51 protein-coding genes and 2 pseudogenes (2 of these 53 running past the window's edge) are annotated in these 57,671 nt (G+C 30.2%); 17 read left to right on the top strand and 36 right to left on the bottom strand.

Translation table 11 applies throughout. The features are described from left to right. Positions 1-303, top strand: partial view of a metal ABC transporter permease gene (locus ACJDUG_RS06495; protein WP_406769068.1) — the 3' end only. 492 nt of this gene lie to the left of the window's left edge; 303 of the gene's 795 nt are visible here — the last part of the coding sequence; its start codon lies beyond the left edge, outside the window; the stop codon is at positions 301-303. A 207-nt stretch (positions 304-510) separates the two neighbouring features. On the opposite strand, the gene ACJDUG_RS06490 is transcribed toward ACJDUG_RS06495, so the two are convergent. The 6 genes from ACJDUG_RS06490 to ACJDUG_RS06465 all read right to left on the bottom strand — a co-directional run bounded on the left by ACJDUG_RS06490 (position 511) and on the right by ACJDUG_RS06465 (position 5,808). After that, positions 511-927 carry a Fur family transcriptional regulator gene (locus tag ACJDUG_RS06490; protein ID WP_406769067.1) on the bottom strand — a complete coding sequence of 139 codons (417 nt, stop codon included), beginning with the start codon at positions 925-927 and terminating at the stop codon, positions 511-513. A gap of 71 nt (positions 928-998) precedes the next feature. Beyond that, positions 999-1,550, bottom strand: a complete 552-nt coding sequence (locus tag ACJDUG_RS06485; protein ID WP_406769066.1) for a manganese efflux pump — start codon at positions 1,548-1,550, stop codon at positions 999-1,001. A gap of 133 nt (positions 1,551-1,683) precedes the next feature. Continuing rightward, complete coding sequence (locus ACJDUG_RS06480; protein ID WP_406769065.1) at positions 1,684-2,694, bottom strand: inorganic phosphate transporter; 1,011 nt, start codon at positions 2,692-2,694, stop codon at positions 1,684-1,686. After that, positions 2,687-3,310 (bottom strand): DUF47 domain-containing protein, encoded by a 624-nt coding sequence (locus tag ACJDUG_RS06475; protein ID WP_406769064.1) that lies wholly within the window; start codon positions 3,308-3,310, stop codon positions 2,687-2,689. The genes ACJDUG_RS06480 and ACJDUG_RS06475 overlap by 8 nt, the downstream gene beginning before the upstream one ends. A gap of 203 nt (positions 3,311-3,513) precedes the next feature. Further along, positions 3,514-4,401 (bottom strand): diacylglycerol/lipid kinase family protein, encoded by an 888-nt coding sequence (locus tag ACJDUG_RS06470; RefSeq protein WP_406769063.1) that lies wholly within the window; start codon positions 4,399-4,401, stop codon positions 3,514-3,516. A 219-nt stretch (positions 4,402-4,620) separates the two neighbouring features. Then, the gene (locus ACJDUG_RS06465) at positions 4,621-5,808 is read right to left on the bottom strand and encodes an aminotransferase class I/II-fold pyridoxal phosphate-dependent enzyme (RefSeq protein WP_406769062.1); all 1,188 of its coding nucleotides are present in this window, start codon (positions 5,806-5,808) and stop codon (positions 4,621-4,623) included. Positions 5,809-6,025: 217 nt separating this feature from the next. Between ACJDUG_RS06465 and ACJDUG_RS06460 the strand changes: the two genes are divergently transcribed. Beyond that, positions 6,026-6,853, top strand: a complete 828-nt coding sequence (locus tag ACJDUG_RS06460; RefSeq protein ID WP_406769061.1) for an SDR family oxidoreductase — start codon at positions 6,026-6,028, stop codon at positions 6,851-6,853. Positions 6,854-7,029: 176 nt separating this feature from the next. Here the strand turns inward: ACJDUG_RS06460 and ACJDUG_RS06455 are convergent, their stop codons facing one another. Next, positions 7,030-9,027, bottom strand: coding sequence for a fructose-1,6-bisphosphatase (locus tag ACJDUG_RS06455; protein WP_406769102.1), 1,998 nt, complete (start codon positions 9,025-9,027; stop codon positions 7,030-7,032). Positions 9,028-9,349: 322 nt separating this feature from the next. On the opposite strand from ACJDUG_RS06455, the gene ACJDUG_RS06450 reads away from it, so the two are divergent. Then, positions 9,350-10,678: a CCA tRNA nucleotidyltransferase gene (locus ACJDUG_RS06450; RefSeq protein WP_406769060.1), complete on the top strand. Its 1,329-nt coding sequence runs from the start codon at positions 9,350-9,352 to the stop codon at positions 10,676-10,678. A 24-nt stretch (positions 10,679-10,702) separates the two neighbouring features. Here ACJDUG_RS06450 and ACJDUG_RS06445 read toward each other — a convergent pair whose 3' ends face one another. Beyond that, complete coding sequence (locus ACJDUG_RS06445; RefSeq protein ID WP_406769059.1) at positions 10,703-11,302, bottom strand: ECF transporter S component; 600 nt, start codon at positions 11,300-11,302, stop codon at positions 10,703-10,705. Between the two features lie 277 nt (positions 11,303-11,579). On the opposite strand from ACJDUG_RS06445, the gene ACJDUG_RS06440 reads away from it, so the two are divergent. Continuing rightward, positions 11,580-12,479, top strand: a complete 900-nt coding sequence (locus ACJDUG_RS06440; RefSeq protein WP_406769058.1) for an acetamidase/formamidase family protein — start codon at positions 11,580-11,582, stop codon at positions 12,477-12,479. Positions 12,480-12,539: 60 nt separating this feature from the next. Here the strand turns inward: ACJDUG_RS06440 and ACJDUG_RS06435 are convergent, their stop codons facing one another. The 9 genes from ACJDUG_RS06435 to ACJDUG_RS06395 all read right to left on the bottom strand — a co-directional run bounded on the left by ACJDUG_RS06435 (position 12,540) and on the right by ACJDUG_RS06395 (position 21,977). Continuing rightward, complete coding sequence (locus ACJDUG_RS06435) at positions 12,540-14,948, bottom strand: VIT and vWA domain-containing protein (protein WP_406769057.1); 2,409 nt, start codon at positions 14,946-14,948, stop codon at positions 12,540-12,542. Positions 14,949-15,044: 96 nt separating this feature from the next. Next, a complete protein-coding gene (locus tag ACJDUG_RS06430; RefSeq protein WP_406769056.1) occupies positions 15,045-16,163 on the bottom strand; it encodes a hypothetical protein in 1,119 nt (372 codons plus the stop codon). A 20-nt stretch (positions 16,164-16,183) separates the two neighbouring features. Next, entirely contained in the window at positions 16,184-17,512 is a 1,329-nt protein-coding gene (locus ACJDUG_RS06425; protein WP_406769055.1) for a glycosyltransferase, read from the bottom strand. A 145-nt stretch (positions 17,513-17,657) separates the two neighbouring features. Continuing rightward, on the bottom strand, positions 17,658-18,008 hold the full coding sequence (locus tag ACJDUG_RS06420; RefSeq protein ID WP_406769054.1) for a hypothetical protein: 351 nt from the start codon (positions 18,006-18,008) through the stop codon (positions 17,658-17,660). A 187-nt stretch (positions 18,009-18,195) separates the two neighbouring features. Continuing rightward, positions 18,196-18,615 (bottom strand): hypothetical protein, encoded by a 420-nt coding sequence (locus ACJDUG_RS06415; protein ID WP_406769053.1) that lies wholly within the window; start codon positions 18,613-18,615, stop codon positions 18,196-18,198. Between the two features lie 159 nt (positions 18,616-18,774). Further along, on the bottom strand, positions 18,775-18,906 hold the full coding sequence (locus tag ACJDUG_RS06410) for a hypothetical protein (protein ID WP_406769052.1): 132 nt from the start codon (positions 18,904-18,906) through the stop codon (positions 18,775-18,777). 48 nt (positions 18,907-18,954) lie between these two features. Beyond that, the gene (locus tag ACJDUG_RS06405; RefSeq protein WP_406769051.1) at positions 18,955-20,280 is read right to left on the bottom strand and encodes a helix-turn-helix domain-containing protein; all 1,326 of its coding nucleotides are present in this window, start codon (positions 20,278-20,280) and stop codon (positions 18,955-18,957) included. Positions 20,281-20,593: 313 nt separating this feature from the next. Beyond that, complete coding sequence (locus tag ACJDUG_RS06400) at positions 20,594-21,532, bottom strand: SPFH domain-containing protein (RefSeq protein ID WP_406769050.1); 939 nt, start codon at positions 21,530-21,532, stop codon at positions 20,594-20,596. Between the two features lies 1 nt (position 21,533). Next, positions 21,534-21,977, bottom strand: a complete 444-nt coding sequence (locus ACJDUG_RS06395; protein WP_406769049.1) for an NfeD family protein — start codon at positions 21,975-21,977, stop codon at positions 21,534-21,536. Between the two features lie 191 nt (positions 21,978-22,168). Between ACJDUG_RS06395 and ACJDUG_RS06390 the strand changes: the two are divergent. After that, positions 22,169-22,537, top strand: a pseudogene (locus tag ACJDUG_RS06390) (nitrilase-related carbon-nitrogen hydrolase); the annotation flags it as partial. Positions 22,538-22,692: 155 nt separating this feature from the next. Further along, the gene (locus tag ACJDUG_RS06385) at positions 22,693-24,693 is read left to right on the top strand and encodes an NAD(+) synthase (RefSeq protein ID WP_406769048.1); all 2,001 of its coding nucleotides are present in this window, start codon (positions 22,693-22,695) and stop codon (positions 24,691-24,693) included. Between the two features lie 130 nt (positions 24,694-24,823). Here ACJDUG_RS06385 and ACJDUG_RS06380 read toward each other — a convergent pair whose 3' ends face one another. Beyond that, on the bottom strand, positions 24,824-25,075 hold the full coding sequence (locus ACJDUG_RS06380) for a hypothetical protein (protein WP_406769047.1): 252 nt from the start codon (positions 25,073-25,075) through the stop codon (positions 24,824-24,826). A gap of 148 nt (positions 25,076-25,223) precedes the next feature. Further along, on the bottom strand, positions 25,224-26,519 hold the full coding sequence (locus ACJDUG_RS06375) for an AlbA family DNA-binding domain-containing protein (RefSeq protein WP_406769046.1): 1,296 nt from the start codon (positions 26,517-26,519) through the stop codon (positions 25,224-25,226). A gap of 742 nt (positions 26,520-27,261) precedes the next feature. Here ACJDUG_RS06375 and ACJDUG_RS06370 point away from each other — a divergent pair. From ACJDUG_RS06370 to ACJDUG_RS06340, 7 genes are all read left to right on the top strand, one after another. Beyond that, a complete protein-coding gene (locus ACJDUG_RS06370; protein WP_406769045.1) occupies positions 27,262-27,756 on the top strand; it encodes a hypothetical protein in 495 nt (164 codons plus the stop codon). A 68-nt stretch (positions 27,757-27,824) separates the two neighbouring features. Further along, complete coding sequence (locus ACJDUG_RS06365; protein ID WP_406769044.1) at positions 27,825-28,067, top strand: hypothetical protein; 243 nt, start codon at positions 27,825-27,827, stop codon at positions 28,065-28,067. Positions 28,068-28,614: 547 nt separating this feature from the next. Beyond that, on the top strand, positions 28,615-29,067 hold the full coding sequence (locus ACJDUG_RS06360; RefSeq protein ID WP_406769043.1) for a GNAT family N-acetyltransferase: 453 nt from the start codon (positions 28,615-28,617) through the stop codon (positions 29,065-29,067). A 115-nt stretch (positions 29,068-29,182) separates the two neighbouring features. Beyond that, a complete protein-coding gene (locus tag ACJDUG_RS06355; RefSeq protein ID WP_406769042.1) occupies positions 29,183-29,662 on the top strand; it encodes a GNAT family N-acetyltransferase in 480 nt (159 codons plus the stop codon). Positions 29,663-29,913: 251 nt separating this feature from the next. Further along, positions 29,914-30,399, top strand: a complete 486-nt coding sequence (locus ACJDUG_RS06350) for a DUF3888 domain-containing protein (RefSeq protein ID WP_406769041.1) — start codon at positions 29,914-29,916, stop codon at positions 30,397-30,399. A gap of 141 nt (positions 30,400-30,540) precedes the next feature. Continuing rightward, positions 30,541-30,921, top strand: coding sequence for a hypothetical protein (locus ACJDUG_RS06345; protein ID WP_406769040.1), 381 nt, complete (start codon positions 30,541-30,543; stop codon positions 30,919-30,921). Positions 30,922-31,017: 96 nt separating this feature from the next. Beyond that, positions 31,018-31,215, top strand: a complete 198-nt coding sequence (locus tag ACJDUG_RS06340; protein ID WP_406769039.1) for a hypothetical protein — start codon at positions 31,018-31,020, stop codon at positions 31,213-31,215. Between the two features lie 489 nt (positions 31,216-31,704). On the opposite strand, the gene ACJDUG_RS06335 is transcribed toward ACJDUG_RS06340, so the two are convergent. The 6 genes from ACJDUG_RS06335 to ACJDUG_RS06310 form a co-directional block, all read right to left on the bottom strand. Continuing rightward, on the bottom strand, positions 31,705-33,345 hold the full coding sequence (locus ACJDUG_RS06335) for an Eco57I restriction-modification methylase domain-containing protein (RefSeq protein ID WP_406769038.1): 1,641 nt from the start codon (positions 33,343-33,345) through the stop codon (positions 31,705-31,707). 37 nt (positions 33,346-33,382) lie between these two features. Continuing rightward, the gene (locus tag ACJDUG_RS06330) at positions 33,383-36,379 is read right to left on the bottom strand and encodes an Eco57I restriction-modification methylase domain-containing protein (RefSeq protein WP_406769037.1); all 2,997 of its coding nucleotides are present in this window, start codon (positions 36,377-36,379) and stop codon (positions 33,383-33,385) included. Positions 36,380-36,764: 385 nt separating this feature from the next. Next, entirely contained in the window at positions 36,765-37,274 is a 510-nt protein-coding gene (locus ACJDUG_RS06325; RefSeq protein WP_406769036.1) for a hypothetical protein, read from the bottom strand. Further along, the gene (locus tag ACJDUG_RS06320; RefSeq protein WP_406769035.1) at positions 37,238-39,106 is read right to left on the bottom strand and encodes a tyrosine-type recombinase/integrase; all 1,869 of its coding nucleotides are present in this window, start codon (positions 39,104-39,106) and stop codon (positions 37,238-37,240) included. Before ACJDUG_RS06320 ends, ACJDUG_RS06325 begins: the two co-directional genes overlap by 37 nt. After that, positions 39,099-41,315 carry a hypothetical protein gene (locus tag ACJDUG_RS06315; RefSeq protein ID WP_406769034.1) on the bottom strand — a complete coding sequence of 739 codons (2,217 nt, stop codon included), beginning with the start codon at positions 41,313-41,315 and terminating at the stop codon, positions 39,099-39,101. Before ACJDUG_RS06315 ends, ACJDUG_RS06320 begins: the two co-directional genes overlap by 8 nt. Positions 41,316-41,318: 3 nt before the next feature. Continuing rightward, positions 41,319-42,692, bottom strand: coding sequence for a tyrosine-type recombinase/integrase (locus tag ACJDUG_RS06310; protein WP_406769033.1), 1,374 nt, complete (start codon positions 42,690-42,692; stop codon positions 41,319-41,321). A 237-nt stretch (positions 42,693-42,929) separates the two neighbouring features. Here ACJDUG_RS06310 and ACJDUG_RS06305 point away from each other — a divergent pair. Beyond that, positions 42,930-44,471: pseudogene (locus ACJDUG_RS06305) on the top strand (NAD(+) synthase); the annotation flags it as partial. Between the two features lie 155 nt (positions 44,472-44,626). On the opposite strand, the gene ACJDUG_RS06300 reads toward ACJDUG_RS06305, so the two are convergent. The 7 genes from ACJDUG_RS06300 to ACJDUG_RS06270 form a co-directional block, all read right to left on the bottom strand. Then, positions 44,627-45,052: a YaaR family protein gene (locus ACJDUG_RS06300; RefSeq protein ID WP_406769032.1), complete on the bottom strand. Its 426-nt coding sequence runs from the start codon at positions 45,050-45,052 to the stop codon at positions 44,627-44,629. A 74-nt stretch (positions 45,053-45,126) separates the two neighbouring features. Next, positions 45,127-45,993, bottom strand: coding sequence for an SDR family oxidoreductase (locus ACJDUG_RS06295; protein ID WP_406769031.1), 867 nt, complete (start codon positions 45,991-45,993; stop codon positions 45,127-45,129). A gap of 63 nt (positions 45,994-46,056) precedes the next feature. Continuing rightward, entirely contained in the window at positions 46,057-46,320 is a 264-nt protein-coding gene (locus tag ACJDUG_RS06290; protein ID WP_406769030.1) for a hypothetical protein, read from the bottom strand. A 175-nt stretch (positions 46,321-46,495) separates the two neighbouring features. Further along, positions 46,496-46,993 (bottom strand): GAF domain-containing protein, encoded by a 498-nt coding sequence (locus ACJDUG_RS06285; RefSeq protein ID WP_406769029.1) that lies wholly within the window; start codon positions 46,991-46,993, stop codon positions 46,496-46,498. 147 nt (positions 46,994-47,140) lie between these two features. Then, positions 47,141-47,848, bottom strand: a complete 708-nt coding sequence (locus tag ACJDUG_RS06280; RefSeq protein WP_406769028.1) for an LrgB family protein — start codon at positions 47,846-47,848, stop codon at positions 47,141-47,143. Beyond that, entirely contained in the window at positions 47,832-48,194 is a 363-nt protein-coding gene (locus tag ACJDUG_RS06275; RefSeq protein ID WP_406769027.1) for a CidA/LrgA family protein, read from the bottom strand. The genes ACJDUG_RS06280 and ACJDUG_RS06275 overlap by 17 nt, the downstream gene beginning before the upstream one ends. A gap of 131 nt (positions 48,195-48,325) precedes the next feature. After that, on the bottom strand, positions 48,326-48,532 hold the full coding sequence (locus ACJDUG_RS06270) for a DUF350 domain-containing protein (RefSeq protein WP_406769026.1): 207 nt from the start codon (positions 48,530-48,532) through the stop codon (positions 48,326-48,328). A 317-nt stretch (positions 48,533-48,849) separates the two neighbouring features. Between ACJDUG_RS06270 and ACJDUG_RS06265 the strand changes: the two genes are divergently transcribed. Then, positions 48,850-51,891, top strand: coding sequence for a vitamin B12-dependent ribonucleotide reductase (locus ACJDUG_RS06265; RefSeq protein WP_406769025.1), 3,042 nt, complete (start codon positions 48,850-48,852; stop codon positions 51,889-51,891). A gap of 94 nt (positions 51,892-51,985) precedes the next feature. Here the strand turns inward: ACJDUG_RS06265 and ACJDUG_RS06260 are convergent, their stop codons facing one another. Continuing rightward, positions 51,986-52,363, bottom strand: a complete 378-nt coding sequence (locus tag ACJDUG_RS06260) for a hypothetical protein (protein ID WP_406769024.1) — start codon at positions 52,361-52,363, stop codon at positions 51,986-51,988. Between the two features lie 191 nt (positions 52,364-52,554). Here ACJDUG_RS06260 and ACJDUG_RS06255 point away from each other — a divergent pair, with 191 nt between their 5' ends. Further along, positions 52,555-53,034, top strand: coding sequence for an Lrp/AsnC ligand binding domain-containing protein (locus ACJDUG_RS06255; RefSeq protein WP_406769023.1), 480 nt, complete (start codon positions 52,555-52,557; stop codon positions 53,032-53,034). 141 nt (positions 53,035-53,175) lie between these two features. Further along, complete coding sequence (locus ACJDUG_RS06250; protein ID WP_406765093.1) at positions 53,176-53,397, top strand: DUF378 domain-containing protein; 222 nt, start codon at positions 53,176-53,178, stop codon at positions 53,395-53,397. 97 nt (positions 53,398-53,494) lie between these two features. On the opposite strand, the gene ACJDUG_RS06245 is transcribed toward ACJDUG_RS06250, so the two are convergent. The 3 genes from ACJDUG_RS06245 to tkt form a co-directional block, all read right to left on the bottom strand. After that, on the bottom strand, positions 53,495-55,255 hold the full coding sequence (locus ACJDUG_RS06245) for a phosphoenolpyruvate carboxykinase (ATP) (protein WP_406769022.1): 1,761 nt from the start codon (positions 55,253-55,255) through the stop codon (positions 53,495-53,497). A 125-nt stretch (positions 55,256-55,380) separates the two neighbouring features. Beyond that, a complete protein-coding gene (locus tag ACJDUG_RS06240; protein ID WP_406769021.1) occupies positions 55,381-56,298 on the bottom strand; it encodes a S66 peptidase family protein in 918 nt (305 codons plus the stop codon). Between the two features lie 133 nt (positions 56,299-56,431). Beyond that, a protein-coding gene (tkt, locus tag ACJDUG_RS06235; protein ID WP_406769020.1) for a transketolase crosses the window boundary here: on the bottom strand, positions 56,432-57,671 show its 3' portion. It continues 743 nt past the right edge of the window; the window shows 1,240 of its 1,983 coding nt (coding positions 744-1,983); the start codon falls outside the window, past its right edge; its stop codon occupies positions 56,432-56,434.

Here is a 57,671-nt window from a genome sequence, read left to right as displayed (position 1 = left end):
AACGTAAAACTTATAAACTACCTTTTTACTTTAATAGTTGGCGCTACAATTGCAGTATCTATACGTATAATGGGTATTTTAGTAATATCTTCAATGATTGTGCTGCCAGTCGCAACAGCATTGCAGCTTCGGAAAAGCTTTAAATTTACTCTATTATATTCAATTTTATTTGGTTTCTTAGATATTATACTTGGCCTTGTTTCTTCCTATTACATAAATAGTGCTCCAGGAGGTACTATAGCCCTAACCTCAGTTATCATACTAGTTATTGTGTTAATTATTAAAGGAATAAGATTCAAATAATTTCTCTAGTTTAAAATAAACTCCAAAGCATTAGTATTATTCGTTTGTTTTAGAGAAAGAATAGCCACAAAACTTTAGTGTTGTCCGTATAAATGAAATGAATTAAGGTCAACACTTGGCTTTGTGGCTATTCTGAGATAAGAGCTTCTTTCGCAGCGATCAGCTCATGTAGCATATTTTACATATTGTAGCTATTTTTCAAATTAATTATTCTTGATGATTTTTACAAGAATCACAGATTCCTTTAATTTTTAATTCATGTTCCATTAAAGTAAAACCTGTTTTACTTTTAATAATCTCTTCAATTTGAACCATTGGACATTCAATTTGAACTTCTTTATGGCATAAACTGCATTCTAGTGTGTGCTTATGTATATCTTTTTTTATCTTATAATTACATTTGCCTTCGCCTAAATTTATCTTATCAACAATATGCTTATTTTCTAAAATCTCCATATTTCTATAAACAGTTGATAAGTCGATATTTATTCCGTTTTTTAAGCACAACTCATATATATAATCCACGCTGGCAGCGTTCTCATTGTTTAATAAAATTTCAAGAATTGCTAATCTTGATTTCGTTACCTTTATACCATGATCCTTTAGTGTACTTTCAAGTTTCATTTATATACAACACCTTGCTTTCAAGAGTATAAAACTATTATAACACACTAAAATATAAGTTTCTTAAATTTCTAAAATAAAATCATCTTAATACCGAATAAAATTAGAATTACTCCTCCAAGGTAATCAGCATACTTTCCTACAGCATTTATTTTTTTTAAATATCTAGATAGGAAAAATGCTGCTAATGACATAACAAGAGTTACAAAACCAATTACAATTGTATCGCTTAATATTGCCAATATATTATTGATATTACTTAATGCAGTGAATCCTATAACCATTGCATCAATACTAACAGATATTCCAAGTACAAAATACATGCTAGGCTTTATGAGCGGGCATTCACCTTTACTTTCAATTCCTTCCTTAATCATCATACATCCAACTATAGCAATAATAATTCCTCCGATAAGTTGTGGTACAGAAGCTATGTACTTATTAAATAAAAAACCTGTATATGCCCCAATTAATGAAAATAGGAATTGAAAAAAAGCAAAGGATGCAGCAAACACAAATTTATGATTACGCCTAACCTGATTATTCAAACCTATACATATAGCTACACCAAAGGCATCCAAAGATAACGCCAGTGCAATTGATAGTAGTATATAGAAATTCATTGATGTACCTCCTATATAAATGCTAAATTGGCAATATTATTATTTTACTTTAAATTATATAAATTGTCTAATAGTTTTTATGACAATTAGAAAAAAATAAAAGAGTAGAATCTTATTTCCACCCTTTTTAAGCCTATATTTTAAAAATTGATTTTAATAAAAATATTGTTATTCCAGATAATATTGCTGTAATAGGTATAGTAATAATCCAAGCCCATACGATATTCTTTGCAACGGTCCATTTAACAGAGGAAAGTCTTTTAGAGGCTCCTACACCCATTATAGAGGTTGAAATTATATGTGTTGTGCTGACAGGGGCTTTCATTAGTGAAGCAGTGAAAATAACGGCTGCAGCACCAGTTTCAGCAGCAAAACCATTTACAGGAGCAAGCTTTGCCATATTCTGCCCCATTGTCTTAATAATTTTCCAGCCTCCAATTGATGTACCTAACGCCATTGCCAAAGCACAACCTATTTTAACCCAGATTGGAATATCAAACTTTGTCAAGAATCCAGCACTAACAAGTGACATTGTAATAATACCCATTGATTTTTGTGCATCATTCATGCCATGATTTAAAGCCATTGCAGCAGCTGAGAATATTTGCGCCTTAGAAAATATTTTTGTTACAGTTGCTGGTCTTGTCTTTCTTAAAATCCACTGCAGGGCAATCATAATTATGTAACCTGCAATAAATCCAATAATAGGTGATAGAATTAACCATAATACTACTTTATCCCAAAGATCAAACCAATTTATTACGCTAAAGGACATAGAATTGTAAACAACTGCAGATCCAATCAACCCGCCAATTAAGGCATGTGAAGAGCTGCTTGGTATTCCAAAATACCAAGTGATTAAATTCCAAATAATAGCTCCAATTAGTGCAGCTATAACAACCTCTGGAATAACCTTGTCAGGGTGTACAATACCAGAACCAATTGTTTTAGCAACTTCCGAACTTAAAAAAGCACCAACGAAATTTAATACTGCAGACATTAATATAGCTTCTCGAGGAGTTAATACCCTTGTTGATACAGAAGTAGCTATAGCATTAGCAGTATCATGAAAACCATTTATGAAGTCAAAGCATAAAGCTAAAATAACTACTATAATGGTTACAATTAAAACACCACTAAGCATTCTTCATTACAACTCCTTCAACTGTATTTGCTACATCTTCACAAGCATCTAGAGTTTGCTCAATGTAGTCAAATATTTCTCTCCATTTTATCACATGTAAAGCTGGAATTTGTTCATTAAACAAAGCAGTAATAGCTTTTCTAAATATTTTGTCCCCTTCGTCTTCTATTCTATTGATTTCAATTATTTTTTCAGTTAACTTCTTGCTCTTTTTCATATTTTTTAGTTCTTCCATTAAACTAATAAGTTCTCTACATTGATTTTCAATCATTTCTGTAAGAACTACAGCACTTTGTTCGATAGTTCCAACGTTAAACATTATAAACCTATGTGCAGTTGCTTCAATTGCATCCATAATATCATCCATCTGCTTTGCAATAGCGTAAATATCTTCTCTGTCAAATGGTGTTATAAAGGTTTTATTAAGCTGTTGCATTATGTCATGAACTTGTTTATCGCCTTTATGTTCCATTTCTTCAATGTTTTTAACTTTATTTTCTACGTTAGTATAATTCTTAATTAAATCAACTAACATAACTGAAGCCTCATGAATTGTCTTTGCTGAATCAATAAATAAATCGTAAAACTTGTCCTCTCGTGGAGTTAATCTTGACATTTAAAAGTCCTCCCTTTTTCACTAAAAACATTTATTTTAATAATTTGTTAACAATTTAAAGCCAAAATGATTATAACACAATTTTAAAACAAATAAAACACAAGATAATATTGCTTAACATAAACTTAACAAAATACAAAATTAGACAAAAAATTGCAGAATATTATTTAGTAATCCATAATATTTTGATACAATTGTAAGCCTTAGGGTATAACTATTTGTACTCCATGTTTTATAATTTGAAACTCAGCTTCTTTACCTCTTATAATTTCTCCGTCAATATTAAATGCTAAGTCTTCTTTACTTATTATATTTACTGCTTTTCCATTCTTAAAATTTACTTCTTTAATAGTTTCGTGGTTACCTTGTATTACTTTTGGGAATAACCCTAAAATCTTTAATCTTCCAACCCTTTTTATTAGGCAAACATCAAAAAAGCCATCCTTTAAATTTGCCTTCGGAGCAACATTAATTCCTCCGCCATAATATCTTCCATTAGCAACTGCAACTAAAAGTGAGTTTAATTTAAGGCTTGTATTATCTATTTTAATGTTTAAATCATAATTTTTATATTTAAATAATGTAATTAGCAAACCTAAAATATAAGCTGCAGTACCATTAATAAATGGTAGTTTCTTAAACTTAATTGAATTATAAGCAACTTCTGCATCAAAACCCACTGAAGCGATGTTTAAAAAATATCTATCATTGACTTTTCCTAAATCAATTCTTTCTTCTTTTCCATTAATAGTTTTGATCAATATAGCTTCCATAGATATTTTATTATTATACTTGAAAATACTTTTTATAAAATCATTCCCTGTGCCACTAGGTATAACTGCCAAACTGCTATTTGTATTCACTATTCCATTTAGTACTTCATTTAATGTTCCATCTCCACCCACAGAATATATTCTATAATCTTCTTCACTACTATATTTTTCTGCAATTTCAGCTGCGTGTCCTATATATTTTGTTATCTCAATGACGAATTTTTCTTTTCTTGCTTTAAATACTTTTTCAATTATTGGGATAAGCTTTAGTGTTTTTCCCTTGCCTGCAATGGGATTTATAATAAAAAGATGATTCATAAAACACCTCATTCTCTAATCAGTTGTATATCTAATATTTTATACTATCCTATTAATGTAGTACAGATTTAATTAAATGCACATCGGTTAAAAATTGTATGATGCGTAAAATATGCCAGCGTTAATCACACGCTGGCATAGATTAATTAAATATTTATTTGATGGGTAACTCCCATAATTAGTGTTATATAAAGTATGAAACAGCTCCTTAAGTATATACTAAGCCGATTTAATTTTATTTCCCATAACTCTTTCAAAAGCCTTTAGAGCAGTTCCTAATTGTTCTTTTGTATGTGTTGGGGTATAACTTGTTCTAAGTAGTGCACGCCCCTTTTCAACCCCAGGTGAAACAACAGGATTAACATAAACGCCTTCATTAAGAAGCTGAATTGTAGTTACGAAAGTTTCTAAATCCTCTCCGATTATTACTGGAATTATAGGGGTCTGAGTATCTCCTATTGAAAGCCCTAAAGCTTCAAAGCCTTCTTTCATAAATTTAGCATTATCCCATAATCTTTTGATTCTTTCTGGCTCACTTTCAAGGATATTCAAGGATTCCATTGCCGCCGCTGCATTAGATGGAGGAATAGAAGCACTAAAAATAAATGGTCTTGAATTATGTTTAACATATTGTATAACGTCTGATTTAGCAGCAATAAAACCACCTAAACTTGCAAGTGATTTACTAAAAGTGCTCATAATAATATCAACTTCATCTTCCAGCCCAAAATATTCAGCTGTACCTCTGCCATGTTCGCCAAGAACACCGAATCCATGAGCATCATCTACCATTACCCTTGCTCCATATAGTTTTGCAAGTCTAACAATTTCAGGAAGATTTGCTATATCTCCTTCCATGCTATATACACCATCAACAACTATAAGTCTTCCATTATTATCAGGGATATTTTTAAGTAATCTTTCTAAATCTTCCATATCATTGTGCTTAAATTTAAGCATCTTAGCAAAACTTAGTCTACAGCCATCTACAATACTTGCATGATTTTGCTTATCACTTAATATGTAATCATTTCTGCTTGCAATTGCAGATAATACACCTAAGTTTGTCTGGAAACCTGTGCTAAACACTAAGGCTTCTTCTTTATTTACAAACTTTGCAAGCCTTTTTTCAAGTTCTATGTGTAAATTTAAAGTTCCATTTAAAAACCTAGATCCAGAACATCCTACCCCAAATTTCTGAGTGGCTTCAATTGCAGCCCTCTTTACTCTGGGATCAGAGGTTAATCCTAAATAATTGTTTGAGCCTATCATAATAACTCTTTTTCCGCTCATTATTACCTCAGTATCCTGTCCTGAATCAAGGGCATGAAAATATGGATATATACCAGCTTTCATTGCATCCTTTGCATCAGTATAATTAAAGCATTTTTCGAAAATATCTAACATTATGTAATTTCTCTCCCTTCATTAAAACAAAAAATAAATATAATAAGTCCAGTTATAAATTATATATCTATATATTAACATATAAATTCATAAATAAATATATTTTTCTAATAATTTATAATTTTTTCCATTTTTTACAATCCAACATTGCATACTTCTCTTCTTAACTGTATAATATAAAATAATATGATACTCTAAAGAAGCAGGGGTGAGATAAATGGCTATACAAAATTCTAAAGTTGTCTTAGTTACTGGCGCATCATCAGGTATAGGACAAGCTATTGCATTAACACTTATGGAAAAAGGTTATAAAGTCTATGGTACTTCTCGTAGTGCATCTGATGAATCAATTATAAAAGCTAAAGAAGGTACAGGTTTTTTAAAAATGATTTCTCTAGATGTATGTTCTGAGGATTCAATAGAAAAAGCTATTGATTACATTCTTGAACGAGAAATTACCATTGATATTTTAATAAATAATGCGGGTAATGGTATTGCAGGGTCAGTGGAGGATACAACTACAGAAGAAGCATATTATCAGTTTAATACAAATTTCTTTGGTGTTCATCGAATGTGTAGAGCTGTACTTCCTAAAATGAGAGAACAGCGAAGCGGGTTAATTATTAATATAAGTTCTGTTGCGGGACTTATTTCAATTCCATATCAATCTATGTACAGCGCCAGTAAATATGCCATAGAAGCCCTTACTGAAGCCTTAAGAATTGAGGTTAAGCCATTTGGAATAAAAGTATCCATGATAGAACCTGGAGACACTAAAACTGGTTTTACAGCAAAGAGGCTCTATACAAAAGCTTCAAATAGCTCTGCATATTCAGAAAAATTTATGAAGGCCATAAAGACTATGGAACATGATGAGCAAAATGGCCCTTCTCCGAAATTATTGGTAGATGCAGCTTTAAAAATAATAGATTCTAAAAATCCTCCAATTAGAATTATAGGTGGTTTTTCCTATAAAGTTCTTTATTTATTAAAAAGACTTCTTCCAGCAAGGTTTGTTGAGTTTGTTGTAAGTAAAATATATTAATATTATAATTGTAACAATAGTAATATTAAATTCTATTTATTAATTTAAGGTTAGGAAAGTCTTAAAATTATATTAAAAATTTATAAACCTAAGTAATTTGAAAGTTTAGCTAAAATATATAAAATATGTGGAAAGAGTATAAAGCTCTTTCCACATTTTTTTATGCAGCTATTTTTTTATCTTTGTTCCTTGATTAAACCTTTTCTGTAAGCTTCTAGAAGCATCTCTAAGTCTTTTATTTGAAGCCTTAATTCTTCACCTATGTCTGTGTCTCCAACTCTTTTTCTTTCTACTTCCTGCTCTAAAACCACAGTTGTAGAAAGAATATCTTTTTCTTCTTCTATAGCCTTATTTGTAGATTCGAAGGGTTCATGAGATACTAATAGAAGTCCATAGGAGTTATAGATTAAGGTATAGCCTGCAATACCTGTCTGCCCTTGATAAGCTTTTGAAAACCCCCCATCTATAACAAGCAGCTTTCCATTAGCTTTAATTGGACTTTCTCCATTTTTACTTTTTACTGGTACATGACCATTAATAATATGGGAATAGTACTGATTAAGGCCAAATTCTTCGAATATTAAATTACATACTTTCTCATCATCCCTATACCTGTAATAAGAATTCTTTACTTCCTCATGTGCAGCCTTATCGTCTATAAAATATCTTTCAAAGGTAGTCATTTTATTCTTACCGAAAAGAGGAGAATCTGGGCCAGTCCAGAGGTACCAAATAATATCCATTCCATATAATTTTTCTTCAGGGTTATTTTTATAAAAATATCCTTCCCTTGCAAGTATCTCAAATCTATCTAAAAGAGTCTTTCCGCTATACTGCTTCCCGCTTGCTCCAATATTGACCTTTTTTAAAGTACCATCTCTATTTAGTGGTATACTGCCATGATATAACAAATTAGAATTATATTTTAAATACATACTTCCCTTTGCAAAAAGAAAGCTAATATGCTTTTGCAGCTTTTCACTATTTAAAAATGATGACCTTAATTTCCATATTAGTTCTCTTTCCTCAGGTGCTAATTTATAAGGATCTTTGATATCTATAGTCGGAAAATTCATATCATTTAATTTATATATCTTTCCATTTATATCTATAGTTCCCTCACTATAATTAATTTTATTTAATAGAAGTCTATCCTTCATCCCAAAATAAGGTCTTCTATTTATGATTTCTCCTTCAAGCTTAAATTGAATAATAGTTATAGCCTTATGCATTTGTGCAATAAGTTTTAAATCCTTTTCACTATATACTTTACTGCTTTCAATTTTAGGCATAAAATTTTTACAATCATCATTTTTGTAAAATTCTATAGCAAAGGTAGCTAATGGCAGCAGATTAATCCCATAGCCATCTTCAATTGTATCTAAATTTGCATACCTGGCACAAATCCTTAAAACTGTGGCAATGCAGGTATCACTTCCTGCTGCCGCGCCCATCCATAATATATCATGATTGCCCCATTGGATATCTACTGAGTGATAATCCATAAGAGTATCCATTATTATATCTGCTCCTGGGCCTCTGTCAAAAATATCTCCAACTATATGAAGCCTGTCAACTACAAGTCTTTGTATGAGCTTAGATAATGCCACTATAAATTCATCTGCTCTGCCAATTCTAATTATAGTTTTAATTATTTCACTGTAATATTCTTCTTTATCTATAATATCAGGCAGTTCATGAAGAAGTTCTTCAATAATATAAGAAAAATCCTTTGGCAGTGCCTTTCTCACTTTAGATCTAGTGTACTTTGAAGATACATGTCTACATATTTCAATTAATCTATATAATGTAATTTTATACCAATCATCTATATTTTTCTCATCCTTTAACATTAATTCAAGCTTTTGCTCAGGATAATAAATAAGAGTCGCTAAGCTTTTTATATCACTTTGTCTTAAGGAATTTCCAAATATATCATTTATTTTTCTCTTTATAACACCAGAAGCATTTTTAAGTACATGGATAAATGGTTCATATTCACCATGTATATCAGTTAAGAAGTGTTCTGTACCTTTAGGTAAATTTAAAATTGCTTGCAAATTAATAATTTCTGTACAAGCTTCAGCAATTGTTGGATACTGTTTAGATAATAACTGCAAATATTTAATATCAGTCTCAAAGCTCTCCATTAAGCTTTCGTCTGTATAAACCATAACCATAAAATCCCCCTAATATTTGTATATATTTCACAATATAATATGTATATAGTTACAATTAATATACTTTCATAAATATATAATATATCACATTAAGAATTTTAACAACATATTTATATTTGCAAGTTTCACTTAATTTCGCTAATGACTACGCAATTCTCTATAAAATTGCAATTCTTCTATAAGTTCCATGAAATTATCTTTATAAAAAACAGACTAATATATCATACTAGAAATAAATCAATAAAATTATATTGGTTTTAAAAATTTCATTAAATGTTATAATAATAAGTGAATTTCCCAAGCATAGAGGTGTAATATGAAGATTATTTTAACTGAAGAAGTTAGTTATATTTTAGATGCCTTAAGTAAAAATAACAGAGAAGCTTTCATAGTAGGTGGCTGTGTGCGGGACAGCCTTTTAAAAAGAGAGATTAAAGATTGGGATATTACTACTAGTGCTTTGCCAGAAGAAATAATAAACCTTTTTGAACATACAATTCCTACAGGAATAAAACATGGTACAGTTACTGTAGTCATAAATATAAATAATTATGAGGTTACAACCTATAGAATTGATGGTAAGTATTCGGATAATAGGCATCCTGATAAAGTAACTTTTACTCCCTCTTTAAAGGAAGACTTAAGCAGAAGAGATTTTACTATAAATGCAATGGCATATAATAAAATCTCTGGCCTAGTTGATTTATTTGATGGATCAGCGGATTTATACAGAAGGATAATACGCTGCGTTGGAGATCCAGATAAGCGTTTTAAAGAGGATGCACTTAGAATGCTTAGAGCAGTGAGATTTGCCTGTGAACTTAAATTTAATATTCACAAGTCAACTTTCACAGCTATTATTAATAATGCCTATCTATTAAGTTCTGTCAGTAAAGAGAGAATACGAGACGAATTTTGCAAAATATTATTAAGTGACTTACCAAGTAGAGGTTTAAGAATGCTTGAAAAAACTGATTTACTTTTTTTTATAATCCCTGAATTAAAAGAAAGTGTAGGTTTTGATCAAAAAAATCCACATCATGATAAGAATGTTTTTGATCATATTTTATCTGTAGTTGATAACTCGCCTCAAGAGCTTATCGTACGCTTAAGTGCGCTGCTGCACGATATAGGTAAGCCAAGAACCTTTTCTACTGACAAAAAAGGTATCGGTCATTTCTATGGGCATAATTTAGTTGGTGCTGAAATGGCAGAGAAAATTTTAAAAAGACTAAGGTTCGATAATATTACTATAAAAAAGGTTTCAATTCTAATAACAGAACATATGTCTATTTATGCCAATATGAAAAATAGAAGTCTTAAAAAATTTATCAATCGGGTAGGCGCTGAGAATCTAGATAGTCTTTTTAAGCTTCAGATGGCAGATAGAGGAGGACATAAGGACAACGCAGATTATAGCCCAATACTTAAACGAAAAGAAGCAATTGAAGAGATATTAAATAATGAAGAGGCTTATAATATAGGAATGCTTAAAATTAATGGTGACGATCTTATAAAGCTTGGATTTAAACCTGGAAAGGAAATAGGCATTATTTTAGAAGAACTTTTAAATAAAGTAATGGAAAGACCTGATATGAATAATAGAGCTAAACTAATTGAACTTGCAAAAATTAAAAAGGCTTAAGCAGAAACTGCTTAAGCTTAAATTTTATTTCCTTATTTTTTTTAGTGTCATAACTACTGGGACTGTTATAATAACTGCTACAATTGCCTCAGGAATACCGTTAGTTAAGGCTATTCCGTAAATAACTTTTGTTACTGTTGCTGATGTTACCTTAAGAGCCTTAGCAGCATGATCTGCATAGAGAAGATTTATCATAGATAGTACCCCAACTGTATTTGTTAATGTACCAATTAATGCAGCAGCTCCCACTTTTATAAGTTCTTTTTTACTAAACATATACTTATATGTATAGTAAGAAAAAATTCCTATTAAAATCCTAGGCAGAACTGAAACCAATGGATTCTGAAAAGCAAAGAATAGTGCACTTGATGGTGCCACATAGTTTTGGATAAGACTAAACACACCAAAAAGTAAACCTATCATTGCACCAACTATTGGACCTTCTAGTACTGCTCCAATAATTACTGGTATATGAAGTATTGTGGCTTTAGCCATAGGCAGTGGAATAAATCCATAACCTGTTGCCCCAAGCACAATTGAAATAGCTGACAGCATTCCAATCATAGTAAGCTGTCTAGTACCAAGCTTCCTGCCGGCACTTACGGTTGACACATTATTATTCATTTTTACCCCTCCGTTCTTACTCCCCTTAAGGATATAAGTCGAATTTTTAATAATATTTTTAGTTCAGTTTCTTTCGAATACCGACTACCTGTATTGTAGCACTTTTATACACTAATTTCTACAAGTTCTCAAACAAAATAAGTACATATATCTTCATTGACTTTACATTTTATTACTATTATCATTACATTAAAAGCTTTTTTAGCATATAACCACAATAAGTAAAGCGAAAGGCTATATATTTGATAACCGAATTGCAAAGGAAAAGGGGGATATTATGTTTTATAAGTTATCAAAAAATCATCATACCTTTACTCTTTCAAAGGATAATGCTCCTTATTTAAGAGTTAATTCAGGAGATACAATTGAAATTGAAACACTAGATTGCTTCTCAGGTCAATTAAAAACTTCCTATGATACACTAGAAGAAATGGATTGGACAAAAATGAATCCAGCAACAGGACCTATATTTATTAATCAGGCTAAATGCGGTGATACATTAAAAGTTACAATTAATAGTATAGATGTCTCAGGTCAAGGAGTGATGTCAGCTGGTAAAAGTTTAGGGCCTCTTGGTGATTATCTCGATGAAATTACCACAAAAATAATTCCTATAATAGATAATACAGCTTTATATGATGAGGTTTTACATTTTGGGGTAAATCCAATGATAGGTGTTATAGGTGTTGCACCTGCAGAGCATAGTATTAATACAGGAACTCCTGGGGCCTTTGGTGGAAATATGGATAATGCCATGATAACAGCTGGAGCTTTTCTTTACTTACCAGTATTTGTAGATGGCGCACTTTTTTCACTTGGGGATCTGCATGCAGCAATGGGTGATGGCGAAATTGGTGAAACAGGAGTTGAAATTGCAGGTACTGTTTCAGTTAAGCTTGAAATTATTAAAGATTTGGCACTTAATAATCCAGTAGTAATAAATGAAGAATTTTTCACCACTATTGCATCAGCTGTAACTTTAGATGATGCTGTAAATACATCAGCTATAGATATGCTAATGCTGCTGTCAGAAAGATTAGATTTAAATAATAATACAATTGCAATGCTTATGAGTGCAGTTGGCAGTTCGGAAATTTGCCAAGTTGTAGATCCTTTAAAAACTGCAAGATTTGTAATGCCAAGAAATATATTAAATAAATATGATTTTAAATTTTAAAGAACGTAAAAATTAATGGCATCCACATAAGTAATAACTTATGTGGGTGCCATTTTAATATTATTTAATATTAGAGGATTTTAAAATTCCAAGCTTAGCGAGAGCTTCTATGGAATTTTCTTCTTTACCAATTATTAGTCTTTCTTTAATGCAGTTATCGTCCTTTGAAAAATTGAATATATAAGGAGATACTTCTTTTAAAACTACTCTGCCTGAATAATTTACTAAGTTTAATATACCTTCACCAGCAGTTAAATCTATATTTTCCTTAAGCTTTTCGAATATTGCGTGCCCCTTTTCAATAAGGTTATCTTTTAATAATCCTTTTGCAATAGAGGATTTTAAAGCAAAGATTGTAATTAAGGATAATTTACTATCATACAATTTTTCATTTGCTTCAATGGAATTAAATAAAAATCTAACTGATTTTGATAGTAAATTTGCATACATAGTTATGTCATCCTTACCCGAGGTAAAAGCTAATAATACCAAGGCTGTAGTTTTAAGTCTATTATACATATTATTTTTGTCTTCATCACAAAAGCTTCCATCGGCATATTGATTTTTAGCTAGGGTTCTTAAAATTGTTGGTCTAGGATATTTATAATCTAATATTGCGTTATCACCTTTTTCTTTAATTTCATCAGTTGAAGGCATTCCTGTTTGCTTATAAACAAAAGTAGGAACATCAAGAAAATTAGCTCTAGAAATATTTTTGCTTATTTCTTCTGATATTTTTAAAGGTACAATATGAGTTAATGGCATCCCTAGTACTGGCTCTTCAATTATTTCATGCATCATAAAGGATGTTTCAGGGCTTATAATTCCAAATTCCTTGGAAATTTCCACCACCTTGTTTCTCATTAATTCCAAGGTTTCTCCTCTTTCAGTTTTCATTCTTTCCTCAATGGAATCAATTCTTTTTCTACTCCATATCTTTTGTATAAGATCCACATTCTCATTTAAGTCAAGTGAATCTAAATCTATAGTTTTAATATAATCCTTATTATCCACTTTCCCTTTTATAGTTATCTTACCTTCTATTTCACCTGCTACCTTAGCAAAAATTGATAGTGGTTCTCTATCATAAAAATAATCTATAGATCTAGGATATGTTCTTTCCACCTTCATACTTCCCCAATTGATTTCCTGAATATCTACTTGAGGATTTTCAATTCTACTGAATTGTTTTAAAATCATATCTTCAATTCTTTCACCTTCGTAAATAAATTCTGCTTTACCATAACCAAGCTGAGCAAGCTTATTAATAACATAGCTGTTTGCTGAAGTATCAATTCCGAAGGTAAAAATTCTATTATCACCAATATTTTCTTTAACATAATGTAGAACTTGATCTTCATTTTCTATGATGTCATCTGTAAAAAGCAATATAGTACTAAAGCCTGCATTACTTTCCTCAGTTAAGGCATATTTTAAAGCTTCAAATATAGCAGCACCTTTTCTTTCTTGTAAATTATTTATCCAGACAGTGGCCTTTTTTAAATTTTCTTCGTTAAAAGGTACTTTCCCAAGTTCAGAAAAATAATGTAATTTACTTTCGAAGGCCACTATATTGAAACTATCTCCTTCTGATAAATTTCTAATGCAAAGCTGAAGTGCATTCTTGGCTTCATCTAGCTTTGCTCCTTTCATGGAATGAGATATATCTGCCAAAAAGATGTAGTCATTTGGTTTTTCTTCCTCTAAACTTTGGAGCCTTGGAAAAACTCTTAAATATAGTATTCCTTTATCATCTTCGTCCATATACTTATATATCATTCCAGATGCTTCATCCAGCTTCTCTTCAGTAAGAAGTAAAACTAGATCCTCATCAAGTTTAACATTTTTTTCTGAGAAGGTAACCTTTGCAAGATTATTATCCTCCTCCCATTCTACATTGATTTTGTGAGAAGGTGATTCAATTTTAGTCTTTGAAAGTGGCTCAATAAGTATATTTAAACTTGTTTTATATATGTCACCATAAAGTTCATCTTGTATATTTACAGAATCATTTACATGAGTCGGGTATAATATAGAAGGAATAGTAAGTATAAGACTCTCATCTTCGTAAACTAGCATATCCATGTATGAAAACTTTATCTTTACTGACTCCCCTGGAAGTATCTGTCCTATGGTAAATTGATAGACATTAGGATAAGGCTCTTCCAATATTAAAGTATTCACATTGCTTTCATCTGATTCTTCATATATTCTCTTTGCCTCTTCCTTTTCTTCAACTATAGCTTTTAACGTTCTTCCGCCAAGTGCAGCCTCAAAGCCTGTTATAACTGCAGTATCAGGTATTGGAAAGGTATATAATCCGTCAATATTATCTCTGCCTTTATTTTCATAAACTTGTTTTATGGAAACTTCAACATATTCCCCGCATATATTGCCGCTTATGCCAACCTCTTTTAAGGAAATATCCCCCAGCATAGATTTATTGCTTTTCAAACCATAACCAACCATAAATTCCCTCCTCATTTATTTCTAAAATAAAACAATATATCCATAATTAAAACATAACATATTTATATTTTCCATTTTAAAATATTTTATGTTTTATTATATATCTTTTTTAAATAATCTATAGGTCCTATACTTTATACCACCTGTTTTCTCAATATCTGCTCTCATCTCTTTATTAGTCTCGCCGATAGTAGAACCTTCAGCGTAAGAATACCCACCCTTAACTCCATTAATAAAGTACTTATAAAACATAGAACCGCTTACGCCCTTCTTCCTAAATTGTGGAATAACAAAAAGCACAAAGAGCCTAAAGCCTTTTATTTTTTTCTTGTAATATAAAAATTTTAAAAATCCAAAAGGAAAAATCCTTCCATTCATTTTCTTAAGTACTTCATTGTAATTAGGAAGAGCAATTGCAAAGGCAATAGGTCTTCCTTCGCTCCTTGCAATTAAAACCAGATTATCATCAGCTAGAGGAATTAAATTTGCACCTTCTGCTTGAAGTTCCTCCATGGTAGGTGGAGTTAAATCCTCCCATTCCTCAGGCATTGCAATATCCAGTATGCTTTTAATATCCTTCATTTCATTATCTATATTTTTAAGATTAATTTTATCTATTTGGAAGTTGTATCTTTTCATAGCATAGTCAGATACCTTTTCATATCTGTCCATTTTTGCACAATCCACATCAAAGTAATAAGCAAATAAATCTAAATGCTTTATTAATCCAAATTCTTCAAAATATTTTATATAGTATTCATGGTTATAAGAATTCATCAGCATAGGAGGACCATTAAAACCATCCACCAAAAGCCCTTTATAATCATCTCCATTTGTTGGTGAAACCGGTCCCTTCATTACTTTTTTACCTCTAGCTTTTAACCATTCAGAAGCCTTTTCAAATAGTGCAAAAGCTACCTCTTTGTCTTCAATACTCTCGAATAAGCTAAAATAACCATCCTCAGCACTCTTTTGTTCATTTAGACCTTCATTAATTCCAACTAGAATTCTTCCAACAGCTTTGCTTTCTTTATATGCAATAAAGAAGCTATGTTCACCTCTCATAAAAAGTGGATTATCCTTTCCTAGCAGAGTCTTTAATAAATCACTCTTTAAAGGCGGCACCCAATCTTTATCAGTTTTATAAATATCCCAAGCTAGTGAAATAAATTTCTTTAAGCCTCGTTTATCCCTAACCTCTTTTACATAAATCATTTAATCTCATTCCTATCTTTCTAGTGAGACAATGGAGTATTTAAACCTAAATCTGCATCATAGTCTTCACTTACTTCATAATTAAAAGTACGCTGATTCAAAATAATCTCTTTTAACAGTTCTTTTTTATCATCATAAGTTTTACAATAGCTGTTTAATAGCATTTCCATATTTGCTAAATAACTTTCTTTATTATTTAAAATATCTTCTAAGGCTTCTACTATTTCCTTTTTATTTTCAACTACTCTGCCTATTTCATATTTCTCTAACATTGTTAAGGTACCAAGATCATTTGAAGTAGCAGTTCTAAACGTTATCTCAGGAGTTCTATTTACTAGGCTTTCTATAAAAATACCTGCTGATGGTCTTCCTATTAGACAATCTGCAGCAGACAACAGCTCATCAAAGTTATTAATAAATTTTAATGGCACTAAATCGATATGTTCATTATTGTAGGAATAGTTTACAAGTTCGTTATAGGTAACTTCATCTTTACCGCATATTACAACCAAATTCATTGGCTTACTTGAAGATTTCATTATAACTTTAAGTATTTCTATAAGAAACTTTCCTCCTATACTCCCACTTGCTAAAACAACAATCTCCTTGCCATTATTAAGTCCAAATTCCTTTTTTATTTTAATAATTTCTTCTTCATTTTTTACTCTAAAATGCTTCTTTTCTGCTAATGGACCTACAACTTCATATTTTGCATTATTTAATTGTTGCAAATTTCTGTTGGGATTTCTAAATATAGAATTTTTATATCCAAAAACAACAAAATCTTTATAATACTTTAACACATATTTTATTTTATCCATTATTGTAGCAGAAGGGGTAAGTTCATAGGAGTAGTATGTATTATTAAAATCATAACTTCTTATGGCATCGCCAGTTTCATTAAAATAGCATAGGTGAGTGGCATATGGATTTACTAAATCTATAAAAATAGAAACTTCAGTAATAAAAATATAGAAAGGTATATTTTTTTCCTTAGCATAGGTGCCTATCGCTCTATTAAAACCATCAGCAGTACATATTACTATATCAGGATTTATTTCCTCAAGCTTTTTATAATAAGGCTCAGTACTGGATATCTCCATAAAAGGAAGAATAAAAATTCTAACAAAGAAATTAAGTAAAAAATCCACAGTCCTAATAAAGTTCTTTTTGATACAATAATTCCAAAGTTTCACTACAATATTTATGCTGTTATCATTAATCATTTCACTTCCGCATCGTTTAATAATTTCTATATCTTCACCTTTTAACATATCTTCTAATATGCTGGCCATCCTAAAATGTCCCATCCCCATTTTCTCATAAACAATTAATACTTTTTTTGACATAGTATAACCTACCTTCCAAAGCTGGCTTTATAATAATAAATATAATTACATACCTTAATTATACTACAGAGAAAATTAAAACGGAATACTAAGAGTATTTAATAAAACCGCCAATTATATAATAAGCTTGAGAAAAACCTCAAGCTTAAATTTGTCCATCTAATATCAATGCAGCTACAGTTAATGCAGCTTTTTCAATTTTAGATGCTATTCCTTCTATTTTAAATAATAATCTATGTTCTGAATCTGCCTCTATAATTTCATTTCCCATTATTACTGCTATTATCTTACCTGAGTTACTATTTCCTTCTTTAATGAAATCACCTTCAAGATTTGCTAAAATATATCCATTTTTACCCAACCCCTCTTTAATCAATTTTCCTTCATAATTAACTAAAACGTGGTTAGTCATACCAATAACTTCTTTATTATTATACTCATTTAGCCTGGCAATAGCCTTATTATCACTTGGCACTCCTTTCCAAATATACACCATATTAATATCCCCCTCATCCACAAGATTTAAACTACTACTAAATCTTATGTTATGAGAATTAGAATATTCCCCCAGCTTTTTTAAAGTATAGTTTGTCCAACTTATAAAAATATTAAAAAATTAACAATTAAAATAATGATATTAATTTTAAATATTTTTAATTGTTAATTTTCACTTCAGATGAAAGTTAAAATCCTTCATTTTTAAGTTTTTCATTTAATTCTCCAATACTTTCATGAACCTTTCCAATATCCAGAGCCTCAGCTTCAATAGTTCCTCCTAAACTTTTAATTAAATCCTTAGCTCTCATTATTATGCTAGCATCAGCATTTACAATTAATTTATAATTATGATCATTGAATTCAGAAAAACCTCCATTTACATTGACAAATGGACTAACCGAGGTCAATGGATGCTGCTTCATTTCACTAGGATCTATTATAAGATTTGAAAGGCCATACCCATTATTCTTATTTGCAAGATTCCTTCTAATGTTATTATTATTATCATCAATTTCTATATAAGCATCAGTAAATCCTGCAGCTAATAATTTAGTTAATGCCTTGTTTGCAGTTTCTATTTTTATAAAATTACCAATAGCCTTCATAATAAACCTCCATTCAAATTTACTTATTATAGCTTTCTCTATAAACTAATTAATATGCAAGGCTTAATAAGTTGAAATACTTTATAATGCAGTTTCATTATAAATAAAAAAGTGTAACTATAAGTTACACTTTTTAAGCTTAATACAATTTAACCTTTTTTATACATTTTGAATAATTGTTACAGCATTACCAACAGGATCTGGATATTCACATGGAATAAAGCCTGCAGCTATTATTGCTGTTAAAAGTAAAATCCCCAAAGTCAGTTTCTTAAAATAATATTTCTTCATTTTATAAACCCCCTTTTGTTATTTTACTTATTATACCATAAAAAGTATTTATTGAAAATCATTTTTTGTAAAATTTAGAGATTTATTCAAGAATATGCTTAAATCAATCAATTTATTTTTAAATTCTGGACTTTTTTCATTTTTACTGTCATGTATCAAAGAATTTAAACATATTTTGGTATAAACATTAGCCAAGTATTGATTACTAGCTTTACCTTTTAGAATATATAATACTTTGGTATAAAGTAAATTTAGAGCATTATCATCATGAAGGCTTGTATATATTTCCTCTAAAAGGTTGAACCCGCTTATAATATATTCAAGGTCTGAATATATTATTGCCATATCTAAACCCTCGTTTAACAGCTTAATGGCCTCAATTGAAAGCTTATTTTTTATAAACACCTTTGACTTATCTATTAAGGTTCTGCATAGCTTGGAGGCATCTCTTGTTTCTCTTAAATGCTGTGCTCTATTAAAACATTCAATAGAGTTTTCCAAATCATTAATTTCCAAGTAATCAGATCCTAAGTTATTATAAATTAATGCCAAAGTAGCATCTTTTATTTGGGTTTCCTTAACTAAGATTTCTAAGTATGTATCAATTGATTTATTAAATTTTCCTTCTCTAGCATAATAAACTGCCCTTAATACCTCAGCTTGAATGATATCATATAGATCATTACTGCTGTCACATAGGGAAATATAATCATTAATATAGGCATGGGCTTCTTCCAATTTGTCTATTCTTCCATATATAATTGCAAGATTAAAAAGAGTATGTTTTTTAATAATTAGATTATTACACTCTGAAGATAGATCATAGGATCTTATAAAATAAGCTAAACTTTCAGTAAAATCGAGAGTATTTAACTTGCATTTACCAAGCTTATTGAAAACTAAAGCCTTATTATCTTTATCTTTATTATCTTTAAAAATTTCAAGAGCATTATAGTATTCAACAAAAGCTTCATTATAAATTGTCTTATCAAATAAAATATCTGCTTTTTTCATATACAAGTTTGGTAAAATATCTGCCACTATTTTGTATTTATTGCACAAATCAATGAGTTGTTCAATCTCATCCATTGATAATTCTAGGTTTAGTTTTTCCCTGCAATATGAAGTTGCTTCTTCGGCAGCTGTTGTTAATAGATATTTTACATCAATATCTAGATTAATATCTAGTTCTTTAGCTTGATTTTGAAAAACACCCAAAACTTTGGCAGCAGTTTTTTTGTTAAGTTTTCGCTTTTCATGTTCCACCATACTAATGAAATTTCTAGAAACTCCGATTTCCTCTAGCTTTTCCTGTTTTAGTCCAAGTAATTTTCTTATGTTCTTTACTTTTTCTCCAGGATTTAAAAATTCCACAATTTCCACCTCTTCCCCTATTAATTCTTATAAAAACAATTTATTATGCATAAATATTAATCTTAATTAACATTATAATACAAAAATGTGGAAAATCAACTATTATTATGAATTTTTTTGTAAATCATTTGTTACATATGTATGAATATTAGTCAGTAATCTACTGGAGGCATTGAATTGCAAGCAATATACCTTAATCTCAGCTATATTTTTCTGTTACCTGCTATTTAAAAATATTTTATAAGCAAAAAACTGCGTGATTTTCTTTATGAAATCAACACAGTTTTTTAAGGATAATGAGTTATATTTTAATTTACTTCTTTAACATTTCTCCAATAGCGGCAATGTTACCAAAGGATGAAATAGCTTCATTTGGAATAATAAGCTTATTAGCTGGATTTTTAGCCATTTCTACAAGTGCTTCTACTTGTTTTAATGCAATTACAGTTTCATTTGTGCCTGACTCAATAATCGCCTCATTTACTTGGGTTATGGCACTTGCTTGTGCTTTAGCAATTTCTTCTATAGCCCTTGCTTTACCTTCTGCTTCTAACAGCTGTGATTCCTTAAGTCCTTCCGCGCGTCTTATTGATGCTTCTTTCTCAGCTTCAGCAGCTAAAATTTTGGCTTGTTTTTCTCCTTCTGCCCTAGCTATATCTCCTTGCTTTTGACCTTCTGCCTGTAAAATTGTTGCTCTCTTATCCCTTTCTGCACGCATTTGCTTTTCCATTGCCTGTTGTATTTCTGCTGGAGGAATTATATTTTTAATTTCTACAGATAGAATCTTTATACCGTATGCGTCTGTTATTTCATCAACTACCATTAAGAGCTCTGAATTTATTTTATCTCTACCGGATAAAACTTCGTCTAGTGACATGTTTCCAACTATGTTTCTCATATTGGTAATTGTTGAATAAACTATACCAGATTTAAAGCTTTCAATGTTATATACTGCATCCCTTGCATTCATAACTTTATAAAATATAACATTGTCAATGGATATTTTTACGTTATCTTTGGTTATAACACTTTGAGGTTCAATATCTAATATTTGCTGCTTAGTAGACACCTTTTTTCTAACAAAATCAACAAAGGGTATTACAAAATGCCAACCTGGTTCTAATACCCTATGAAATTGACCAATTCTTTCAACAACATATACACTACCTGTGTTTACGATTTTTATTGAAGCAGTTACAACTAAAAGTAAAATAATAAAAATTACTAATGTGAAAAATGATCCAGCACCCATATTATTCAATCTCCTTCTTTAAATTTTGTTTTTTTACAATCAACTTATTTCCTTCAATGGCAGAAATAATCACACTGTCCCCTTTTTTTATAGGCTCACCATAATTTTTAACAGTCCAATATATTCCATCCACTTTAACCTTAGCAGTCTCAACAAAGTCATCATCTGCAATAATCACTCTATTAATATACCCTTCTTCCATTGTAGAAGTCTTTTTTACAGATTTCCCTAAATATTTTCGTACAGTTGGATACCCAATTCCCATAGAAATTGCACTTATTGCTATGAAAACTATAAGTTGCACGGTAAAGCTATAATTAAAAATCAGGGCTATAATTGCAGCTATACCGCCAATTGTAAACCAAAGAAATAAAAAGGCACTTGTGACAATATCTATCAGTAATGCTGATATCGATATAATTATCCATAATATCAATAGTTCCACCTTATCCCTCCTTTTTTACATTGCTTTAAATTATTAATGTTGCTTATCTTTAATTATATAACAAACATTGGAAAAATCATAATCTTTTTTATCAATAATCTTCTTATTATTTTATTACTTATATTGTGATGGTATAATAATGTTGAATTTGAAAAATATATAAAAATAAAACTTGAATAGGAGCTGAGAAGATGAATTTTATAAAAGTTGCTGCAGCCTGCCCTGTAACTAATGTGGCTGATATAGATTTTAATTTAAGTAATATTAAAGAATGTATAAGTAAATCTCTAGAGGCAAATTCAAAACTTGTAGTTTTTCCGGAACTTTGTATTACCTCCTATACCTGCTCAGACTTATTTCTGAATCAAAGTCTTTATATTAAATCTTTAAAGGCAATTGAGGATCTATGTGGGTTTTCCAAAAATAAGGATATTGTAATTGCAGTAGGAGCACCTTACATATTAAATTCCAGCATGTATAACTGTGCCTATGTTATATTTAACGGTAAGCTCTTAGGAATAGTTCCTAAAAGTTATATTCCAAATTATACTGAGTTCTATTTATGGTAAATATCATATATGTTCAATATATATATATATAATAATTATATTATACCTTATAATTCATTGTACACTCCAATACAATAGTAAGATAAGTAAAGAGAAGATAAAGAAGGTAATCTATATAGATTAAAAGGAATAGGAGAGAAAGAAAAATGAGTAACTTATTGAATAATGGAATAATTGAAGTAGCAACGTTAACACCTACTTCAATTCATATAGGTAATCCAAAATACAATGTAGATAGAATGTTAGAACTTATCAATGAGGTAAGTGAGAAAAACAGAACAGGAGAGAAACATACAAGAATTGTTGTTTATCCAGAGCTGTGCATAACTGGCTATTCATGTGGGGACTTATTCAACAGCTCAACATTAATTGATGGTGCTAAGAAGGAATTAAAAAGGTTTATTGAAAAATCAAATAATGAGTTTAGTCCAATCACATTTGTTGGTATGCCGATAAGAAAAGATAACCAATTGTTTAACTGTGCTATTGCTATTCATAAAGGAAAAATCTTAGGGGTTATCCCTAAAACATTTATCCCAAACTATGGAATTTACTATGAAGCAAGGTACTTCAAGCCTTCAAGTTATAGACTAAATAACGAAATTATGATGTATGGAGAAGTAGTTCCATTTACACCAAATTTACTTGTCGAAGATGAACAAACAGGAGCAATTATCAGTGCTGATATTTGCGAGGATTTATGGGTTCCTATTCCCCCTTCGTCATACCATTGTTTACAGGGTGCGAATATAGTTGTAAATCTATCTGCAAGTAACGAAACAATTGGCAAAACTGATTATCGTGAAGATTTAGTCAAAATGCACTCTGCAAAATGTATGTGTGGTTATATATATGCTTGTGCAACAAGTGTTGAGTCCACTACTGACACTGTTTTTTCAGGTCATTGTATTATAGCCGAAAATGGCTATATAGTAGCTGAAACAAAGTTCTTTGAAAACAAACAAATAACCTATGGAGAAATTGATATTGAAAAATGCTTGAATGATAGAGCTGTTAATAGCTCATATATGTTAGTTCACGATAGACAGGAATACAAGACAGAATATAAGCACATTTATACAAAAACTTTTGAACCAAAATTTGTAAATTTTAAATCAAATAAAGAGTTGTCAATTTTACCTTTCGTGCCCAAAAATATTGATAGTCGTTCAGAAGAAATCTTAAATATACAAGCTACTGGATTAGCCCAAAGACTAAAGAAAATTCATTGCGATAAAGTAGTAATTGGTATCTCTGGTGGATTAGATTCTACATTGGCATTAATTGTTGCTGTAGAAGCATTTAAGATTAATGGTTATGACATGAAAGGCATAATGGGTATAACAATGCCTGGCTTTGGCACAACAAATAGAACATTAGATAACTCTAAAAGTCTAATGAAGACATTAAATATAACCTCAAAAGAAATTTCAATAAAGGATGCTTGTATTCAACACTACAATGACATTGAGCATGATATGAATATTCATGACATTACCTATGAGAACGTACAAGCACGAGAAAGAACTCAAATTCTTATGGATATGGCAAATAGATACAATGGTATCGTTGTAGGAACTGGTGACTTATCTGAATTAGCATTGGGATGGTGTACCTATAATGGAGACCAAATGAGCATGTATGGGGTTAATTCATCAATACCAAAGACACTGGTTAAGAGTATTGTTAATTCATATGCTAAAAAGCAAGACAATGAAATCAAATCAACTTTACTTGATATATGTGATACTCCAATTAGTCCTGAATTATTGCCTCCTAACCCTGATGGAACAATCGCTCAGAAAACTGAAGAAGCTATTGGTTCATACGTTGTTCACGACTTCATTTTGTACTATATGCTTCGATATGGCTTTAGCCCTAAAAAAATCTATGATTTATATATAAATTCCATAATGTTAAGTGCGTTAAAAAATGGAGGCAACGAAACCAATATTGATAAGAAAAATATATTAAGGGATATGAAGACTTTTTATAAGCGTTTCTTTACACAACAATTCAAACGTTCTTGTATGCCAGATGGTGTTAAAGTTGGCTCAGTTTCCTTATCCCCAAGAGGAGATTGGCGTATGCCAAGTGACGCTTCGGCAGATTTGTGGTTAAAAGAGCTTTCAGAAATAGAAGAGTAATATAGCATCTACAGCCGACTAAAGGATATAAAATATAATTTTAAAAATAGCAGGGTTAAACTAAACCCTGCTATTTTCGTAAAATACATTTTTCACTTTAGTTAATTTCCAATTGCAATCTTCTTATAAACTAACAATAACCGATATTTTTTAATGCCAAATCACATACTCTATGATACTCTGGATTATATCTGTATCTAATTGAATCAAACATATCAAACGTTTCAAGAGAAAAACTCCTAATGCTGTTAAAGTCCACCTCAATGTCTTCTATTAATTCTTTAATAAAATCATATAACTGAAGAAGTATATCAATTCTACTTTCTTCATTTGATTTTAACATAAGACAATAAGCTAACTGTACTTTTTCATCAATATTCATATTAAAATCTCCCTCAGCAAGAATAGTATTGATTATATCCTCTTTTCTGCATACTAATCAGTACCTTTTTTCTTAGTAATGGAGATATATAGCAAATTACATCACCCAAGTTATTTGTATTAACTTCCTATGTAAAATAATAATTCTCTTATTCTAAGAATCTATCAATGGTATCGTACAAACCTGTTACTCTTTTCATTACTACTTTTCCATATCTTTCAATGTCGATAAACTCATTCGTCTTTAATGTTTTTATTTCTTCACCTTTAGCAATTTTCTTAATATAATAATCCGAAATAGTTTTCTCTGTTTTCATTATACAACCAGAACTTCTCCAATCAAGCAAACAATTATTAATGGTTTGATATATTTCACTTGTATGTGCTATTATGTCCTCTTTTTCTGTTAGATTTTTTATAGCCATTAGTAGTCTTTCATATAGTAACTGAGTGCTTTTAACCTTTTCCAAAACAATACAAAAAGTCTGCTTGTCTTTCATTTTGTTCTCCTGGCTATCTGGAAAACTATTAATAAGTTTACCCACAAAAGTATGAGAATTAATACAAAACCAGCCCCAGGATTCTTTTATCTTTAGATAATTATGCTCAACAGAAGAAGCTGTAGCATTCCCAACAGAAATAAGGATAACTCCATGATGTAGAACAGGAATCTCCCTACATAGTTTTGCAATAAAGCCCTTTTCATTGCATTTATCAATTATTAAAATTAAAATCTTAAGTTTCTGATTTCTTATATTGATACTTAATATACTCCATCTTATATCCTTGTACTTTCCTGTGCCTGGTATATCTTGTATACTACCATTTAGCTCTTTAATTAACCAATTTAAATCCTTCCTGATTGCCCTCCTGTATTCGTGGTCGGGTAATCTGGTATAATCCACATTATTATCTAACTTTTCTTCACTTATTGCTTCTTTTCCTTCAAGTAGTCTTTTTATTTCCTCTGGAATTGCTAAATCACTTGTCGCTTCTCGCCTTATCCATACTTCGCTTTTTTTGAAACAATACTTCATATCGTAGTTAATACAATCCCTATTAAATCTAAAGCATTGACGTGCATGTGGGCCAATCTGAATTACTACGAATTTGTTGTCTTTATGTCTTTCATCAGTAACCTTATCCCAGCAACATTCAATCAGCTTTACCTTTGGTATAGGAAATATATAGTCCCTACATATAGTTTGAAGATTATCGTCAGTGAGGTTTCTATTCTCAACTGACTTAAATCCATTACGGTCATTTGCAACACCTATAATCAAAAAACTCGCTACATTACCATTATTCGCAAAGGCAATAATATCTTTAACCAATTCAGCAGTGGCTTTCTCTTTCCCTTTTACAAAAGCATTACATTCTATTTTGTAATCTATAGTTTTACATTCCCCTTTTTGTAAAAGCTCTATGAATTTCTTATATTCCATGTTTTCCCCCCAATTTTACCATATATCCAGAAAATTTTTGTTATAATTTAGGAGAATTTATTTTGTTTATACTATAAAATTCTGATATAATAATTATAGTTTAAAAAGTTATTTAAAGAAAGGACACTAAGATTGTGAAAACCTTAAAAGAACTATTTTTTATCTATCACAGACCTACTAAATATTTTAATCAGCAAAATCAACTATCTTGCTATATATACACTCTTGGCTCAAAAAAAATATTTTGTAAAAAATAATTTACAAAAATTTGAGTCAAGAGTTTTTTATTTGCTTCACTACTTAGTTTAATTCCTTTTATTCATTTACTTTTGTAATAGAAATTATTAACCGTAGGATAGCTGTATAGATACCCTGTGCCTATACTTTATTACTAAATTTATTTTGAAAGGAGGATATGGGATAGTGGAAAGTTCTTTTACATTTATGTTTGTTAGTATATTAGGAATATTAATTCTATCATCAGTGGCCTACTTTTTCATACGAGTTATGATAAATACAACCAGACATGCAAGAATAAAAAAATATTTAGAAGAGAATAAGCCCGATAAAGAAGATTTAGGTTAGTAAATAGTATTTTGATTTTGCAGTATATTCAGCATTATATTTCTCAAATTCCTACATATATTTAAAAGAAATACGAGGAATATGTATTAAATGGCCAAGATTTTATCTTTGACAATGAGGAATGGAAATGACCGAATAATGTAAGATTGGAGAATTTATGAATATATTTAATAAAGGTGAGATATTAACAACTGAACAAGTTGAACAAATTGTAAGATTAAGTTCTATAGACATTGATATTTTTATTTTCAGAACTAAACTCCATTATTTGAAATATCTTATACAACATCCCAATATATTTATTTTTCCTTTTTTTACAGGTAAGATTAGTGCATTTTATATTGGTAGTATGTGCCCCAACATCATACCTTGTAAAATTTATTTCTTTGAATTTGCTCATAAAAGGGACAGAACTATTACATCTACTGAACAACTAAAAATTATGATGATATTTATTTTGTTGCATGAAATAAAGCATCATGAGCAATTTAGAAGACTTGGCTTATGGAGGATGATTGCTAATAGGTCTCGATACGAAATTGAGGCCAATGAGTACGCAAGAGACTTCATTGCAAAACACTTAAAGGAATTTTCAAATATGCTTGGATATGATATTGAATATGTGGAATTTAAAAATGTGAAAAAAAATTAATGAATTAACTAAATCGCTTAATAGAGTATTGAAATGTTTTTACATTATTTTGAGAGGAGGAGTGTTAATTGCAACCTAAATATAAAACAGGAGATTCATTTAAATTGAATGGTCAGGAAACAGAACCAGATTATATAAAGATGTTGGCAGTTTCACAAACTGTAGGTGACATTGAATGTGAGCCAAGCGATAAAGATATTAGTGGTTATATATATTGCTATTTTGTCTTAAGAACTACATTCAATAATTATATATATTCAGTCATTCATGAAAATTTTCTGGATGATTATTGTAGTCCATTTGTAGTATAATATAAATATCTCTTTATATTTCTTTTTTAGGTTTAAAAAAATATTACTTAGGGAGCTATCGGGAAGTAGCTCTGCTTTTTTATCTTAATCAATAGCGTTATCTATTAAACTGAATTAATTATTTATGTTTCTATAATGTAAAGGACCTCCTCCATTTAGAGAAAGTCCTGGTCGGCAACCTGTCTGGAATGAAATTAATTTTTGAGTATCCCACTCGCTATAATACCTAAAGTATATATTAAAAGCATATATTTGTATAGCTTTAATTTCCTTTTCTATTACTATTCTATCTACTTGTATATTCCATCTGTTATGCCAACTTCTGGTAAGGCAATCCTTATGATTTCAACTACAAATAGAATCATTCGTATAAATGTTCCTTGATATAGCTATGAATCTATTCAAGGTTATTTTTTTTAGGTTCTGTTAACGAATAGTGTTGAAAATCAAGATGTTTTAATATACTTAATTATCCATATTCGGTATAATTAACTTAAGACACAATTGTATTTTAATGCGTATATTAAATATAATATAGGGGGCATTTATGATTACATATAAATTCGCTGAAATAAAGGATTTAAATTTGCTTGTTTCTTTGAGATTGGAATTTTTGGAAGTAGTACCATCTAATAAAGAGTATCAAAATCTAAAAATAAATATTGAAAAATATTTCAAAACAAAAATATTAAGTGGAGAATGCACAGTGGTATTAGCTGAAAGTAATTCAAATGTAGTTGGTACAGGGATTATGTTCTATTACAATTCTGTCCCATCTGTTTCAAATATGACAGGTAAAAATGCCTATATAACAAGTATGTATGTGCATGAAAGGTTTAGAAGACAAATGATAGGAAGTACAATCTTAACAAAATTATTAGAAAAAGCCAAAGAGCGAGATTATGAAGTTATCATGTTAAATGCGACAGATATTGGGAGAAAATTATATGAAAAGCATGGTTTTACAGATATTAGTAATGGTATGATTTACAAGTATTAAAAAGATTATTAGTTCATAATTTTCTTATAAGTCTCAACAATAATTATTTAGTTATTAATGAACAATGATAAATTATGCCCAATTATACTTTGAAAATGAAAGAGAGAATAAGAGTATGGATATAAAAACAATATCGTCTGAAAACAGAAAACAAATTAATGATTTTATTAGTTTACGTTGGTTTTCTACCGTCATGGTTGTTAGAGGTGAATTGGTTGATATGACAATCTTGGATGGTTTTGTTATATACGAAAGCGAAAAAATTATTGGATTAGTAACATATAAAATTAATGACACTGACTGTGAAATTATGTCTTTAGATAGTTTGAATGAAAAGCAAGGAATTGGAACTGCCCTCGTAAACAAAGTTATTGAAACAGCAAGAGAGAATAAATGCCGGAAAATAAAATTGATTACAACAAATGATAATATAATTTCCCTACGTTTCTACCAAAAACTTGGATTTGATATGATAAAACTTTACCATAATGCATTAGATATTTCAAGAAAGTTAAAGCCATCCATTCCTTTACTTGGTGAATTTGATATACCATTAAAACACGAAATTGAATTAAAAATGGACTTATTTAGGTAAAAATACTTTATTTCGCAACTTTCATATAAGATTCATCAATCATTATTTAGTGATTAATGAAGAAAGGTAAGATAAAACGAAGCATACAACAAACCTAAAAAGTTAGTTTAGTATAAAAGTTATCCTAATAGTATTTATATAAATCTATTAGGTTTTTTTATTTCAATTTTTATCCACATTATTATAACTTTCCAGTTAAGATTTAATTTTAATGAAGATAATAATATTAATAATTGTGAAAGGGTGATTAAATGAGAAAGGCTAATAAAATTATTTCAATGATAATTATATTGTTAATGGGATTTCAGTCTATTTTTACTATTGTTGTTTCAGCCAAAGTAGAATATCCACCAGATTTACCTTATCATCCACCAGAGCAGTCAAAAGAAGAGCTATACCAGGATATTTTTCTTTCCTTATTATCACCATATATCCAAAATGAAATTGATAAGTATTATTCAAAATATTTAACTGTGACTCCAGAGGTTGCACCTTATACAGTTTATGTATTAAGTGCAGAAAGACTTAATGGTTATAGGACATTTGTTTTCAATTTAAAGCTTAAAGTAATTCCTTTTGTAGGACCTCATATTGGTGTTGGAACTGATTATATAACGCTGATAATAAATAGCTCAGGAGATGTAAAAATTAAAAAGTTTGAACATATAAAGAGTTATGAGTTGCCTCCTAATTATCAAAACATCGTTAAGAAAGGATATAAGAACCCAATACCTTAATGGCTTTATCTCTACATGAATAAAGTTTCTAATAATGTTTGCACTTTTCTTATATTACGAATTAATTATGGAATATATTGTATAGTATATTATTATATGGTAAAATACAAAGCGAGTATATTATTTGGAGGAGTTATTTCAATGGGAAAAATAAAAAAGAATAAAAGATTAATCTCTATACTTTCAATTACTCTAATTCTATTTTTGTCTTGGCTTATTCGATATCCTTTGAATAGACCAGTATATATAATGACGACATATGATAAAAGCAATATAACAATGCAAAACGTTAAGGATAAATATTATGTGTTACTAAAAGTTCCAATGCGTGGCATCAACATAGAGAAAGATGTTAATATTTTAGACTTAAATACACAAGATTTGAAACCTATAAAATTGGAGTGTACAAAAACACAATATGATTACTTGGACAATTTTACTGGAAAAGAACAACTTTTAAAAATACGTTTTAAAAGTAATTACTTTAACACATCAAAATTTAAATTAATGAGTGTTGGGTAAAAAAAATTATATTAGTTCACAATCTTCTTATATGACGGCTGAGTAAATTAGGCAAAATAAATTATTTTCTTATACCAATAAAAAGGGGGGAAAACATTGAAACAAAATACATTTATAATTATTTTTCTTATTGATTTAATATTTATTTTTATTATTCCAAGTTTATCTAAAGTATTTACGTCAGATGGTTCTACCTTAGATTATTTAATACCTTACTGTGCAAGTTTAATATCTTTCTTAACAATAGGAATATTAGTTGGAGTGCTATGTATTAAAAAAATCTGTCAAAAATAAAGTGTATTGATTTCATAATATTTAGAGATTTATTGAGTCTATATACGAGGAAGTATAATTGGCATTTTTCTTATATAACGCACTAAAGGCAATCCATCAAGATTGCCTTTTAATTTCAACATTATTCTTAAACAGAGCCTTTATTTATAATAACATTTACAACTACTAATATTTTCAGGTTATTAAGAAGTACATTGACTTGCCCACGCAAGAAACGGATAAAAAAGGAATGAATTGTGGCAAATTTATTATCCGTTTTTTGCGTGGGATAAAAATATACCTGTCACTACGGTAAAATGTGAGACATGCTTTAGTTTTCTATATGCCTATAACATTTGCTTGGTATAGACTAATGTTTCTTAATTATTAATTCTCAACAAAAAAGAGCTTATAAATTTTGCAGTTACTTAATGTAAATCAAAATTAATATAAACTCTTATTAATTAATAAAAAAAGAAGTCAGGAAAATAACTGTCGTTTTCCTCAAATTTATTTACTACGCCCTTGACGTCTTGCCATGAGCTTCTTCCATATTTGTCTGAATTGATTGCAAGTGTCGGCACTAATTCCAAGATAGCTAACCATAATCTCTCTGTCAATTACATCTAATACAGGTTCAATATCGCTACCATTTCTTATAACTTTATCTATTATATCTAAGTAGGTATATGTTAATTCATCATCAAAATCTTGAATATTAGGTAATATAACCTTACCTACTTCACCAGGTAAAATTTCTAATACTCCTCCACCATAACTTCTACCATTGATTTCAGTAAAAGCAAAGGTAATACTATTGTAATATGATAAAAGAACCTTATTTTCATTTATACCTTCATTAAACTTAATACGGTGCATTGTATCTGTACTAACAGCGTTTGTTCTGTTTAAAACAAACTTTGGAAAAGAATCATTCCTTCTCAAAATAAATGCATCAGGTATCCATATTGAGGGAACTATATACCACCTGTCTCTAATTCTACATTTATAACCAGAATTAACCTTTTCTGACTCTCCCTTTAAGATATAGTCCTTATGCAATTGAGGATATTCTTCAAAAGGTATATCCGAAGGGAAGTTAATTAAGAATGCTCTCTTATTTTTGTTTACATTAAGCATCCAATCTTCGTTAGTAAAATGTATACCATGTGCGTGAGAGCTTCTCCCTATAAGGGGAAGAGTAACATCCCTTAACTCATATTTATCAACCGTATCCTTATCTACAGAAAAATACTTATTATTGCCTGTAGTAATGCCAACATTCACTAATGCTACATCAGCAAATGTAACAAATCTTTCATCCCTTTTAATTTCATCTATTATCTCTACTTCCGAATCATCCGTAAAATATTTAATCCATTTCTCCTTGGTATGAGTAATTGGTTGGTATTCAACTGTATTCATATTGAATGCTGTTAGACATTCCAAGTTTTTGAGTTGTTCTACACCGATAACTGATTCTTGTATATTAGGATTTTTCTCACCAATCAAAACTACAACCTCTTGCTCGGCTTCATCAAAAAGTAATTCTTCAAAGGTCAAGAGAGTTATCTTTGACAGGTTATTGGAGAGAAAGAGTCTCAAGTCTTCTGCATAGGCTACTTGTAATAATTCAGCAGGGATAACAAAAGCAATTTTGCCATTAGAATCTAATAATTGAACACAAGCTACTAAAAAGCAAACCCAAGAATTTATCAGCTTATTTGATTTCATCCCATGAGAAACTAATATCTTTGATTGTAATTCTCTTTGTATTTCAGTTAAATACTGATAACGAATATATGGAGGATTTCCCAAAATTAAGTCAAATGGTTTTTGCCATATTAAATCATAATAATGTGATAGAAAATCGCTAACGACTATATCAAACTTACTGTTTTCACAAATCTTGGCTTTTGCTTTTATGGCTTCTTCTTCAAAAATTTCAACACCTTTAATATTATCTATGTTATCTAAATTCATGTTTTGTAATATACTTTCAAGAAAAATACCATCACCACAACTTGGCTCTAAGATTGTTTTGATTGAATTATCATTTTGAAAAAGTCGAACTATGAAATCTGCTAATAATTTAGGAGTATAATAACCTCCCCTTAATTTTTGTGTTGACGCATCCTCTTTTAATAACATTTTTTTCTCCTCGGTTCTATAGTTTAAAATATCGCTATTATATACTATACACTAAGGATATTGAATTCTCAACATTTTTGATAAGGTGTTGCTTCTCTGTTTGTAAAGCAGTAATTTGTGTCTTTGTTATATTGGATTTAAGTGAACTATTTATATCGTGTATTCTTCTTACACCATTTACTACATCATTGTAAATCTTTTTGTGTTCAGAATTAGTAAAGTCAAGCTTCCTTATTGGTAATCCTTCTAATACTGATGTACCTCTTGAATAATAACCACCTTCAAAGTCACTTCCAATAATTGATAAGAGCCACTCTGTTCTTGGATGTGTTAAATATGCTTGAATATATTCTAAAGAATATTGGCTTCCTGGTTTTTCCGAAATTGCACAATAACCAGCAGTCCCACCAGAAGCGATTACAAAATCATTAGTGTCATATAAATACATTGGCTTCTTACTTAATACACCTACTATTAGTTTCGTGGTATTACTAAAGGCTGTAAAAGCCTGGTCTCTGCCATATTCATACCAAGTGTCATTAGTAGCATGTGGTACATCTCTTCTGCCAGTAGGGTCAATTTGCTTTGGTTTTAGAATATCATATCTATCAAGTAGATAATGCCATGTATTTGGGAAATGTGAACGTATTATATCAATTGGGTATATCTTACCATCCTCACCATAAGGGAATATAATCCATTTATTTGTATCAAAAATATCGTATGAAGATAGATTTTTTTCTTTTATGTTTACAGGCTTAAAATATCTCTTTAATATATTCTTTTCAACCCTATATCTTTTACCAAACTTTTGGATTTCAAAACAATCAGGAAGCACCTGTATAATTTCGCTATCTGCAAACCAGTACACAGGTGGTTGTTCTGCACTTGTTTGCACTCCATTGAATAGATTAGCTACATCATCTAACCTATAAGAATTAGAATATAGTTTGTTAATCATGTCCATATCTTCTTTATTGGGTACTAAAGCCCAAGGCATTTCAGTTAGAATGTTACTACTCAACACCATGCCTTCGTTATAGTCTGGATTACCCCACCATCTTGAAACATTTCTAACTTCTTCATACTTAAAATGAGTCTGACTCTTCTTTTGTAATAAGACAATTGAACTATATACTGTTTTATCTTTAAAAAGTTGAGCACAACCAAAATCGGTGAATTGCACTACGTATTTTCTGTCCGTTATTAGTTTTCTAAGCTTAGACCCAGATTTTATTTTTGCAAACTTATTAGGTACTATGTAACAAACATATCCATCATCATTAACCTTTTGTAATGCTCTCTCCAAAAACAAAAAGTATTTATCAAACTGTCTGTAAGAAGACTTATACTTTTTCTTATAGACTGAAACTTCCTTAATAGGAATAAGATTATTCATATCCTCTGTATTTACATATGGGGGATTCCCTATAATTAAATCGAACTTATTACCATAGTTTATATTGTTCCATTCAAAAGGTAATATAGAATTTTTCTCAACCTGAGTAAGTTTAGTAAAGTCAATATTGCTAAAGTCAATCAGAGAATTACCATGTAATATGTTTTTACTTATGTCTGGTAATACAGGGATGGAATCATGAATAGAAGGTTCAGTTTCATCATCAAGTAATTTTAGTAGCAGATTAAACTTTGCAACTTCTACAGCATGTATGTCAATATCTATACCATATATACATGATTGTAATAACTGCTTCTTATCTTCCAATGGAAGCTTAAAATCACCATTTTGGGTTATAATCAAATGCCCTTTATCATTTTCCTTATACCATTCAACACAATATTTAGTTAAATAATCTAACGCCTCTATCAGGAAAACTCCCGAACCACAAGAAATATCTGCTATTTTTAAATTTAGAATTTCATTCGGTTTTTTACCAGTACATAATACATCTAAACTTCTTTTTGTCATGCTCTTTACAATTTCTACTGGTGTAGTTACGATAGCTCTATCAATTTCTCTGTTATTTCCTTTTGATTTATCTTCAAGGATTACATTACCTGAAATAACTGTGATACGTTCTAAAAGGAACATTTCATATACATGTCCGAGTAAATTGGGACTTATAAACCTGAACTCATATGGACTTCTTGGAAAATACAGTTCCTCTATAATCTCTTTAATAATACTACTATTCAAATCAAAAATGATGTATTTTCCACAGAAGAGACCTGAATTATATTTCTTATCTGCATCCTTAAATAGTCTTTCCATTTCGCTCTGCATAACTGAACTTTTGTTTGAAATATCTTGTAAGGTATGATAGAGGGGGAGATTTTTGTCCTCGCAAATTCTTAAGAATAGTATCTGATTTATAAAATCCTGGACTACATCATTTATTATATCTATTGGAAGTTTTTTTACTTTGTAAAGGTGTTCTCCTAAACTTAGTCTCCATCTATTAATCTGTTTAAGAAAATATTCATCAACTGGCATCTTAAGACCATTGTTATGAATATTACCAAACTTACTTTCAATAATCTCGTTAAACTTACCACTATATACTGTTTTCCTTGAAAGTATCTCATATATTTCTTCAAATTTATCAACGTAATCTTTATAATGATATTTCTTAAGTATTGCAACATTGCAGTCATCCGTTTGTTTAGGTGGAATAGTCGTATCATAAATAATTAAATATTCAAAGTTTGTAAGGACTGATATTTGGAGCTTTGCAGACCATCCGTATCTCCTTGTCTGGAATGCTGGGTCAGATAGTTTAGAAACATCCACCCCTGGTTTTTTTGCCTCAACATAATAAACAGGAACACCACTTAGAGTCATTGTATAATCACTTCTTCCAGCAGGACCTAAGTTCTGCTCATAGACTACTTCTCTATACTGTGGTTTTAAATTTTGATTATTCTCTATGTCCCATCCAAGTAATCTAAAGAAAGGATTAAGCAATTCGTTCCTGCAAGTTTCTTCCTTAAATTCACTATTCTTTCCCTTGTAGTGAGCTGATAGTTGTGTATATCTTTCTACTATCTTCTGCACCTCTTTTTTTAAGTCCATCTTCTGCACCCCTTTTTTCCATATAAGTATCTATATACTATTATATATTTTGTAAATTATTTTTTACAGGATTTTTAATGATTATGGAAAAAGAACTTTGAGAAGTTGTAAGTTGTATTAAAAGTAGCACTTTTAGTTCGAGGCTTAATGCTATAAAAATATTTTATTCAATTTTTTCTATAAGGAACGAAAATAGATTCTAAGTTACTGTTTGAACAGTATTAGCTTGTGAGCATGGATTACTGAAATATTTGAGAAATAAATATAGCCCCATACGCTTCTATGGGGCCTTAAATAAATGAGAATTGCTCAGTTATTAAAACAAATGATATTTTAGTAGTTGCACCTCTAAAGTAAATCATTAGTCTTATACTGTTATTTCTTATTATTGTGATTTTAAAAGTTGCTTTCTTAACTCTTTATTTTCTTTAGAAAGTTCTGCATTTCTCTCTTGTAGCCTTTTAATCTCCTCATTTTTTTCCTTAATTGCATTCAGGTGAACATCAATTTCGTAAGATAAAACTTCGATACTAACATCACGTTCAATCATTCGCTTTAATTGCGTTTCAACTATAGCTTTTTCAGTCTTTAAGTCTTCTAATGTTTCATATGGATTATTTTCCCTGAATTTACTTTCCGATAATTCAATATATTTTTTTAGCAAAGAACCATGATTGTATAGTGTGGTTCTTGAACAGTTCAATTCCTTAGATATAGAAGCTACCGAAAATTTATTATTTTTAAGCACGTTATTAGCCTCATACTGAATATTTTCTTTATCTGTAACAATTTGCTCTATCTTAAATAAATAATCCTTTATAAATGGTTTTAGTGTGCTATAATCCACATCTACCTCTTTTAGCTTATTGATAATACTTGTTTCAAGTTTGTCCACATTTCTACCTCCTTATATATTTCTTCAAAGTTTTCAATAATTTCAGCTAAGTCAGGATAATCAGTTAGTATACTCTGTGCTCCTCTTTTGTTTATCTCCTTTTTTAGCTCGTCTAATTCGGGGATAATTTTCTGATTAATTATAGTTTTTAGCATATTTAACTCTTTTTGAACCTGTTTCTTATGACCTCTTTTAGCATTTGAAGTAATTGTTTCAACCAGTTCTTTTCCCTGTCTATATGAAACTTCAATCATATAAAAAAAGTGAAATATATTAGGGCAAACTCCATATGCACAAAATAATTCATTTGTCATTGAGTCTTTGCTACATTCTCTTAATGGTGAACTTTTAATACAAACTCCACCAGTTTTGTTCCTTACAGGAATCGTCTTTAATAAATCTTCGACTACTTCATCTATATCTTTTGCAACCTTATATTTATCTTCCCTTAAAAATGCTTTTAGTTTTTCAGAAAATTCACTTGCATTTGGACCAAGCAAATTAACATTACCTGTTATAACATCCTTTATTACCTTCTTTGAAAATGCAATATCTTCTTGGACCTGATTTTCTTTAGGTCTTACATAATATCCTTCCATCATAGAGGTTAAGTGTCCCATAAACTTTGCTATATATTTTAGTGGAACATTCTTATGATAAAGTTCAGTACATACATGAACTCTGAATTGTGGCGTTAATGGGTAGGTTAGCATTTTCGCATTAGGATGAAGGTTCATAAAAGGTTTGTCGTGTATTTGCGTTGATTGTAGTTCTGGATATTTATTTTGGGAGTCAATTGAATCCAACTCGTTGCCAAAAAATGAATAAAAAGCTAACATTGACTTATTAAAAGATTGTGATGATACAGGTAGTCCCCTTTGCCTTGCTGGTACATACAAATAGGTTGTTTCAGCATTCCTTCTATTCTCCTCATGCAAACTTAATAACGACTCAAACCCTTTTTTAGATAAATCGTTGATGTAGGTCTTTTCCACACTATAGGTATTATTGCCACTTTCACGTTTCCAGGTTTTATATTCCAGATAATATCTTTTCTCACCATTAATTAACACAACTTCTTTTTTAGCATTAATATCTAATTCTAAAACTTCGCTAACTCTCAAACCAGTCTGACTAAGTATAAGCAATATACAAGCTGTAGCCCTAAACTTCACCTCCTGGTCATTATCATCAATAACAGACAGAATATGCTTAATTAGCATATTAAAGTAACTTTTGGGAATATCGCTATATTTGTTTTCTTCACAAGTAGCTTTATATGCCCCATAATCATCTTGTTCAAGTGACTTATTAATATCAGTGGTAAGCAAATCAATAAAATTTGCAGAATAGAACCTATAAAAATCAAGTATAGAAGACTTTAGTATTCTCATTGATTTCGGTGCAAGATATTCTTTTCTCTTAATATACAAAGAAATTTTTGATGGTGTTATTTCATGCACTGAAAAAATGTTTTCTGCAACCATAAAGCTAAAAAAACTACTTATTTCATCACATTTTCTATTAATGGTTTGTATTTTATTTTTATTTTCCAGTATCTTTACCAGAACATACGACTTTATATCATCCTGAAAATCTTCTGGACATAAATTAAATTTAAATATTAATGAATCTTTAGGAATATTCAAAGTTGTATATTGTGAAAAGTCCCAAACTGATTCTGAAAAAAGTACAACCCCTTTGTTAAATGGTAATTTATCTATTATCTTTAAACGTTCAATATAATTCTTGGTCTGTTGTGTATTGATTGCAAAATTATCCTCTAATTCATACTTCAAATCTAATTGGTTTAAAACTATAGCATTAGACATTACTTATTAACTCCTTACTCTTTAGATATAATGCTTTTAAATAGTTTAATAATAGTTGCTTTATATTTAACAAATCTTCTTTATCATGCTGAATAGACGCATGTGGTATTTTATACTCAATAAGCTTAAGCTGTTCTTCAAAGTATGGTATTCTATCAACAGTTGCCATAAAGTGTTCACACATGAAACAGCTCAAAAAAGATGTATTTTTACATGCCTCGCTTTTACAATACCCACATCCATTTTCAACCTCATTTTCTTCATTAGCAATTGACTTATCAGCAGAAATTACGACTTGTCCATTTATATCAATATCTCCTATAATAGTACCATGTATAATTTCCAACATATCTGTAATATTAGATTCGACATAATGCCTGTTGTCTGTATCTGTATTCGTATGACCAGTTAGAACAGACTGTTCTATTTTACTCAATCCTTTTCTAATTACAAACTCCTCTGCCTTTGTAATATGGGTATCTCTAAGATTTGAGGCTGTGTAATGACTTATACCTAATTTATCGCAACAGTCCGAAAGGTATTCGGTGAAGTTTTCACGAGTAACAGGACTGATGATTAATTTCCTACTATAATTTCTTTTTATAAATAAACGCTTCTTTAGGTCTTTTTCATTACACTCATTTCTTAAATTCTCTGTAATTCTTAAAATGTCATCTATTTGTTTTTTTACATAAATAGTGATACTTTGTTTAACTTCATAACCATTGGAAGTTTTAGTTTTAGACTTTATTATATATTGGTCCTTCTTAGCTGTTGGTTTAACACAATCTGTTTCCAACGCTAATATATGTGTGATTCTAAATTCCGTCTCCAATAATAAATAATAGATTAAATAATAGAGTTTATCTAAATCAGATGTCTCTGCATTTTCTTTCATTAAATCTGCTAATTTTTGCAAGTCCTCATTTGCTACTACTTTTGCTTGGTTTTTACTTTTACTCGGATATTTTAAGTGATATAAAACACTATCCTCAACTTCGATAAGTTTTTCATCTTTGAGATAACGTAGAACCCCTCTTATGTTATACATGTATTTACTTGCATTCGTATCGCTCTCAACAGTGGCTAAAGTATGGTTTTTATAAGTTAAAGCATCTTCTAATGTTATAATATTCTCATTATCCTTTTTATTTGAGGATAAGAAGTTGAAAAATCTACTAACATAAAAATAGTAATTTACTTTTGCGAATATAGATATTGAAGTGTCTTTCCAAAGCCATGTCTTGACATAATGTCTATATAGTTGGTTATTAATCTTATTGAAATCTATCAACTGACCATTACTATTATTAACTGCTAAAGAGTTGTTTCCAAACCCATTATCAAAAATTATCCACTTATCAAATAATGGTACTGGGTCATGTGGATTATATAGAACTAATCTATAACCAGCCTTATAATCCTTATAAAATTCCTTTCTTTTAAGGGTTTTGTAATCAATTCCAGAAGACTTTGGGAACAAATTGTGATTCGGGTCAAATCCCCAAAGATATAGGTAAAATGCACATAAGATATTTGATAGACCTAAACTATCATAGAATTTAAATTGCTCTTCAAATATATCATAGGAAAAATCTTTAATATCTTTAATATTATCCAACTTGGTTTTATCCCTTACACTATCCTCAAAAATTTCAAAAAACTCTTTAGATTGTTTTAAAACTTCTGTATTTGAACTACTAAAATTGCATAATAATTCATAAACGATAGTATTTTTTACATTTACAATAAACGTTGTCATTCGCAATGAGTCTTTCCTTTTATATTCAGTTATAAATAGAGAATTTACATATTTCATTTTTTCTATTGAGCTTAGACACCATAACTTAGCTGGAATAGCTTTCAGTAACTTTTTACTGGCCGCTTTATAACTTTCGCTTAAATCAGAATCTAAATATTTACATGTAGATAGATAAACAGCAAAATTTATTAGGTAATTTCTACTTTCGATATTTTCTATAATTATTTGTTTAATACTCTCCCATTGAAAAGAATCCTTGTTAAAATATTGGAGTATATCTAAAACCACTTTGAAGTCACTAACGAATTTAAAGTGGTTAGTAATATGAGTATAATGATATTCTTCACATTTATTTATATAGGCTATAGTGAGATTCTTTAATTCATCATCCCTAAAATTAAGGGTATCCATATACTCCATCAGTTTGTTATTTGTATATTGACTCATTAATTATTTCTCCTTCTCTTTAGTAAAAACAAGTTCAGGTATTATTGTATACAACTCTTGTGTAAATTCATTCTTTAATTGAATTTCATCTGATATTGTCGGTCTATAGTAACAATATACAGAAGCTACATTTCTGTGTCTGAGTTTTCTTTGTAAATCCAATATCTTGACATTTAGATACTTAACTTGATACATCGCATAGCCATGTCTGAATCTATGATTAAGATTACTTTCTCTCACATCAGTATCAACACTGATATTTGTTTTTTTAAAAATTTCCCTCAACGTATGATTCCATAAAGGAGATAGTAAAGGTTTCCCCAGACTATTTAGGAAAACATAATAATTATCGTCTTCGTCTTCTTCCGAGTTTCTAACTCTATCTGCAATTGTATATTTATAATAGTTATTATGCTTGTTTTCTCTTGCATTAACATGAGCTTCATCTATATATTCATTGAGTAAATCATATAAGTCCATAGGTATTATTACTCTCTGAAATCCCCAATTTATAGTGTTATATTCTTTTAGTTTGTATTGCTTTTTATCAATTACTTTCATACAGGTTTTTGCTAACTGGGTTTTTTTGTCCGACAACCTATTTCTTAGATAGGCAACTGCTACATATTCGTCTTCTATTTTTTCAATAGTTAAATCATCAGCAGTTAATCCAAGAACCTCTCCAATTCTTAGACCACATTGGTACATTAACCTAACAATACACTCTTCTCTTTTTGAATATTCCTTTCTAATTAGTGAAATAATACTTTTAAACTCTTCAACAGATATATACATTGGAACTTCATCATTAACAGATGGTCCTTTTTCTGTTATTTCATAAGGATTTATTTTCATCTCAACACCATATTCAGACGTCATTACTGTAACCTCTTTCTCTGACTTTGTCAGGAACAGAGAATCTTTTAAGTTTAGATATTTCATGTAACTTCTGTATACAGAAAAATATCCGTTAATAGTCTCGAAATTTCTTGATGTTGTTATTTCAAAGGAAATGACTTGTCCTTCTGGCGAAAATCCCCTTAAAAAATCAATTAAATTAGATATATCGGTTTTGCTAAAATCAGCTATATCTTTATTAATAATCTTGCTGAATACATATAACAATTTTAATGCATGTAATCCTTTTTCTCTTGAATTAATAGATAGAGCATTTATACTAAAATTTAAATATCTGAACACTTGCTTTATTGGCAACATATTTTCATCATAGAGAATAAAATATGTTTGTTTATTTTTCTCAACAATTGCTGACCTTAAATGAATTTTCTCTGTATATATTAATGTGTTGTTTTGATTATAAGTTTCAACATTATAAAAATTCTCGTTGCTTTTTTTTTGCTCTTTAACAATTATCAATTTTACACCTCTTTAGTATTTATTATTAATAAGTTCAAGATTACTATATTTGTTCAAGATTACTATATTTGTTGAACATTTTTAATTTTACCATACATTATATACTAAATCAATTTAGAATATTCGATATACTTACTTTTAAAAAGGTGTTCAACTTCATAAAGAAGTTAAATAATATTAATATGGCTTGATATAAGAGCTTTCAGCATAGTTGAACACATTATGTTTTTACCATACTTTTACGAGAAAAGATGGTTTTCTTCAGGATTAAATGTTTTAAATAAATTCGTAAACATCTCCTTTCAAGCAAATGTTCCATTTGGCACAGACTTAATATTTACTGCCGGAGAGTATAAGTTTGCCTTTGAAATATGTGAGGATTTATGGGTTACTATACCTCCTAGCTCCTACCTTGCATTAAAGGGTGCTAATATTATTGGTAATCTTTCAGCCTCAAATGAGATTGTTAGCAAGGCAGATTATCGAAGAAATCTTGTGGAATCCCAAAGTGCACGTTGTATGTGCTCATATATTTATGCTTCTTCAGGAGTATTTGAATCCTCCACTGACTTAGTTTTCAGCGGACACCTTTTAATTTCAGAAAATGGCCTTATTTTAGAGGAAAATAATCGCTTTCAAAGAGAAAATGAAATTGTTACCTCAATTGTGGATATCGATAAATTAAGTAATGAAAGACTTAGAAATATAAGTTTTAGTGATAGGAGCTTAATTAATACGAATGAAATAAGAGAAATTCCTTTTGAATTTCAAAGTACAGAGATTGTAATTTTTAATAGGTTAATCCCAAAACATCCTTTTGTACCATCTAATGAAAAACTACGAGATTATCGCTGCAGGGAGATATTTAATATTCAAGCCTCGGCTCTCTGTAAAAGACTTTCTCATACTGGTCTTAACAAAGTTGTTATCGGAATTTCAGGTGGACTTGATTCTACATTAGCATTACTTGTAGCAGTTGAAGCTTTTGAAGTTTTAAAGCTTCCTTTAAAGAATATTATATCAGTAACTATGCCTGGATTTGGCACTACAGATAGAACCTATAGTAATGCAGTAAATCTTTGCAAAAAACTAGGTACAGATTTTAGGGAAGTAAATATTGTGCCTGCCTGCCTTCAGCATTTTAAAGATATTGGTCATGATGCTAATGTACATGATATTACTTATGAAAATGTTCAAGCCAGAGAAAGAACACAAATTCTAATGGATCTTTCAAATAAAGAGGGAGGTATATTAGTTGGTACTGGTGATTTATCGGAGCTTGCACTTGGCTGGGCTACTTACAACGGCGATCACATGTCCATGTATTCGGTGAATTGCTCTATTCCAAAAACCCTAGTTAGATATTTAGTTAAGTATGCTGCAATAAAGGAAGTTCATGGAGAAACATCTAATATACTACTGGATATATTAGATACTCCGGTAAGCCCAGAACTGCTTCCAAAGGATAAAAATGGTGAAATATCTCAAAAGACTGAAGATTTAGTAGGTCCTTATGAACTTCACGACTTTTTCCTATACTATTTTATAAGGCAAGGTGCCTCCAAAGATAAAATTTTATTTTTAGCTAAAATTGCCTTTAAAGATTGCTACAGCGAAGAGGTTATAGAAAAATGGCTGGATAAATTCATTAAAAGATTTTTCACTCAGCAGTTTAAACGCTCTGCCCTTCCTGATGGGCCGAAGGTGGGAACTGTAAGTCTTTCTCCTAGAGGAGACTTGCGAATGCCTTCAGATGCAAGCTTTAATTCATTTTTATAGTGTAATAATCATCTTATAAAAGGAATATTATTAAATAATTCTTAAAAAATAAGGCACTGAAAATACTGGAAAAACGAAGATACTAAGAAGGTTATTTTTTGAACCTCCTCAGTATACCCACTACTTCCCATATTTCAGTGTCTAAATTTTCATATCTATTTATAAATATCTACAACTAAGCCGCTTATTTCATCTATGGTTGAAGCTATCATTAAGTTGTCTTTTTCATCTGAAAGCAACATTTCTGTTAATTCCTTTAGTTTATTATCAATTATGTCTACAGTCATAAAATATTGCGTCTGCCAAAAACTAATGTCCTTATTAACCTCATACATATAAGAAAGTACAGATTTAAGATACTCCTTTATCATTTTCTTATAGGCATGTACATCAGAATAACATTTTGTTACTGCTAGTCTATTCCCCTTTTTCTTTATATCTTCAAGTATATGTTTTAACTGCTCTTCATTTTTTCTGTCACGAGCAAAATTAAAGCTTTGGGAAAAATCCTTTTTAATCCCTATGCCTTTTTTATCTTCAGAGGTAATTGGTGTATTTCTATTTATTCTAGATATCTCCATAAAGCTCAACTCCAATATTAGCTTTTGTACGGTTATTATATATTTACATAAGAAATCTTAAAGTCTCTTGAAATTCATCTTGCTAGATTAAACTCTTTAATGCAAAGACTTACAGCTTCTTCAGTATTTAAAAAATTTATTCCTAGTTTTTTTAATTTTTTATTAGTTATTCTAATATCTCTTGGCTGCTTGCTATATCTTACATCGTCTTTTATGATTATTTCATTTAATCTATGACTAATGCCAAGCTTCTTCACTATAACTTCAGCAATGTCAAAGGTTGTAAGATTGTTTTCACTGCCTGTATGATAAGTTCCAAAAGGGATTTCCATAATTTCTTCAATATTTTTTAATAAATCATAAACATAAGTCATACCTCTATATTCATAGGAGGGTACAAGTATCTTATTACCATTTATCGAAGCATTAATTACATTCCATAAAATATTTGGATTAACCTTGCGAAAACGTTCTGGTACTCCAAAAAGCCAGGTAAGTCTTAATATCCATTTTTCCTCTAATATCTTTGCAATTTCTTTTTCAGCATTTAGCTTATGTTTCCCATAGGTTGTATTAGGTATAGGTTCTGTTTCTTCACTGTAAGGACCTGCTTCTATATTGCCGTTAAAAATTTGTTCTGTACTTAAATTTATCATTTTGGTTTTAACTAAACTACAGGCTTTAGCAATATTTATACATCCTGTAACATTAATATCATAAGAAGCTGCCTTATCTTCTTCACATTTACCTGTGTCTGCAATTGCAGCTGTATGAAGAACATATTGAGGTTTTAAAGACTTAAATATCTCTAATACCTTATTTCCGTCTCTAATATCCAAATCATTTTTTTTCAAGGCTATAATATTATACTTGCCTTTATAATATTCACAGAACCTGGATGCTAAAAATCCAGAAGCTCCTGTTACTAATATTTTATCCATAATAAATCTCCAAATTCAAAATACATTTATTAAATTATAACATTAAAAAACTTAAAGAAAAGTTTAATTTTTGTTTTTTAAATTGATATTGTCTAAGTCTTTTCTCAACTTTTGTTCTATTATATAAATTTTATTTGAAGTACTTAATTTCATATCATTGCTATTCTCAATCTTATTATAGCAAAAAATATAAGCTAAATTAAAGCATAACCCATATAAAATAGCAAATATTAATATTATTATTAACACCTTAGAAAATTTATTGTTAAGCTTGAGTTTACTTTCTCTAAGCTCTAGATCTTCAACAATGTCATATTCTCCTCTCATGTTTATACCCCCATTATATTTTAAAATACGGATAAAGTTTCTTTATAATATATGTAGAACATGTCCACCATATACTTAATTATTGACACCAACTTTAGCATTTAATCACATAATGGGTTATTAATTCACTTTTTTATCATATATTTATTTATTAAAAAAGAAGCTTTTAAGCTTCTTATACACTTTTCCAGTCTATATACTGGTTTAATTTTTCAACAAATAAAACTAAATATTTTTCTTCTAATTCGCTAAATCTATTTTGTTCCGGACTATCCAAGTCTAAAACGCCATAAACAACTTCATCTTTAATTATTGGAATTACTAATTCAGAATTAGAGGCTGAGTCACAGGCTATATGCCCTGGAAAATCATGAACATTTTTTATTCTTTGTACCTTTTTTTCTAAAGCGGCAGTTCCGCAAACTCCATTACCTAGCTTAATCCTATTGCAAGCAGGAAGGCCTTGAAATGGTCCAAGAATTAATTCATCACTTCTCATAATATAAAAACCAGCCCAATTCAATCTATCTATAACAGCCTTAATAATTGCCCCAGCGTTGCATAAGTTAGCTAGGTTGTCCTTTTCTGAACTTAATTGCCCTTCTAATAGTATAAGCATATATTTATATTTTTGTTCAGTATTCATTTTATCTAAAACATCTAATTTAAACATAATTGCCTCCAATACAAAATAATTTTATTTTAGTTCATTTTACCACTTTATTTTAACTGAATTCAATAAAATTTAAATTAGCTTAAAAATACTTTTCTTAATTTTTATAAACTATTAACTGTATCAATTATTAAGAGAGCTTAGTGTTTAAAATAATTTTAACATAACAAATACCTTAACTAACAAGGGAGCTATTATAACTGTAAAAAGTCCGGCAATTCCTACAGCTAGACTGCTCATAGCGCCTTCCGTTTCACCTATTTCTACAGCCTTTGTAGTTCCTAGGGCGTGTGAGGCAGTTCCAATTGCTACTCCTATTGAAACCTTATCTTTTATTTTGAAAATCTTACAGATAAATGGCCCGGCTATTGCGCCAAAAATACCTGTAATTATAATTGCTGCAACGGTAACAGATGGTATGCCATTAAGCTGACTGGAGATTGCAACTCCTATTGGGGTAGTAACTGATTTAGGCACTAGAGAACTCTTTAATGCAATGCTTACATTAAAAAGTTTTGCTAGAAAAATAACACATAGCATTCCACAGGTTGAGCCAATTGTTATACCTGCTATTATAGGCAGGGCGTTTGATTTAAGCACGTTAATCTTTTTATAAAGCGGCACTGCAAGTACTACTGTTGCTGGTGCTAAGAAGAAGGAAATAAACTGGCCTCCTTTATTGTAATCTTCAAATTTTATATTAGCGGTTAATAATAGCAATATTATTAGAGCTTGGCTTACAAATAAAGGATTAAGGACAGCTAATTTTGTTTTCTTGTTTAAATAAATTCCAATTTCATAAGCTATAAGTGAAATGGTAATGCCAAATAGGGGAGTACTAATTATTTCCTTCATTACTGCAGCCTCCCATTAAAATTTGTACAGTAAATCCTGTTACTACCAAAACTATTACTGTAGAAATAAAAATTATTAATAAAATTGAAATCAAGTTTCCTCTTAGTATATCAAGGCTTGTTAGGATTTGTACACCTGCAGGTACAAAGAAGAAAGCTAAATGATCCAGTAAAAAATCACTTACTTTATCAATATGCGTCAATTTAATTATTCCTGTTAAAAGGAAAATTAAGAGTAATACCATCCCAAGTACATTTCCCGGAATAGGTATATTAAAAATTTTATTAATCATCTCACCCAATAAACACATAACTAGTATTATTGCAGATTGTCTCAAGAGTTTCATTAATTCATCCTCGCTTTATTTCGTAATACTAATTATCATACCACTAAAAAAAAGAAAATCCTTAATTGTAAGAAAATCAATAAAATATAGAAAATAAAAAGCTTCTACCTTTTAAGTAGAAGCCATTTTTGCTATGCAGCAACGACTCTAGATACTATTATTGCTATGCCGATTAAAAGACCTGCTATGACAATAGCCACAGCTACATTATTTTTTTCAAGTTCTTTGTTAAAGTCAAGCGGTATCATTTTGTCGAAAATAATATATCCTATAGCCATTATTACTATTCCTAAAATTCCAAATAGTGCACTTAAGCCTAAATTATTAAGTACTCCCATATAAATTCCCCCTAAATTTATTTTTCAGTATTCATAGTTAATATTATTTCATAAACCTTCCATTTATTCAAGCTATTAATAATTTTAATAATATTGAGCTGTTAAAAAAACTTATAAATAGAATCATATAGCTTGGAAGAAAGTTTTACATTCATTTTAAATATACTATCTAGGGTATAATCATAAGAATATATATATCGATAATATTATTGAATTATATAATAAAATAAATTATAATATTAGAGTGACACTATATATGGTATATTTAAACATTTTTACTACTACATATAGGTAATTTATATATTGGGGGTTGAGCTATGGACAGCACATCAAAGGATAAAAAACCAATTCATTTAAATTCAATACTTAAAAGAGTGTATACCAAAGAATTAGAAAATGATAGCACTAAAACAGTATATGATCTATTTAATTGGAAAAATGTTGATGTATTTTTAAAAGATTATAAAACTTCGAAGGTAATTATAGATATGAAGGATCTAGAATTCCCCGAAGACTATTCACAAAATGCATGTAATATAATTGCATCAAAATATTTTAGAAGAGCTGGAGTTCCTAATAGTTTAGGTTATGAAAACAGTATGAAAATGGTAGCTGACAGGCTTGTTAGTTTTTGGGCTGAGGCACTTGTAGATGAAGGCATTATTGAAACTGAGGATGAAAAAAGTATTTTTTATGACGAAATGGTCTTTGGACTCTTAAATCAGATGTATGCCCCAAATTCTCCACAATGGTTTAATACAGGACTTTCACTAGCATATGGTATTAAGGGTAATAAACAAGGAAACTATTACTACAATGAATCCTTAAATAAGGTTGTTGAATGTGAAGATACATATTCTCGGACACAGGCTTCAGCATGTTTTATTGTATCTATTGAAGATAAGCTTCTAGGTGCACATTCTATTTCTGAACAATTTGTTACAGAAACAAAACTTTTTAAAGGAGGTTCTGGAACCGGAACAAACTTTTCAACCCTTAGAGCAAAAGGTGAAAAACTTTCTGGTGGCGGAGTTTCTTCAGGACTAATGAGCTTTCTAAAAGGCCTTGATAGAAATGCTGGAGCAATTAAATCTGGCGGCACTACTAGAAGAGCAGCAAAAATGGTTTGTCTTGATGTTGATCACCCTGAGGTTATGGATTTTATTACTTGGAAGGCAAAGGAAGAAGATAAGGTTAGAGCCTTAGGTAAAATGGGCTATGATATGGATATTGACGGAGAAGCTTACGAAACTGTTTCAGGACAAAACAGTAATAATTCAATAAGATTTTCTGATGAATTTATGAAAAAGGTTAAGGAGTTAAATTTAAATCCAGATGAAGAAATTGAGCTAAAAGGCAGAATGGACACTAAGGTCAATAGGAATATTAAAGTTAAAGAGCTTTGGGATAAATTTAATAATTCCGCATGGCATTGCGCAGACCCAGCTCCACAATTCGATGATACTTTTAACGCTTGGCATACTTGTCCTGCTGGTGAAGATGGACTTTATAACGCAAAACATAATAGAATAAATTCCACAAATCCTTGCGGCGAATATGCTTTTTTAGATGATACCTCCTGTAACTTGGCATCCATAAATATATTTAAGTTCTATGATCATGAAACAAAAAGTTTTGATACCCAAGGATACATACATTTTGTAGGGTTAATTCAGCTTGCACTTGAAGCTTCCATTCATTGGGGGCAATTTCCTACTGAAGACATAGCTAGAAAAACTTACATGTTTAGAACTACAGGTTTAGGTTTGTCTAACTTAGCTGCACTTTTTATGGTGCTTGGATTTCCTTATAATTCTGAAGAAAGCAGGGCAATAGCTTCATCATTAATAGGAATTATGACTGGTCATTCCTATTATGTTTCTTCATTAATGGCAGAAAAGGCAGGCCCATTTAGAAAATATGATATTAATAAGGAATATATGCTAAGAGTTATTAGGAATCATGCAAGGGTAGCCGGTGCTGAAGCTTCTGACTATGAAGGTTTAAATTATAATCCCGTAAAAGTTAACCATGAAATGTTGAAAAGCTTAGAGCTAACTTCATTAAGTGATTCTTTAAAAAATATATGGCAAAATGCTTTAGTATATGGAAATAAATATGGTTATAGGAATGCTCAGGTTTCGGTAATTGCTCCTACAGGCACAATTTCATTTGCTATGGATTGTACTGCCACCTCTATTGAGCCTTTCTTTAGCCACATTGTATATAAAAAGCTTGTAGGCGGCGGATATATGACAGTAGTAAATCCATGCCTTAAAATATCCCTAGAAAACTTAAACTACTCAAGCGAAGAGATTGAGGAAATTTTAGATTATGTTCTGAGAAAAGAGACAGTATTTGAAAATAGCTATGAATATGAGAGAATTTTAGATGGTAAAATCGAAGGAGCTCCACATCTAAAAGAGGAGCATTTAGCTATATTTGATACAGCGAATAAATGTGGTAGTGGAGATAGATATATTAAGCCTATGGGACATGTAGCTATGGTTGCGGCTATAACTCCACTTATTTCAGGAGCTGTTTCAAAGACAGTAAATCTTCCAAAAAATGCTTCTGTGGATGACTTTAAAGAAGTAGTTCTCACTTCCTGGGAACTGGGGATAAAAGGAATTACTCTTTATAGAGACTCCTCTAAGGCCGCTCAGCCGCTTAATACTAACCTTCTTTCAGAAAGTGAAGAAGTAAATTTAGAAAGCCTTACTTACTCACAGCTTCTTCAAAAGGCGAAGGAGTTTCAATCTGAAAGGCATTATTCTAAAAGGGATAAACCTACTGGGATAAGATACGGAACAACTCATCCAGCTCAAATCGAAGATGTGAAAGTATATACAACCGTCAATAGACGCGAGGACGGTGAGATTTCTGAAATATATATTACTACCGATAGAGAAGGCACAATAATAACTGGACTCTTAAATTCACTGTCTAAATCAATTTCAGTTATGCTTCAATATCATGTTCCGCCAAGAGATATTGCTAGAATGCTTAGAGGACAAAAATATGAGCCCTATGGTTTTGTACAAAAACACCCTTATATTAAACATGTAAGCTCAATTTCTGATCTTATTAGCAAGATAATAGACATTGAACTTGGAGATTATACTAGATGCCAAGTTAAGCCTGAAGCTGCAGAAAACTCTCCATATCATCAACATACTTCTAGCAGCAGCATAAGCGAAGAAGTAGCTGCAGCTCAGCCTGAGCATCCTCACAAAAATGGTGAGGATGGTGTAAAATTATATGGAGCTACATGTCCTAACTGTTCAAGTACAAGGATGGTCATGAATGGAACCTGTAAGGTATGTTTAGATTGCGGTTCCACAACCGGATGCAGCTAAAGTTAATACCTGATAATTTTTTCACTATGTGGCACAAGAAACATTCTCGTGTCACATTAATAAAAGGATTAAATTAAAGACATATGTCTTTAATTTAATCCTTTTTATTTTTTACTCTATTGGGCTTTGCTTTAGGCTTTATTTTAATATCCTTTTTATTTCCTTTTTTATAGTAAGTGCTAGTTGAAGTACTATCTGCTGTTTTTCTCTTGTTCCAGCCGCTTAAATCAATAAACCAAAGGAAAAGAATAATAAATATTCCTGAAGGACCATAAACCCAAAGTGGATTCTTTGGGTCAACACCCAAGAAGCTCGGAACAACAAGAAAAACAAACGCAATTGCTAGTACTACCCACTTATTTACCTTTACCTTTAATTTATCTAAAATGAAGTATTTTATTCCATTGTAGATAAGCAAAATAGCTAAGGCAAATATAAGCATTTCCAAAATTAATTTAAACCAACTTGGCATAATATCTTACCTCCATTCGTGATATTTAATATATAACTATTATGAAGCATTTGGTCTAATTTATCAATATATATAAATATTAATAAAAATTTTAATAAATTACTTGTTATAAAATTGTCAAGCATCTTTTTTTCTGTTATAATATTTTTATGAGCTTGTATAAATCTGAGTAATATTTCAGGAGGTCAATTATGGATGGGGCATGTAATCTTCAACTCGATGATTTAGATTTTCAAATATTAAGTATACTTTTTAATGATTCTAGGACTCCATTTTTAGAGATTGCAAGGCAATGCCATGTTAGTGGAGGCACTATTCATGTTAGAATGAAAAAGATGGAAGACATCGGAATTATAACAGGAACTAAGCTTATTGTTGATAATACAAAGCTTGGTTATGATGTCTCTTGTTTTATAGGTATAAAATTAGACAAGGCTTCCTCTTATCCTGAAGTATTAAAGGATATGAAAGCAATTGATGAAATAGTAGAACTTCACTATACAACTGGAGAGTATTCCATTTTTATTAAATTATTATGTAAAAATGTTTCCCATCTGCAGGATATACTTATGAATAAAATTCAAAATATCAATGGTGTACAGAGTACAAATGCTTTTATTTCACTACTTAAACCCATAGATAGAAATATAAAATTGAACTGCAATTTTTAAAAGCCATAAAGGCTTTTTTTTATTAACTTTTTAAATTATATTCTGTAAAAAACTTAATATTTTTTTTCATAATTTTTTTCATAATTTTTAAAAATACGCGGATAATATTAATGACTAAATATTTGTAAAGGAGATAGGATTATGAGAACATTAGATGCTCTAGTTTTATTGTTTGTCGTAATTGGTGCAGTTAATTGGGGATTAATAGGTTTTTTTAACTTCAATTTAATCTCTGCTCTTTTTGGAGAAATGACTACTTTATCAAGAGTAATATATGCCGTTGTAGGTATTGCAGGTATATATGCAATTTCATTCTTCGGTAGAGATAGAGGTTATGATAGACATGACGAAGTAGTTAGATAACTACAGAATTAATTAAAAATGCAAACAACTGCTTAAAAATAAGTTGTTTGCATTTTTAATTAGTAAATAATATTTATATGATTTAAAAAGTTTTTACTTAGCTTTGTAAATTCTTAATTATTTCAAATAATTTAATTGCAGCTTTTTTAGGGCCTTCTTTTTCTTTACCTTCTATGGCTAAACATGTATTTATTTGTCCAACCTTTACTCCTGTTGTAAAGAAATTATTAAAATACATAGGTAAAAGTTTTTCCATATCCTCTCTTCTTTGCACCGGTCCAAAGGGATTTGCAAAATATGATTTTACTAGACCCTTTTCGGTAGTTGTGCCTTTAGCCATTCTTGCACCCTCCCTAAAAATTTCTATTGCTGCCTTAGGAGATAGAAAGTATTCAATTTCAGAATTACCCTCCATAACCTCTTCATAATTATTGGCATAAAATAATAAATCAATAGGGTATCCCTTAACTACTTCTTTATAGGTTGATACAGGCATAACAAGCCTTGCATTTATTTTATCTGGATTCATAAATATACTTCTATCTATCTCCTTAAAGGCATAGCCTTGATCTAAATCATCCAATCTTACAAATGCTCCTGTTTCAGTTCCATAGCCTAGGGCTTTACCTGTATCATTAAGCTTCAGTACTCCCATATCATCAAAGACCACAGTCATGTCGCTAATATAATCTTCACTTAAGCCCCTGAATGCTTCTAGACTTTCAGACTTCCCTGCCCCGCTATCTCCCATTATTACTACATTTGCAGCTTTTCCATTTTTCATAACTATATTAACCATGGCGCCATGAATTGGAAGATACCCTCTTTTTATCATAATTAAATTATGGAGGGTTAAGGTCATTTTTTTCATATACCCGAAATAATCTATTTCATTACCATAGGTCACTAAGCCAAGCATAATATTATTTGCATTATCATCATAAAATACTGTTTCAACTTTATTATTATTAGCCCGCGCTCCAAAGACGTAGATAATATCAGGCTTAACACCCTTATATTCCTCTTCCTTCGCCATTTCAAATAAATTGCAAAGTGTTACTCCATGTGACATAAAATCCCTGTGAAAATAAATATAAGCTAGTAAGGTTCCAACCTTTGCTGGAAAACAAAAAAAGTGATCTTTATTTAAATTAATGTTAATAAGTGGATTATTAAATACCTCCATAAAAATTCCGTCTCTTGTATTTTTTTTAGGATATGAAATAAATGGTGGATCAATCATTATTGAACTAATAAAAGGTATATTTTTTAATACACTATACTCCATTGGTATATTCCACTTATTGCTATTTACAATAATACCTGCATTCCCTCCGGCAGGAAGCTGCCTATATACTGATGGTTTATATCCTGAAATATGTTCCTCTATTCTTCTATAGGTATTAAGTACAAGTTTTGAAAAATTAATATTAGCATCAAGAAAACTTACACTCTCATATCCTTCCAACCCATTAACTCTGCTGTTGTGTATTAAAGTGTATCTTTCAAGCCTTCTCCAAAAGTTATATAAATCTTCAATTAGATCAATAAAATTTTCCTTTCTTAAGAAAATACTCTTATATTTATCATTTAATTTTATTATATTATCTGATTTCTCTATTGTAAGCAGCTTTAAGAGTCTTATAATTTCATCAGTTAGCTCAACTATGTCTTTAAGTTCTAAACTATTTTCTAAATATCTATAAATATTAGATCTTCTATACATTATTTTTTCTAAATAAGAAGTCACAACCCTTTTAAATCCACTGCTATCTATTAATTTTTCCATTGTGTCACAATACTTAACAGTAAAATTAATCATTACTTTGTCATTACTTAAAGAAAAATCCTTTTTCATCTATTTATTGCCTCCATAATGATATTTTCAGTTTTAATTCTTTCAATATTTAATTGCATAGGTATATATTATCATGTTTTATGAATTTTTAAAACCTTCCAATTTCATTTTTCTAATTTTTTTAATTACCTGCATACAGCTTCTAAAACATCTATAGATAAGTCCTTACAATTAAGCTTTGCCTTAGCTCCAATAGGAAGTATTAACTTTGGGTCCTCATGTCCGCTCATAAAATTTATGAGTGTTGGCTTATTTAATCTTAAAATTCTATTTTCAATTACTTCCTTTAATGAAAATTTATTTTGATTTTTATCTGTCTCGCAATTTGTAAATTGACCTAAGATAAACCCTTTGCACTCTTGCAGTTTTCTAGCAAACAAAAGCTGGGTCAACATCCGATCAACTTTATATGGAGCTTCATCTACCTCTTCTATAAAAAGAATTCTGTTTTTAGTTATTATTTCATAATTAGTGCCTAAGCTATTACATATTAAAGATAGGTTCCCTCCAACTATTCTGCCCTCTACACTTTTCTCCATGTTACTAGACATAGCTGCATTTTCAGGATTTTTAATGCTGTATTTTCTATTTCCATCTAATAAACTTCTAAAAAAGGCCTCTTGAGTCTCCTTAATATTTAGACTACTATTAAGCATTGGACCATGAAAGGTGATTAAACCTTCTTTCTCAAATAGGTAATTTAATAATATGGTAATATCACTGTACCCCATAAAAATCTTAGGATTCCTTCTTATTTTTTTAAAATCAATATACGGAAGCAGCCTCATTGCCCCATATCCGCCTCTAATACAAAGCAGCATTTTTACAGTATTATCTGAAAACATGTCATTGATATCCTGTGCTCTATCTTCATCCCTGCCGGCAAAATAACCCCATTTATCATAAATATGTTTACCCTTTTTTATATTGAACCCTAAATTTTTTAATATGTCTATTCCCTTTTCTATATTTTCCTCTGTTTCAATACTAGCAGGTGCTACAATACCAATAGTATCTCCTCTCACAAGCTTATCGCCTCTCAAAGCCCTCACTCCAATTACCATATTTATACATTATATTCCATACTCCAGAGTTTAAATTCATATAATGAGTTCAAAAAATAAAAGAATGCCACCTATGTGATAAAATGCACATAGGTGGCAATTGCTTTCTGCCTTATTTTAATAAAGTCATAGCTTTTGTAACTACATTTTCAACAGTAAATCCAAACTTCTCGAATAATTGTTCAGCTGGTGCAGATTCTCCAAAATGATCTATTGAAATAATATCTCCATCAAAACCAACATATTTATGCCATCCAAAGGAGCTAGCAGCTTCTACAGCAAGTCTGTTTCTAACTGACTTTGGAAGTACGCTTTCCTTATATTCACTGCTTTGAGCCTCAAAAACTTCAAAGGAAGGCATACTTACTACTCTAGCATCAATGCCCCTATCTTTTAATACTTTAGCTGCTTCATAAATAAGTTCAACTTCTGAACCAGTTGCCATAAGTATAATATCTGGAACTGCTTTTTCACTATCCTTTAATATATATGCACCCTTAAGAGCTCCTTTTTTAGATTCCTCATAAAGGGGCAAATTCTGCCTTGTTAAAACTAAGGTAGTTGGTCCATCTTGACTTGTTATAGCTGAATACCATGCTGATGCTGTTTCATTTGAATCAGCAGGTCTAAATACATTCATATTCGGCATACTTCTTAGGGCCGCTAACTGTTCTATAGGCTGATGAGTAGGTCCATCTTCTCCAACACCAATGCTGTCATGAGTTAGTACGTAGGTTACAGGAAGCTTCATTAGTGAGGATAATCTCATAGCGCCCTTCATATAATCACTGAATACAAAGAAGGTTGCAACGAAGGTTCTCAGACCACCATGAACTGCTATACCATTTCCTATAGCTGCCATAGCATGTTCTCTTACTCCAAAGTGAAGATTTGCCCCACTTCTATCTTCAGCTGAAAAATCACCTTTATCCTTCATATATGTTTTATTGGATGGAGCTAAATCTGCAGAACCGCCAATTAGATTTGGAACTAATTTGGCTAATCTATTAATAACTTCACCAGAGGAGGCTCTTGTAGCCATTTTACCGCTAAACTTCCAGAAATCTTCATCATTTAATAGTTCTACTGGAAGTTTGTCACTGTGCCAAACTTCCCATTCCTTAGCAAGCTCAGGGTATTTATTGCCGTAGTTTGTAAAAATTCTATTCCATTCCTCTTCCTTTTCCTCACCTTCTTCTATAAGTGAAGCCATATGTACACGTACTTCTTCAGGAACATGGAATTCCCCCTCATATTGCCATTTTAAAAATTCCTTTGTTTTCTTAATATTTTCTGCTCCAAGTGGCTCTCCATGCACACCTGCAGTACCTTGCTTTGGTGAGCCATAACCT

This window comes from Candidatus Clostridium stratigraminis, from assembly GCF_045310675.1.
Classification (GTDB): Bacteria; Bacillota; Clostridia; order Clostridiales; family Clostridiaceae; genus Clostridium_AT; species Clostridium_AT stratigraminis.
Note: the sequence above shows the minus strand (reverse complement) of the source record. Positions and strands in the feature narration are given on the sequence as shown.

What these genes read in the sequence shown, in the direction of transcription:
- ACJDUG_RS06265 (WP_406769025.1), top strand. Translation starts at nt 48,850, where the DNA reads ATGGACAGCACATCAAAGGATAAAAAACCAATTCATTTAAATTCAATA.
- ACJDUG_RS06315 (WP_406769034.1), bottom strand. Translation starts at nt 41,315, where the DNA reads ATGAGTCAATATACAAATAACAAACTGATGGAGTATATGGATACCCTT.
- ACJDUG_RS06410 (WP_406769052.1), bottom strand. Translation starts at nt 18,906, where the DNA reads ATGAAGAAATATTATTTTAAGAAACTGACTTTGGGGATTTTACTTTTA.
- ACJDUG_RS06275 (WP_406769027.1), bottom strand. Translation starts at nt 48,194, where the DNA reads ATGAAACTCTTGAGACAATCTGCAATAATACTAGTTATGTGTTTATTG.
- ACJDUG_RS06245 (WP_406769022.1), bottom strand. Translation starts at nt 55,255, where the DNA reads ATGAAAAAGGATTTTTCTTTAAGTAATGACAAAGTAATGATTAATTTT.
- ACJDUG_RS06470 (WP_406769063.1), bottom strand. Translation starts at nt 4,401, where the DNA reads ATGAATCATCTTTTTATTATAAATCCCATTGCAGGCAAGGGAAAAACA.
- ACJDUG_RS06455 (WP_406769102.1), bottom strand. Translation starts at nt 9,027, where the DNA reads ATGGTTTATACAGACGAAAGCTTAATGGAGAGCTTTGAGACTGATATT.
- ACJDUG_RS06270 (WP_406769026.1), bottom strand. Translation starts at nt 48,532, where the DNA reads ATGGGAGTACTTAATAATTTAGGCTTAAGTGCACTATTTGGAATTTTA.
- ACJDUG_RS06475 (WP_406769064.1), bottom strand. Translation starts at nt 3,310, where the DNA reads ATGTCAAGATTAACTCCACGAGAGGACAAGTTTTACGATTTATTTATT.
- ACJDUG_RS06345 (WP_406769040.1), top strand. Translation starts at nt 30,541, where the DNA reads ATGGGAAAAATAAAAAAGAATAAAAGATTAATCTCTATACTTTCAATT.
- ACJDUG_RS06430 (WP_406769056.1), bottom strand. Translation starts at nt 16,163, where the DNA reads ATGATTTATGTAAAAGAGGTTAGGGATAAACGAGGCTTAAAGAAATTT.
- ACJDUG_RS06480 (WP_406769065.1), bottom strand. Translation starts at nt 2,694, where the DNA reads ATGCTTAGTGGTGTTTTAATTGTAACCATTATAGTAGTTATTTTAGCT.
- ACJDUG_RS06490 (WP_406769067.1), bottom strand. Translation starts at nt 927, where the DNA reads ATGAAACTTGAAAGTACACTAAAGGATCATGGTATAAAGGTAACGAAA.
- ACJDUG_RS06370 (WP_406769045.1), top strand. Translation starts at nt 27,262, where the DNA reads ATGAATATATTTAATAAAGGTGAGATATTAACAACTGAACAAGTTGAA.
- ACJDUG_RS06295 (WP_406769031.1), bottom strand. Translation starts at nt 45,993, where the DNA reads ATGGATAAAATATTAGTAACAGGAGCTTCTGGATTTTTAGCATCCAGG.
- ACJDUG_RS06360 (WP_406769043.1), top strand. Translation starts at nt 28,615, where the DNA reads ATGATTACATATAAATTCGCTGAAATAAAGGATTTAAATTTGCTTGTT.
- ACJDUG_RS06450 (WP_406769060.1), top strand. Translation starts at nt 9,350, where the DNA reads ATGAAGATTATTTTAACTGAAGAAGTTAGTTATATTTTAGATGCCTTA.
- ACJDUG_RS06465 (WP_406769062.1), bottom strand. Translation starts at nt 5,808, where the DNA reads ATGTTAGATATTTTCGAAAAATGCTTTAATTATACTGATGCAAAGGAT.
- ACJDUG_RS06300 (WP_406769032.1), bottom strand. Translation starts at nt 45,052, where the DNA reads ATGGAGATATCTAGAATAAATAGAAATACACCAATTACCTCTGAAGAT.
- ACJDUG_RS06320 (WP_406769035.1), bottom strand. Translation starts at nt 39,106, where the DNA reads ATGTCTAATGCTATAGTTTTAAACCAATTAGATTTGAAGTATGAATTA.
- ACJDUG_RS06330 (WP_406769037.1), bottom strand. Translation starts at nt 36,379, where the DNA reads ATGGACTTAAAAAAAGAGGTGCAGAAGATAGTAGAAAGATATACACAA.
- ACJDUG_RS06290 (WP_406769030.1), bottom strand. Translation starts at nt 46,320, where the DNA reads ATGAGAGGAGAATATGACATTGTTGAAGATCTAGAGCTTAGAGAAAGT.
- ACJDUG_RS06375 (WP_406769046.1), bottom strand. Translation starts at nt 26,519, where the DNA reads ATGGAATATAAGAAATTCATAGAGCTTTTACAAAAAGGGGAATGTAAA.
- ACJDUG_RS06400 (WP_406769050.1), bottom strand. Translation starts at nt 21,532, where the DNA reads ATGGGTGCTGGATCATTTTTCACATTAGTAATTTTTATTATTTTACTT.
- ACJDUG_RS06385 (WP_406769048.1), top strand. Translation starts at nt 22,693, where the DNA reads ATGAGTAACTTATTGAATAATGGAATAATTGAAGTAGCAACGTTAACA.
- ACJDUG_RS06435 (WP_406769057.1), bottom strand. Translation starts at nt 14,948, where the DNA reads ATGGTTGGTTATGGTTTGAAAAGCAATAAATCTATGCTGGGGGATATT.
- ACJDUG_RS06485 (WP_406769066.1), bottom strand. Translation starts at nt 1,550, where the DNA reads ATGAATTTCTATATACTACTATCAATTGCACTGGCGTTATCTTTGGAT.
- ACJDUG_RS06260 (WP_406769024.1), bottom strand. Translation starts at nt 52,363, where the DNA reads ATGCCAAGTTGGTTTAAATTAATTTTGGAAATGCTTATATTTGCCTTA.
- ACJDUG_RS06445 (WP_406769059.1), bottom strand. Translation starts at nt 11,302, where the DNA reads ATGAATAATAATGTGTCAACCGTAAGTGCCGGCAGGAAGCTTGGTACT.
- ACJDUG_RS06335 (WP_406769038.1), bottom strand. Translation starts at nt 33,345, where the DNA reads ATGTTATTAAAAGAGGATGCGTCAACACAAAAATTAAGGGGAGGTTAT.
- ACJDUG_RS06415 (WP_406769053.1), bottom strand. Translation starts at nt 18,615, where the DNA reads ATGAAGGCTATTGGTAATTTTATAAAAATAGAAACTGCAAACAAGGCA.
- ACJDUG_RS06440 (WP_406769058.1), top strand. Translation starts at nt 11,580, where the DNA reads ATGTTTTATAAGTTATCAAAAAATCATCATACCTTTACTCTTTCAAAG.
- ACJDUG_RS06255 (WP_406769023.1), top strand. Translation starts at nt 52,555, where the DNA reads ATGGATGGGGCATGTAATCTTCAACTCGATGATTTAGATTTTCAAATA.
- ACJDUG_RS06420 (WP_406769054.1), bottom strand. Translation starts at nt 18,008, where the DNA reads ATGGTGTATATTTGGAAAGGAGTGCCAAGTGATAATAAGGCTATTGCC.
- ACJDUG_RS06280 (WP_406769028.1), bottom strand. Translation starts at nt 47,848, where the DNA reads ATGAAGGAAATAATTAGTACTCCCCTATTTGGCATTACCATTTCACTT.
- ACJDUG_RS06350 (WP_406769041.1), top strand. Translation starts at nt 29,914, where the DNA reads ATGAGAAAGGCTAATAAAATTATTTCAATGATAATTATATTGTTAATG.
- ACJDUG_RS06380 (WP_406769047.1), bottom strand. Translation starts at nt 25,075, where the DNA reads ATGAATATTGATGAAAAAGTACAGTTAGCTTATTGTCTTATGTTAAAA.
- ACJDUG_RS06285 (WP_406769029.1), bottom strand. Translation starts at nt 46,993, where the DNA reads ATGTTTAAATTAGATGTTTTAGATAAAATGAATACTGAACAAAAATAT.
- ACJDUG_RS06460 (WP_406769061.1), top strand. Translation starts at nt 6,026, where the DNA reads ATGGCTATACAAAATTCTAAAGTTGTCTTAGTTACTGGCGCATCATCA.
- ACJDUG_RS06250 (WP_406765093.1), top strand. Translation starts at nt 53,176, where the DNA reads ATGAGAACATTAGATGCTCTAGTTTTATTGTTTGTCGTAATTGGTGCA.
- ACJDUG_RS06355 (WP_406769042.1), top strand. Translation starts at nt 29,183, where the DNA reads ATGGATATAAAAACAATATCGTCTGAAAACAGAAAACAAATTAATGAT.
- ACJDUG_RS06425 (WP_406769055.1), bottom strand. Translation starts at nt 17,512, where the DNA reads ATGTCAAAAAAAGTATTAATTGTTTATGAGAAAATGGGGATGGGACAT.